Origin of the sequence: Streptococcus sp. HMSC074B11, assembly GCF_001808705.1 — a bacterium.
Classification (GTDB): Bacteria; Bacillota; Bacilli; order Lactobacillales; family Streptococcaceae; genus Streptococcus.
Genome location: NZ_KV794250.1, coordinates 1 through 56,412, shown reverse-complemented (window position 1 = coordinate 56,412; position 56,412 = coordinate 1). Strand labels below are relative to the sequence as shown.

At 37.3% G+C, this 56,412-nt stretch carries 63 protein-coding genes and 2 pseudogenes (1 of these 65 only partly in view); 45 read left to right on the top strand and 20 right to left on the bottom strand.

Translation table 11 applies throughout. From position 1 onward, the window contains the following. Nucleotides 1-468, top strand: the 3' portion of a protein-coding gene (locus tag HMPREF2619_RS02525; protein WP_083279572.1) for a DUF4230 domain-containing protein. 111 nt of this gene lie to the left of the window's left edge; only the last 468 of its 579 coding nucleotides appear in the window; its start codon lies beyond the left edge, outside the window; its stop codon occupies nt 466-468. Nucleotides 469-634: 166 nt separating this feature from the next. Further along, nucleotides 635-880 (top strand): glutamate synthase, encoded by a 246-nt coding sequence (locus tag HMPREF2619_RS02520; protein WP_070458797.1) that lies wholly within the window; start codon nt 635-637, stop codon nt 878-880. 583 nt (nt 881-1,463) lie between these two features. Here the strand turns inward: HMPREF2619_RS02520 and HMPREF2619_RS02515 are convergent. From HMPREF2619_RS02515 to adhP, 4 genes are all read right to left on the bottom strand, one after another. Next, nucleotides 1,464-2,375 (bottom strand): PTS system mannose/fructose/sorbose family transporter subunit IID, encoded by a 912-nt coding sequence (locus HMPREF2619_RS02515; protein WP_070458795.1) that lies wholly within the window; start codon nt 2,373-2,375, stop codon nt 1,464-1,466. Between the two features lie 14 nt (nt 2,376-2,389). Then, a complete protein-coding gene (locus tag HMPREF2619_RS02510) occupies nt 2,390-3,202 on the bottom strand; it encodes a PTS mannose/fructose/sorbose transporter subunit IIC (RefSeq protein ID WP_001280303.1) in 813 nt (270 codons plus the stop codon). A gap of 29 nt (nt 3,203-3,231) precedes the next feature. After that, nucleotides 3,232-4,221: a PTS sugar transporter subunit IIB gene (locus HMPREF2619_RS02505; protein ID WP_070458794.1), complete on the bottom strand. Its 990-nt coding sequence runs from the start codon at nt 4,219-4,221 to the stop codon at nt 3,232-3,234. 351 nt (nt 4,222-4,572) lie between these two features. After that, entirely contained in the window at nt 4,573-5,592 is a 1,020-nt protein-coding gene (gene adhP, locus HMPREF2619_RS02500) for an alcohol dehydrogenase AdhP (protein WP_070458793.1), read from the bottom strand. Between the two features lie 372 nt (nt 5,593-5,964). Here adhP and HMPREF2619_RS02495 point away from each other — a divergent pair, with 372 nt between their 5' ends. From HMPREF2619_RS02495 to HMPREF2619_RS02460, 8 genes are all read left to right on the top strand, one after another. After that, the gene (locus HMPREF2619_RS02495) at nt 5,965-7,254 is read left to right on the top strand and encodes a glutamate-cysteine ligase family protein (RefSeq protein ID WP_070458791.1); all 1,290 of its coding nucleotides are present in this window, start codon (nt 5,965-5,967) and stop codon (nt 7,252-7,254) included. 63 nt (nt 7,255-7,317) lie between these two features. After that, nucleotides 7,318-8,802: a threonine synthase gene (thrC, locus tag HMPREF2619_RS02490; protein ID WP_070458789.1), complete on the top strand. Its 1,485-nt coding sequence runs from the start codon at nt 7,318-7,320 to the stop codon at nt 8,800-8,802. 60 nt (nt 8,803-8,862) lie between these two features. Then, entirely contained in the window at nt 8,863-10,143 is a 1,281-nt protein-coding gene (locus tag HMPREF2619_RS02485) for an MATE family efflux transporter (protein WP_070458787.1), read from the top strand. Nucleotides 10,144-10,146: 3 nt separating this feature from the next. Beyond that, entirely contained in the window at nt 10,147-10,761 is a 615-nt protein-coding gene (locus tag HMPREF2619_RS02480) for an HAD-IA family hydrolase (RefSeq protein WP_070458785.1), read from the top strand. A gap of 176 nt (nt 10,762-10,937) precedes the next feature. Beyond that, nucleotides 10,938-12,032: a LysM peptidoglycan-binding domain-containing protein gene (locus HMPREF2619_RS02475; protein WP_070458783.1), complete on the top strand. Its 1,095-nt coding sequence runs from the start codon at nt 10,938-10,940 to the stop codon at nt 12,030-12,032. A 149-nt stretch (nt 12,033-12,181) separates the two neighbouring features. Next, nucleotides 12,182-13,045 carry a DUF2262 domain-containing protein gene (locus HMPREF2619_RS02470; protein ID WP_070458839.1) on the top strand — a complete coding sequence of 288 codons (864 nt, stop codon included), beginning with the start codon at nt 12,182-12,184 and terminating at the stop codon, nt 13,043-13,045. 158 nt (nt 13,046-13,203) lie between these two features. Then, nucleotides 13,204-13,629, top strand: a complete 426-nt coding sequence (locus HMPREF2619_RS02465; RefSeq protein ID WP_070458781.1) for a MarR family winged helix-turn-helix transcriptional regulator — start codon at nt 13,204-13,206, stop codon at nt 13,627-13,629. 10 nt (nt 13,630-13,639) lie between these two features. Then, nucleotides 13,640-14,002 (top strand): DUF1304 domain-containing protein, encoded by a 363-nt coding sequence (locus HMPREF2619_RS02460; RefSeq protein WP_070458779.1) that lies wholly within the window; start codon nt 13,640-13,642, stop codon nt 14,000-14,002. Nucleotides 14,003-14,049: 47 nt separating this feature from the next. Here HMPREF2619_RS02460 and HMPREF2619_RS02455 read toward each other — a convergent pair whose 3' ends face one another. Then, complete coding sequence (locus tag HMPREF2619_RS02455; RefSeq protein ID WP_070458777.1) at nt 14,050-14,907, bottom strand: DUF975 family protein; 858 nt, start codon at nt 14,905-14,907, stop codon at nt 14,050-14,052. A 115-nt stretch (nt 14,908-15,022) separates the two neighbouring features. On the opposite strand from HMPREF2619_RS02455, the gene tgt reads away from it, so the two are divergent. The 3 genes from tgt to HMPREF2619_RS02440 all read left to right on the top strand — a co-directional run bounded on the left by tgt (nt 15,023) and on the right by HMPREF2619_RS02440 (nt 18,710). Beyond that, a complete protein-coding gene (gene tgt / locus HMPREF2619_RS02450; protein WP_070458775.1) occupies nt 15,023-16,165 on the top strand; it encodes a tRNA guanosine(34) transglycosylase Tgt in 1,143 nt (380 codons plus the stop codon). 122 nt (nt 16,166-16,287) lie between these two features. Beyond that, nucleotides 16,288-18,105 (top strand): acyltransferase family protein, encoded by a 1,818-nt coding sequence (locus tag HMPREF2619_RS02445; protein WP_070458773.1) that lies wholly within the window; start codon nt 16,288-16,290, stop codon nt 18,103-18,105. 263 nt (nt 18,106-18,368) lie between these two features. After that, nucleotides 18,369-18,710 (top strand): metal-sulfur cluster assembly factor, encoded by a 342-nt coding sequence (locus HMPREF2619_RS02440; RefSeq protein WP_001206377.1) that lies wholly within the window; start codon nt 18,369-18,371, stop codon nt 18,708-18,710. 44 nt (nt 18,711-18,754) lie between these two features. On the opposite strand, the gene HMPREF2619_RS02435 is transcribed toward HMPREF2619_RS02440, so the two are convergent. Both HMPREF2619_RS02435 and ilvD read right to left on the bottom strand, forming a co-directional pair. Further along, the gene (locus tag HMPREF2619_RS02435) at nt 18,755-19,123 is read right to left on the bottom strand and encodes a VOC family protein (protein ID WP_049502668.1); all 369 of its coding nucleotides are present in this window, start codon (nt 19,121-19,123) and stop codon (nt 18,755-18,757) included. A 105-nt stretch (nt 19,124-19,228) separates the two neighbouring features. Continuing rightward, on the bottom strand, nt 19,229-20,932 hold the full coding sequence (gene ilvD / locus HMPREF2619_RS02430) for a dihydroxy-acid dehydratase (protein ID WP_049502667.1): 1,704 nt from the start codon (nt 20,930-20,932) through the stop codon (nt 19,229-19,231). 184 nt (nt 20,933-21,116) lie between these two features. Here ilvD and HMPREF2619_RS02420 point away from each other — a divergent pair. From HMPREF2619_RS02420 to rpmG, 4 genes and pseudogenes are all read left to right on the top strand, one after another. Further along, nucleotides 21,117-22,124, top strand: a pseudogene (locus tag HMPREF2619_RS02420) (SPFH domain-containing protein). A gap of 2 nt (nt 22,125-22,126) precedes the next feature. Then, entirely contained in the window at nt 22,127-22,327 is a 201-nt protein-coding gene (locus HMPREF2619_RS02415; RefSeq protein ID WP_000796543.1) for a type II toxin-antitoxin system antitoxin, read from the top strand. A 148-nt stretch (nt 22,328-22,475) separates the two neighbouring features. Continuing rightward, a complete protein-coding gene (gene rpmF, locus HMPREF2619_RS02410) occupies nt 22,476-22,658 on the top strand; it encodes a 50S ribosomal protein L32 (protein ID WP_000290417.1) in 183 nt (60 codons plus the stop codon). Between the two features lie 15 nt (nt 22,659-22,673). Further along, on the top strand, nt 22,674-22,823 hold the full coding sequence (rpmG, locus tag HMPREF2619_RS02405; protein ID WP_001265622.1) for a 50S ribosomal protein L33: 150 nt from the start codon (nt 22,674-22,676) through the stop codon (nt 22,821-22,823). Nucleotides 22,824-23,172: 349 nt separating this feature from the next. Here rpmG and HMPREF2619_RS11565 read toward each other — a convergent pair whose 3' ends face one another. Together HMPREF2619_RS11565 and HMPREF2619_RS02395 are read right to left on the bottom strand one after the other, a co-directional pair. After that, on the bottom strand, nt 23,173-24,081 hold the full coding sequence (locus HMPREF2619_RS11565; protein ID WP_070458768.1) for a ribonuclease D: 909 nt from the start codon (nt 24,079-24,081) through the stop codon (nt 23,173-23,175). A 174-nt stretch (nt 24,082-24,255) separates the two neighbouring features. Next, nucleotides 24,256-24,558: an ArsR/SmtB family transcription factor gene (locus HMPREF2619_RS02395; protein ID WP_006146248.1), complete on the bottom strand. Its 303-nt coding sequence runs from the start codon at nt 24,556-24,558 to the stop codon at nt 24,256-24,258. Between the two features lie 226 nt (nt 24,559-24,784). Between HMPREF2619_RS02395 and HMPREF2619_RS02390 the strand changes: the two genes are divergently transcribed. Further along, nucleotides 24,785-25,939, top strand: coding sequence for an MFS transporter (locus HMPREF2619_RS02390; RefSeq protein WP_070458766.1), 1,155 nt, complete (start codon nt 24,785-24,787; stop codon nt 25,937-25,939). Nucleotides 25,940-26,181: 242 nt separating this feature from the next. Here the strand turns inward: HMPREF2619_RS02390 and HMPREF2619_RS02385 are convergent, their stop codons facing one another. Further along, entirely contained in the window at nt 26,182-26,745 is a 564-nt protein-coding gene (locus tag HMPREF2619_RS02385) for an NAD(P)H-dependent oxidoreductase (protein WP_070458764.1), read from the bottom strand. Continuing rightward, on the bottom strand, nt 26,745-27,338 hold the full coding sequence (locus tag HMPREF2619_RS02380; protein WP_049503230.1) for a TetR/AcrR family transcriptional regulator: 594 nt from the start codon (nt 27,336-27,338) through the stop codon (nt 26,745-26,747). Before HMPREF2619_RS02380 ends, HMPREF2619_RS02385 begins: the two co-directional genes overlap by 1 nt. Before the next feature lie 243 nt (nt 27,339-27,581). Between HMPREF2619_RS02380 and HMPREF2619_RS02375 the strand changes: the two genes are divergently transcribed. Next, nucleotides 27,582-27,770, top strand: a complete 189-nt coding sequence (locus HMPREF2619_RS02375; RefSeq protein ID WP_000171299.1) for a hypothetical protein — start codon at nt 27,582-27,584, stop codon at nt 27,768-27,770. After that, nucleotides 27,763-28,374: a Fic/DOC family protein gene (locus HMPREF2619_RS02370; protein ID WP_000240414.1), complete on the top strand. Its 612-nt coding sequence runs from the start codon at nt 27,763-27,765 to the stop codon at nt 28,372-28,374. Before HMPREF2619_RS02375 ends, HMPREF2619_RS02370 begins: the two co-directional genes overlap by 8 nt. A gap of 192 nt (nt 28,375-28,566) precedes the next feature. On the opposite strand, the gene HMPREF2619_RS02365 is transcribed toward HMPREF2619_RS02370, so the two are convergent. Further along, complete coding sequence (locus HMPREF2619_RS02365) at nt 28,567-29,322, bottom strand: SDR family NAD(P)-dependent oxidoreductase (protein ID WP_070458762.1); 756 nt, start codon at nt 29,320-29,322, stop codon at nt 28,567-28,569. A gap of 283 nt (nt 29,323-29,605) precedes the next feature. On the opposite strand from HMPREF2619_RS02365, the gene HMPREF2619_RS02360 reads away from it, so the two are divergent. Both HMPREF2619_RS02360 and HMPREF2619_RS02355 read left to right on the top strand, forming a co-directional pair. Further along, entirely contained in the window at nt 29,606-29,968 is a 363-nt protein-coding gene (locus HMPREF2619_RS02360) for a MerR family transcriptional regulator (RefSeq protein WP_000332322.1), read from the top strand. Nucleotides 29,969-30,265: 297 nt separating this feature from the next. After that, nucleotides 30,266-30,628 (top strand): hypothetical protein, encoded by a 363-nt coding sequence (locus HMPREF2619_RS02355; protein WP_070458760.1) that lies wholly within the window; start codon nt 30,266-30,268, stop codon nt 30,626-30,628. Nucleotides 30,629-30,697: 69 nt separating this feature from the next. Here HMPREF2619_RS02355 and HMPREF2619_RS02350 read toward each other — a convergent pair whose 3' ends face one another. The 3 genes from HMPREF2619_RS02350 to HMPREF2619_RS02340 are packed head-to-tail and all read right to left on the bottom strand — an operon-like array spanning nt 30,698 to nt 33,089. Beyond that, nucleotides 30,698-31,426, bottom strand: a complete 729-nt coding sequence (locus HMPREF2619_RS02350; RefSeq protein ID WP_070458758.1) for an ABC transporter permease — start codon at nt 31,424-31,426, stop codon at nt 30,698-30,700. Next, on the bottom strand, nt 31,423-32,172 hold the full coding sequence (locus HMPREF2619_RS02345; protein WP_070458756.1) for an ABC transporter permease: 750 nt from the start codon (nt 32,170-32,172) through the stop codon (nt 31,423-31,425). The genes HMPREF2619_RS02350 and HMPREF2619_RS02345 overlap by 4 nt, the downstream gene beginning before the upstream one ends. A gap of 5 nt (nt 32,173-32,177) precedes the next feature. Continuing rightward, nucleotides 32,178-33,089 carry an ABC transporter ATP-binding protein gene (locus tag HMPREF2619_RS02340; protein WP_083279571.1) on the bottom strand — a complete coding sequence of 304 codons (912 nt, stop codon included), beginning with the start codon at nt 33,087-33,089 and terminating at the stop codon, nt 32,178-32,180. Between the two features lie 223 nt (nt 33,090-33,312). On the opposite strand from HMPREF2619_RS02340, the gene HMPREF2619_RS02335 reads away from it, so the two are divergent. Beyond that, nucleotides 33,313-34,011, top strand: coding sequence for a response regulator transcription factor (locus HMPREF2619_RS02335; RefSeq protein WP_006149379.1), 699 nt, complete (start codon nt 33,313-33,315; stop codon nt 34,009-34,011). 2 nt (nt 34,012-34,013) lie between these two features. Then, nucleotides 34,014-35,378, top strand: a complete 1,365-nt coding sequence (locus HMPREF2619_RS02330; RefSeq protein WP_261673711.1) for a sensor histidine kinase — start codon at nt 34,014-34,016, stop codon at nt 35,376-35,378. Between the two features lie 111 nt (nt 35,379-35,489). Here HMPREF2619_RS02330 and HMPREF2619_RS02325 read toward each other — a convergent pair whose 3' ends face one another. The 4 genes from HMPREF2619_RS02325 to HMPREF2619_RS02310 form a co-directional block, all read right to left on the bottom strand. After that, entirely contained in the window at nt 35,490-36,176 is a 687-nt protein-coding gene (locus HMPREF2619_RS02325) for a LexA family transcriptional regulator (RefSeq protein ID WP_070458752.1), read from the bottom strand. 8 nt (nt 36,177-36,184) lie between these two features. After that, entirely contained in the window at nt 36,185-37,045 is an 861-nt protein-coding gene (locus HMPREF2619_RS02320; protein ID WP_070458750.1) for an ImmA/IrrE family metallo-endopeptidase, read from the bottom strand. A 92-nt stretch (nt 37,046-37,137) separates the two neighbouring features. Beyond that, complete coding sequence (locus HMPREF2619_RS02315; RefSeq protein ID WP_070458748.1) at nt 37,138-38,403, bottom strand: hypothetical protein; 1,266 nt, start codon at nt 38,401-38,403, stop codon at nt 37,138-37,140. A gap of 130 nt (nt 38,404-38,533) precedes the next feature. Next, nucleotides 38,534-38,863: a helix-turn-helix domain-containing protein gene (locus tag HMPREF2619_RS02310; protein ID WP_070458746.1), complete on the bottom strand. Its 330-nt coding sequence runs from the start codon at nt 38,861-38,863 to the stop codon at nt 38,534-38,536. 653 nt (nt 38,864-39,516) lie between these two features. On the opposite strand from HMPREF2619_RS02310, the gene HMPREF2619_RS02305 reads away from it, so the two are divergent. From HMPREF2619_RS02305 to HMPREF2619_RS02230, 16 genes and pseudogenes are all read left to right on the top strand, one after another. Then, the gene (locus HMPREF2619_RS02305) at nt 39,517-39,699 is read left to right on the top strand and encodes a hypothetical protein (RefSeq protein WP_049488287.1); all 183 of its coding nucleotides are present in this window, start codon (nt 39,517-39,519) and stop codon (nt 39,697-39,699) included. A 34-nt stretch (nt 39,700-39,733) separates the two neighbouring features. After that, entirely contained in the window at nt 39,734-40,030 is a 297-nt protein-coding gene (locus HMPREF2619_RS02300) for a cytoplasmic protein (RefSeq protein ID WP_070458744.1), read from the top strand. 21 nt (nt 40,031-40,051) lie between these two features. After that, complete coding sequence (locus HMPREF2619_RS02295) at nt 40,052-40,513, top strand: hypothetical protein (RefSeq protein ID WP_014713934.1); 462 nt, start codon at nt 40,052-40,054, stop codon at nt 40,511-40,513. A 13-nt stretch (nt 40,514-40,526) separates the two neighbouring features. Then, nucleotides 40,527-42,215, top strand: a complete 1,689-nt coding sequence (locus HMPREF2619_RS02290; RefSeq protein WP_070458742.1) for an FtsK/SpoIIIE domain-containing protein — start codon at nt 40,527-40,529, stop codon at nt 42,213-42,215. A 206-nt stretch (nt 42,216-42,421) separates the two neighbouring features. Beyond that, nucleotides 42,422-43,654: a replication initiation factor domain-containing protein gene (locus HMPREF2619_RS02285; protein WP_070458739.1), complete on the top strand. Its 1,233-nt coding sequence runs from the start codon at nt 42,422-42,424 to the stop codon at nt 43,652-43,654. Nucleotides 43,655-43,668: 14 nt separating this feature from the next. Continuing rightward, nucleotides 43,669-43,902 carry a hypothetical protein gene (locus HMPREF2619_RS02280; protein WP_070458737.1) on the top strand — a complete coding sequence of 78 codons (234 nt, stop codon included), beginning with the start codon at nt 43,669-43,671 and terminating at the stop codon, nt 43,900-43,902. Nucleotide 43,903: 1 nt separating this feature from the next. Then, nucleotides 43,904-44,461: a conjugal transfer protein gene (locus tag HMPREF2619_RS02275; protein WP_070458735.1), complete on the top strand. Its 558-nt coding sequence runs from the start codon at nt 43,904-43,906 to the stop codon at nt 44,459-44,461. 10 nt (nt 44,462-44,471) lie between these two features. Then, nucleotides 44,472-45,467 carry a conjugal transfer protein gene (locus tag HMPREF2619_RS02270; protein WP_070458733.1) on the top strand — a complete coding sequence of 332 codons (996 nt, stop codon included), beginning with the start codon at nt 44,472-44,474 and terminating at the stop codon, nt 45,465-45,467. Between the two features lie 9 nt (nt 45,468-45,476). Next, nucleotides 45,477-45,701, top strand: coding sequence for a TcpD family membrane protein (locus HMPREF2619_RS02265; protein ID WP_001095596.1), 225 nt, complete (start codon nt 45,477-45,479; stop codon nt 45,699-45,701). A gap of 2 nt (nt 45,702-45,703) precedes the next feature. Next, nucleotides 45,704-46,113, top strand: a pseudogene (locus tag HMPREF2619_RS02260) (conjugal transfer protein). A gap of 13 nt (nt 46,114-46,126) precedes the next feature. Next, nucleotides 46,127-48,631, top strand: coding sequence for an ATP-binding protein (locus HMPREF2619_RS02255; protein ID WP_070458731.1), 2,505 nt, complete (start codon nt 46,127-46,129; stop codon nt 48,629-48,631). 11 nt (nt 48,632-48,642) lie between these two features. Beyond that, a complete protein-coding gene (locus HMPREF2619_RS02250) occupies nt 48,643-50,529 on the top strand; it encodes a phage tail family protein (RefSeq protein WP_070458728.1) in 1,887 nt (628 codons plus the stop codon). A 1-nt stretch (nt 50,530) separates the two neighbouring features. Further along, on the top strand, nt 50,531-50,755 hold the full coding sequence (locus HMPREF2619_RS02245; RefSeq protein ID WP_001092961.1) for a hypothetical protein: 225 nt from the start codon (nt 50,531-50,533) through the stop codon (nt 50,753-50,755). A 16-nt stretch (nt 50,756-50,771) separates the two neighbouring features. Then, on the top strand, nt 50,772-51,884 hold the full coding sequence (locus tag HMPREF2619_RS02240; RefSeq protein ID WP_000734464.1) for a CHAP domain-containing protein: 1,113 nt from the start codon (nt 50,772-50,774) through the stop codon (nt 51,882-51,884). Between the two features lie 13 nt (nt 51,885-51,897). Then, nucleotides 51,898-52,155, top strand: coding sequence for a MerR family transcriptional regulator (locus HMPREF2619_RS02235; RefSeq protein ID WP_000339502.1), 258 nt, complete (start codon nt 51,898-51,900; stop codon nt 52,153-52,155). A 111-nt stretch (nt 52,156-52,266) separates the two neighbouring features. After that, the gene (locus tag HMPREF2619_RS02230) at nt 52,267-53,532 is read left to right on the top strand and encodes a tyrosine-type recombinase/integrase (RefSeq protein WP_070458726.1); all 1,266 of its coding nucleotides are present in this window, start codon (nt 52,267-52,269) and stop codon (nt 53,530-53,532) included. 226 nt (nt 53,533-53,758) lie between these two features. Here the strand turns inward: HMPREF2619_RS02230 and HMPREF2619_RS11560 are convergent, their stop codons facing one another. Beyond that, nucleotides 53,759-53,887, bottom strand: coding sequence for a FanG protein (locus tag HMPREF2619_RS11560; RefSeq protein WP_075230464.1), 129 nt, complete (start codon nt 53,885-53,887; stop codon nt 53,759-53,761). A 28-nt stretch (nt 53,888-53,915) separates the two neighbouring features. Between HMPREF2619_RS11560 and HMPREF2619_RS02225 the strand changes: the two genes are divergently transcribed. From HMPREF2619_RS02225 to HMPREF2619_RS02205, 5 genes are all read left to right on the top strand, one after another. After that, the gene (locus HMPREF2619_RS02225) at nt 53,916-54,530 is read left to right on the top strand and encodes a CadD family cadmium resistance transporter (protein WP_070458725.1); all 615 of its coding nucleotides are present in this window, start codon (nt 53,916-53,918) and stop codon (nt 54,528-54,530) included. A gap of 11 nt (nt 54,531-54,541) precedes the next feature. After that, complete coding sequence (gene cadX, locus HMPREF2619_RS02220) at nt 54,542-54,880, top strand: Cd(II)/Zn(II)-sensing metalloregulatory transcriptional regulator CadX (RefSeq protein WP_000711085.1); 339 nt, start codon at nt 54,542-54,544, stop codon at nt 54,878-54,880. A 359-nt stretch (nt 54,881-55,239) separates the two neighbouring features. Beyond that, entirely contained in the window at nt 55,240-55,479 is a 240-nt protein-coding gene (locus HMPREF2619_RS02215; protein ID WP_070458724.1) for a GlsB/YeaQ/YmgE family stress response membrane protein, read from the top strand. Between the two features lie 86 nt (nt 55,480-55,565). Next, complete coding sequence (gene amaP, locus HMPREF2619_RS02210; protein WP_070458722.1) at nt 55,566-56,129, top strand: alkaline shock response membrane anchor protein AmaP; 564 nt, start codon at nt 55,566-55,568, stop codon at nt 56,127-56,129. 11 nt (nt 56,130-56,140) lie between these two features. Further along, nucleotides 56,141-56,311, top strand: coding sequence for a DUF2273 domain-containing protein (locus HMPREF2619_RS02205; RefSeq protein WP_060955197.1), 171 nt, complete (start codon nt 56,141-56,143; stop codon nt 56,309-56,311). The last annotated feature ends 101 nt before the right edge of the window (nt 56,312-56,412 follow it).

The window sequence follows — 56,412 nt, the reverse complement described above, 5'->3', positions numbered from 1 at the left end:
AGTATTGAAAAAGTGAATGAAGTTGTATTTTTGAATGCGGGAATTAATGAAATTATTACTAAAACAAATACAACTCAAGTTTTTGGGCATGATGTGCCGTTCTCTAAAAAAACAGCATTAGTAATTTTAAATTATAACGCTAAATTTGGGATTAAAAGTAGTGTAAAGGTTGAACAAATAGGTGAAAAAGAATATAAGGTTATTGTTCCAAAATTTGAAGTAATTGGTGTGGAACTTTCAAAAGATAATCCTTACAATTTGTATGATAATCATGGAGAGTTGTTAAGTGGGACTACAGAAGATGTTGATACTGGGAAATTGGTCACAAACCAACTTTCTAGTGATAAACAAGCAGAGTATTTAGATAAATTTAAGAGTGAAATTAAAGAATCTGCAATCAATTATTATAAAACAATATTTTCTTCAATGGATTCTGAAGTAAAAGTAACTATAGAATTTACAGAATAATTTTTGAAATACAAAACCCTGACCAGAGATGGTCAGGGTTTTGTGTGGTTCTATAATTTTTAGGGTTGATGGAATTTTTCCACCAACCCTATTTTAGTGTATACAAAAAGGCCAACATCCATTATATTAAAAGCGCTGAAACCTAAAACAAAAGGATGATGACCATATGAACAATATACTAGAAGCTACACTACAAATCAAAGATGTACACAATGAAGGTGTTACATTCCATTTCTTAGAGAATATTAAAGAAGTATTGCGTGATGAGAGTGGGAAAGTAACTGGTGTAAAGGTTATTACAATGGAACTTGGTGAACCTGATGAAAGTGGAAGAAGATCAACGCATGAACTGGCAGGTAGTGAACATATTATTCCATGTGACCTTGTCGTTGCAGCAATTGAACAAAAGTAGACTTTAGTGTTCTAGATGAAAGGTAAAAATTTGACTTTCGGTCAACATCAGAGTCCAATAGAAATGAACTAATAACAGGTGATGCATATTTAGGTCCTCAATCTATCGTAACCGCAATTAAAGGCGGGTGAGAAGTTGCGACAGAAGTACATGAATCGTTTAAAGAAAACACATAAATAACTTGTGGTGCCTTTCGTTTTTTTACTGGGAAAATTAAGGAACTATAGTTATAAATACTTAAAGATTTTAATATATTAACATGTATATATTTATAAGAAGATTAAATAGAAATATTTGATATTAGCAACAATATCTACATCTTATAACAATATAGGTATTAATATATTCATAAAATATTAGTAGGAGAATAGTATGAACAAGAAACTATTATCAGGCTTAGGGACTGACCCCAAAAAGTGAGAATTTAATAAAAACACCCTAGGGCTACCGTCTTCGGAATTCAACCGGAGACAGGTAGTCCAATTTTTGTTGATTAGGTTCTTCATCAACACTATTTGACAAAGAGCCAAAAGAATCAGGTGATGAACCTGATTCTTTTTTTGTTTGTACATTCTCACCGAGATTACATGATACCGAAGAAACGAGCTGCGATACCTACTGCAAAGAGAGCAAGGATGATTGTGATTGGAGATACTTTTTTCTTAAGCAACCACATGCAAAGGAAAGTAAGGAGAAGTCCCATCAATCCTGGGATCAATGAGTTCAACTGTCCTTGAAGGGTTTGTGGTTGAACGCTATCCAAGCTCAATCCGCTAAGTGCTTGGCCGAGGATTCCCTTCAATTCTCCACCTGTAACAGGACCTTCTGGGAAGACGATGTAGGCACCTTCTGACAATTGTTTACCCGGAAGGTTGATAGTGAAGTTGATTGACACCCAACGTTGTACAAGAACGGCAAGGATGAACATACCAAGGATAGAAGCTCCTTTAGTGATGTCTTTCAAGATACCACCTGACATGTCTTTAGTGATTTCAGATCCAGCCTTGTAACCAAACTCTTGTGTATACCAAAGGAAAGACATACGGATTGCATTCCATCCAAAGAAGAAGAGAAGTGGTCCGACGATATTACCAGTCGCAGCAAGTGATGCACCAAGGGCACCGAGGATAGGACGTACTGTAAACCAGAAGACTGGGTCACCGATACCAGCAAGAGGTCCCATCATACCAATCTTAACACCTTGGATAGCAGCGTCATCGATATCAGTACCGTTTGCGCGTTCTTCTTCAAGTGCAAGAGTAACCCCCATGATTGGAGCAGCTACGTATGGGTGAGTGTTGAAGAACTCAAGGTGACGTTCAAGAGCAGCAGCTTGGTCTTCTTTTTTAGTGTAAAGTTTCTTGATAGCTGGGATCAAAGAGTAAGCCCAACCCAAGTTTTGCATACGTTCGTAGTTCCAAGAACCTTGAAGGAATTGTGAACGCCACCAAACTTTTTGGCGATCTGATTTTGATAATTGAATTTTTTCAGCCATGATTGTTCCCCTTTCTAGTAGTCTTCTAGGATATCACCGATTGGATCGTTAGAAGTTGCAGCTCCTCCTCCTCCGTTTCCACCTTGTTTAGAAAGGTTGAGGTAGATGAAGGCAAGGGCAACACCGATGACACCAAGGGCAATCAAAGTCAATTGAGAGATTGCTGCAAGAGCAAAACCGATAGCGAAGAATGGCCATACTTCACGAGTAGCCATCATGTTGATAACCAAAGCGTAACCAACGGCAACGACCATAGCACCACCGACAGCCATACCACCTTTAAGCCATTCTGGCATAAGTTCCAATACGCCTTGAACGGCTTCAGTTGGCATTGCAAGCAAGAGTGCAGCTGGGATAGCAATACGTAGACCTTGAAGAGCAAGGGCAAAGTAGTGAGCGCGTTCAACAGCAGCAATGTTTCCTTCTTTAGCAGCAGCGTCAGCAGTGTGAACCAAACCAACTGAGATTGTACGAACGATCATAGTCAAGAAAAGTCCAGCTACGGCAAGAGGGATTGCAGTTGCAGTTGCGACTGCGATACCTTCAGTAGTAAAGTTACCACCTTTGATCATGATGATTGCAGCAGCAACAGAGGCAAGGGCAGCGTCAGGAGCTACGGCAGCTCCGATGTTAGCCCAACCAAGGGCGATCATTTGAAGTGATCCACCAAGCATAACCCCTGCTTCGAGGTTACCAGTTACAAGACCGATAAGGGTACATGCTACGATTGGTTGATGGAATTGGAATTGGTCGAGGATACCTTCAAGACCTGCGAAGAAGGCAACAACTACAACCAAGATAGCAGAAATGAATGAAATATCTGACATGGTTTTATTCCTTTTCTATTTAGTTTTAATTATTGAACGTTAGCTTTGCTAATCAAGTCAAACAAATCTTTTTTAGTGTCGTTTGGTACTTTACGTACATCAAATTCAACGCCAAGGTCGCGCATTTTTTCAAATGTAGCAACGTCGTCTTTGTCCATTGACAATACGTTATTGACCATTGTTTTACCAGTTGAGTGAGCCATTGAACCAACGTTAAGAGTCTTGATTGGCACACCGCCTTCGATAGCACGAAGGGCATCTTGAGGTGTTTCAAACAAGATAAGGGCGTGTGTTTCACCAAAACGAGGATCTTTTGCAACCTCAATCAATTTTTTGATTGGTACAACGTTAGCTTTTACTCCGTTAGGAGCAGCTTGTTTGATCAACTCTTTACGAAGATCGTCGTTTGCAACGTTATCTGAAGCAACGATGATACGGTTAGCTTTTGAATCTGGTGTCCAAGCAGTTGCGACTTGTCCATGAAGAAGACGTGTGTCAAGACGAGCAAGATTGATTTTCAATTTACCGTCTCCGATAACTGTTCCTTCTGGAATAGCAGCTTGGGCTACAGGAGCAGCTGCAGCAGTTGTAACTTCCTCAGCTGGGTTTAGCTCTTCTGGAAGAGCCTTGATGCCATCTTTGGCTTCTTTAATGATGTTCGCAGCGACTTTATCCACTCCAGCATTAGCATCCATAAGGCGCTCTGTGTAGGCTTGAATCAACATCGGCAAGTTAAGTCCTGTGATGATGGCAAATTTACGCTCAGGGTTTTCTCCCATTACGCGGCTAGCTTGGTTAAATGGAGAACCACTCCAAAGGTCAGCCAAGACTAGAACCTCATCTTCTGCGTCAAATGCAGCCACAGCATTGTTGAACTTGGCGTATAAATCATCTGGACCTTCGTTTGGCATAAAGGTTACAACTTGAACCTTTTCTTGTTCACCAAAGATCATAGATCCTGACTGATGAATACCCGCAGCAAATTCACCGTGGCTCGCAATAATGATTCCGATACTCATTATTGTCATTCCTCCTTATAAAATGTTTGACTTGTAGTTTAAGAAAACTTTAAGACTCCTTAAGTATAAATCGATTTCAGAAAAAAAGCAACTAATTATAATAAAGAGTGAAAAAAATCTCAAATTTTCATTTTTACAAATATTGATATATCAATTTTTTATAAAATCATCTATAAAATGGTAAAAAAATTTAATATAAAAAAGCAGAGGGACTAGGAAGTTTACGTCAGTAGTGCTCTTGGGCGTCTAAAAAATGCCCCAAGTCCAATTAGTTGTCGTGTCAAAATTTTATTACAAAAAAACGAGGTGGGATTTTCTGTCCCGACCTCGATTCTTTGCTTAATTTCTATCTTAGTGAGTAAAGTCTAGAACCATACGACCTTGGATGGTTCCAGCAGCCATTTCATCAAAGACAGCAATGGCATCTTCCACAGGGCGTTTTTGAACGACTGGAACAACAAGACCTTCAGCACCAAATTGGAAGGCTTCTTCCAAGTCTTTACGTGTTCCAACAAGGGATCCGATGACTTGAATACCGTCAAGAACTGTTTTGACGATGCTTAGATCCATCATTTCTGAAGGGAGTCCAACAGCTACTACACGACCACCTGCACGAACAGAGTCAACTGCTTGGTTGAAGGCAACTTTTGATACAGCTGTTACGACAGCTGAGTGAGCACCACCGTTTGTTTTTTCTTTGATAAGACCTGGAACGTCTTCGACTTCAAGACCGTTAATCACGATATCTGCACCAACTTCTTTAGCTAGGGCAAGTTTATCATTGTTAATATCAACTGCGATAACGTGAGCGTTGAATACTTTTTTAGCGTATTGGACAGCCAAGTTACCAAGGCCTCCAGCACCATAGAGGACAACCCATTGGCCTGGTTCAACTTTTGCTTCTTTGATAGCCTTGTATGTAGTAACACCGGCACAAGTGATAGAAGAAGCTTGGGCTGGATCGAGACCATCTGGAACCTTAACAGCATAATCTGCAGTTACGATACATTGTTCAGCCATACCGCCGTCAACTGAGTAGCCTGCATTTTTTACGGAACGGCAAAGAGTTTCTCGTCCGGTTGTACAGTATTCACACATACCACAGCCTTCAAAGAACCAAGCTACGCTGACACGGTCGCCAACTTTGAGGCTTTTTACATCAGGAGCAACTTCTTTGACGATACCGATACCTTCGTGACCGAGAACGCGTCCTGGAACTTTACCAAAGTCACCATGTGCAACGTGGAGGTCAGTGTGGCAGACACCACAGTACTCAACTTCTACAAGAGCTTCCCCAGTTTCGAGTGGACGGAGAACTTTTTCTTCAATAGCAACACCAGTGCCTTCTGGATTTACAACAACAGCTTTCATAGCTATCCTCCTTGATGATTCGTTGAGGTGCAGTGGAAAAGGGGCTTGGCTTGAGAGGTTTTCAAGTGAAGTCGAATTTGAACTGCCCTCTTATTTACTTATATGTGAAGTATATCACTATATTTACTATAGTACAATGGTTTTGAGGTAAAAAAACATGTAATCGCTTAACCGGTTGATAAGACTGTGAAAATTGAACAAGTAAGATTGATGCATTGGAGAGTAAATACCTATAAATGCTAGAAAAGTTGACTTTAGATCGCCTCTTTAAGGTTTTCAGCAAATTTTCTGAGTTCCTTCCCGAGGGGATTTTGGTATAATATAGAAAGCAATTGTTCTTTCTAGTAAGAGAATTTAGAGTGAGAGGTATCTATGTCCCCTTCTGTTCAGTTATTGAAAAACCGTTATTTAAAAAATATAAAAGAAGATCCAGATCTCTATATTGGGATTGAGTTGGAGTTTCCTATCGTTCATGTAAATGGGCAAGCGACAGATATTGAAGTCAGTAAGGACTTGATGCGCTTTTTGGTGGATGCTCTCCATCTGGAAGTTGAAAAAGAGGACCAGGATGGCAATCCAATTCAACTTGTAGAACCAAAGAGTCAGGATCGGATTCTGTTTGAGGTTTCCTACACTACCTTGGAGTTTGCCTTTGGTAGAGCCCAGAAAATCCAAGAGGTCCAAGGACGATTTCAAGCTTATATGAAGGTCATTCAGGAAAAATTAGGCGAAAAGGATCATGCTATCCAGGGCTGGGGGATTCACCCAAACTGGGATCAGAATGACAATCGACCTGTGGCTTATCCACGCTACCAGATGCTGATGGCTTACCTACATATGGGAAGTCGCCAAGAGAGAGTTAATTTGCATGACTTCCCACAATATGGAGCCTTTATCTGTGGGAGTCAAGTTCAGTTGGATGTATCGACTGCTAACTACTTACGTGTCATTAATGCTTTCACTCAGATTGAGGCAGCCAAAGCTTTCTTATTTGCCAATTCTGAGTTTTCGGGAGCAGAATGGGATACTCAGATTTCGCGAGATATCTTTTGGGAAGACTCCATGCATGGGATTTATCCAGAGAATGTCGGTGTCAATGCCAGACTCTTCAAAGATGAGGATGATTTCTTTGATTATCTAGACCGATCTGCGATTTTTACAGCAGAACGTGATGGGGAAACCTACTATTTTTCTCCAATTCGGGCTAGAGATTACTTAGATACTGATGAGATTACTGCCTATACTCTAAATGGAAAAGAAACTCTGCTTGTTCCTCAAGAGAAGGATTTCCAAACGCACCGTAGTTACCAATTCCAAGACTTAACAACTCGAGGAACGGTCGAATTTCGTAGTGTTTGTACGCAACCCCTAGACCGAACCTTTTCTTCAGCAGCCTTTCATTTAGGCTTGTTGGTGAATCTAGACAAGCTTGAAATTTACCTAGAAACAGCACCTTTCTTTGAGAGATTTGGTCGTGACTACAAATCTTTGAGACGCCAGTTTTCTAAGAAACAGCTTTCAGATGAGGAGACAGCTGGAATTGTTCAATTCTCAAAAGACTTGCTAGAGATAGCAGAGCAAGGTCTTAAGATAAGAGGTCAGCAAGAAATGACCTATTTAGAGCCTTTGAAAGAAAAAATTGACTCTATAATTTTCTTATAAAGGGAGAATTTTCTGAAAAATCATGTTATAATGGATGAGACTATAGATAAAGGATAGAGATTTATGACATTAGTTTATCAATCAACGCGTGATGCGAAAAATACAGTAACAGCCAGCCAAGCGATTTTGCAAGGTTTGGCAACAGATGGAGGCTTGTTTACTCCAGTTAGCTATCCAAAGGTTGATTTGGATTTTGAAACATTAAAGGACGCTTCTTACCAAGAAGTAGCTAAGCTTGTCTTGTCAGCTTTCTTGGATGACTTTACAACTGAAGAGTTGGACTACTGTATCACCAGCGCCTATGACAGCAAGTTTGATACGCCAGCCATTGCTCCTCTTGTGAAACTAGATGGTCAATACAACTTGGAACTTTTCCACGGTTCAACCATCGCCTTTAAGGATATGGCCTTGTCTATCTTGCCATACTTTATGACAACAGCTGCCAAGAAACATGGCCTGGAAAACAAGATTGTCATCTTGACAGCGACGTCTGGAGATACTGGTAAAGCTGCCATGGCAGGATTTGCGGATGTCCCAGGTACGGAAATCATCGTCTTTTATCCAAAAGACGGTGTCAGCAAGGTGCAAGAGTTACAAATGACCACTCAAACGGGCGAAAACACCCATGTTATCGCTATTGATGGAAACTTTGACGATGCTCAGACAAACGTGAAACATATGTTCAATGATGTGGCTCTTCGTGAGAAATTGGCAGCCAACAAGCTCCAGTTTTCATCAGCTAACTCTATGAATATTGGTCGTTTGGTCCCACAGATTGTCTACTATGTTTATGCCTACGCTCAGCTTGTTAAAACTGGCGAGATTAAGGCTGGTGACAAGGTTAACTTCACCGTACCGACAGGAAACTTTGGAAATATCTTGGCTGCCTTTTACGCCAAACAAATCGGCCTACCAGTCGGTAAGCTAATCTGTGCTTCAAATGACAACAATGTTTTGACAGACTTCTTCAAAACTCGTGTTTATGACAAGAAGCGTGAGTTTAAGGTAACTACTAGCCCATCTATGGATATCTTGGTCTCTTCAAACTTGGAGCGTCTCATTTTCCATCTTTTGGGTAATGATGCGGTTAAAACAGCTGAACTCATGAATGCTTTGAATAACCAAGGTCAGTATGAATTGACTGATTTTGATACAGCGATTCTTGACTTTTTTGCAGCAGAGTATGCTACTGAAGCGGAAACAGCCGTAGAAATCAAGCGTGTTTATGAGGCAGATGCTTATATCGAGGACCCTCATACAGCAGTTGCTTCAGCAGTTTATAAAAAATACCAAGCAGCAACAGGCGATGTGACTAAGACGGTGATTGCTTCAACAGCTAGTCCATACAAGTTCCCAGTGGTTGCAGTAGAAGCTGTAACTGGGCAATCAGGTTTGGGCGACTTTGAAGCCTTGGCTCAATTACACGAAATTTCAGGAGTAGCAGTGCCACCAGCAGTTGATGGCCTCGAAACAGCTCCAGTTCGTCACAAGACAACTGTTGCAGCAGCAGAGATGCAGGCGGCAGTAGAATCTTATCTAGGACTTTAAAACAGAGGAAGCAAACTCGGTTGGGAAACTAACTGAGTTTCTTTTCATCAGGAGGAAGGATTGTTTAAGAAATATAAAGACATTCTCAACATAGCTCTGCCAGCCATGGGTGAAAATTTCTTGCAGATGCTCATGGGAATGGTGGATAGCTATCTGGTGGCCCATCTGGGCTTAATCGCCATTTCGGGTGTGTCTGTAGCTGGTAACATTATCACCATTTATCAGGCCATTTTTATTGCCTTGGGAGCAGCAATTTCTAGTGTGATATCAAAAAGTTTGGGACAGAAAGATCAATCTAGACTAGCCTATCATGTGACAGAAGCACTTAAAATTACTCTGCTACTGAGTTTAGTTTTAGGGGCCTTATCCATCTTTGCAGGACGAGAGATGATTGCACTTTTAGGAACAGAAGCGTCTGTAGCTGAGAGTGGTGGACTATACCTAGCTTTGGTCGGTGGGACAATCGTCCTCTTGGGCTTGATGACTAGTCTAGGAGCCTTGATTCGCGCTACCCACAATCCTCGACTGCCGCTTTATGTTAGTTTTTTATCCAATGCTTTAAACATCCTTTTTTCAAGTGTCGCCATTTTTATCCTTGATATGGGGATAGCTGGTGTAGCTTGGGGGACCATTCTATCTCGTTTGGTTGGGGTTGTGATTTTGTGGTCGCAATTAAAACTTCCATATATGAGACCAAATTTTGGACTGGACAAAGACTTGCTGACTTTGGCTTTACCTGCAGCGGGAGAACGTCTCATGATGAGGGCTGGTGATGTGGTCATTATTGCCTTGGTTGTTTCTTTCGGAACTGAGGCAGTTGCAGGAAATGCAATCGGTGAAGTCTTGACTCAGTTTAACTATATGCCAGCCTTTGGTGTCGCGACAGCAACAGTCGTGCAGGTGGCTCGAGCAGTTGGAGAAGATGATTGGGCAAGGGTAGACAACTTAAGTAAGCAAACTTTTTGGCTTTCCCTCTTTCTTATGTTGCCCTTAACACTTAGTATCTATGCTCTCGGAACGCCCCTAAGTCACCTCTATACTAGTGATCCTGTGGCTATTGAAGCTAGTGTTATGGTGACGCTGTTCTCTCTACTAGGGACTCCTATGACGACGGGAACAGTCATTTATACAGCTGTCTGGCAGGGTTTGGGAAATGCACGCCTCCCCTTTTATGCGACAAGTATCGGAATGTGGTGTATCCGTATCGGAACAGGGTATCTGATGGGAATTGTTCTTGGTTGGGGCTTGCCTGGTATTTGGGCAGGAATGCTTTTGGATAATGGTTTTCGCTGGATTTTCCTACGCTATCGTTATAAGCAATATATCTCTTTGAAAGGATGACATATGAAAAAAATTGGATTTATTTGGGATTTAGATGGGACCTTGTTGGATTCTTATGAGGCTATTTTAGCAGGAATCGAAGAGACTTTTGCCCAGTTTGACATTCCTTATGATAAGGCTGAGGTTCGTGCCTTTATTCTACAAACTTCCGTTCAAGATCTGTTGGAAAAGGTGGGAGAAGAAAGAGGCTTGGATGCAGATATGCTCAATCAGGTTCGTGCTCAGAGTTTGGCTGAGAAGAATGCTCAAGTGGTTCTGATGCCAGGGGCGCGTGAAATCTTAGCTTGGGCAGACCAGCAAGGGATTGAGCAGTTTGTTTATACCCATAAAGGGGACAATGCTTTTACAATTTTGGAGAATTTGGGTTTGGCCCACTATTTCACAGAAATTTTAACCAATCAAAGTGGCTTTGCTCGGAAGCCTAGTCCAGAAGCTGCGATTTATCTTTTAGATAAGTATGGATTAAATCCTCAGCAGACTTATTATATCGGCGATTGGACTTTGGATATCGAATTTGCCCAAAATAGTGGGATTCAGAGTATTAATTTTCTTGCCTCACCTGCAACTTGTAATCAACAGATAGAGCGTTTAGAAGATATTAGTTCGTTTTCCTTCTAGAATTTTCTTCAAGAAGAATGTGTCAGCCTAATGACAAGAAACTAACAAACTATTTCAAGTAATGTGATTTGTTACAACGAATGTACAGTTCTGTTAAATAGCCCCAAAAGGGCTTTTTTTCTATTTTCTTTGTGTTATGATAGACAGGTACTACATTTGAAAAGGAGTTTGATAGTATGAAGAAAAGAATTATTTTAGCATCAACAGTAGCCTTGTCCTTTGCCCCTGTATTGGCAACTCAAGCAGAAGAACTAGTATGGACAGCGCGCAGTGTTGAGCAAATTCAAAACGATGTTACTAAGAATGAGAATAAAACAAGCTATACGATTCAGTATGGAGATACTCTAAGTACCATTGCCGAAGCTTTGGGAGTGGATGTGACCGTTCTTGCTAACTTGAACAAGATCAGCAATATTGATCTGATTTTCCCTGAGACAGTGCTTACTACAACTGTTAATGATGAGGAAGAAGTGACGGAAGTTGAAATCCAAACCCCTGACACAGTTCAGGCAGGTGAAAGCACAACTGCAAGAGCAGATTTGACAACCAACCAAGTCACTGTAGATGACCAAACTGTACAGGTTGAAGATTTAACTCAACCAGTTGAAGAAACAGAAGTTCAAGTTGAGCCAGTAGCACCACAAGTGACTGAAGAAGCAGTAGCAGAAACTACAACAGAAGCCTCAGTACCAGCAGCAGAACCAGTGACAGAAACTACGGCAGAAGTTTCAGCACCAGCAGAAGAAGCAGTAGCAGAAACACCTGTAGTGGAAGAAACCACTACAACAGAAGCTCCTGTTACAGAAACTGTAGCAGAGACTCAATCAACACCATCAACTTACCAAGCTGAAGCAAGCCAAGGTTCATCAGCGACTTATGCAGCACCAGCAGCACCTGATTATGCAAGTATTGCAGCTTCAAAGTCAGAAAATGCAGGTCTACAACCACAAACGGCTGCCTTTAAAGAAGAAATTGCTAACTTGTTTGGTATCACATCATTTAGCGGCTACCGTCCTGGAGATAGCGGAGACCACGGAAAAGGCCTTGCAATTGACTTTATGGTCCCAGTAAGCTCAGCTCTTGGAGACCAAATTGCAGATTATGCTATCCAAAATATGGCTAGCCGTGGCATTAGCTACATCATCTGGAAACAACGTTTCTACGCACCATACCCAAGTAAATATGGACCGGCTTACACTTGGAATCCAATGCCAGACCGTGGTAGTATCACAGAAAACCACTATGACCACGTTCACGTATCTATGAATTAAGAATAATAAGAAGCTATACATTTAAAAGTGTAGCTTCTTTTTGTGTAAAATAGTATTGATAAGTGAAATAAAAACTAAAACATGTTAGAATGTAAGCGAATACAAAATCGTACTAACGCTTTTAAGCATAGAGAGAAAGGATGAAAAGAATGACAAACCGATTAAAAACTCCATTTGAGAAAACAAGAGATGATTTTGAACAGGAATTTTGCGGAGAAATTGTCGAACTCTTAATTTTTACCCTCCAAAATGTAAATGGGGCTGCTTCTTTAAAAGATGGTTGTAAAATGCCGTCCGTTCATTTTAAAGCTAGTGTCAATGTTGAAACTCAGGACTTCTCTGAACTTGAAGGACGTTTGGAATGGCTCCTGACTCCGGAAGAATTTAAAGAAAAACATTGGGGCTTTAGTTTTGAACCCTACAAAATTCATCATATCAAATGCCAAAAACGCCCCTTCATGGAGCTAGAGCCATATATGTCAGAAGTAGCTAATAACTGCTACCACTTGCTGGAATACCTAGATGACCAATCCTCAGACTCTAGGTTAGAGACCTTGATTGAAACCTATCAAAAACCGGTCATCATTCAAGACGATATTGGCGAATTCACCTTAAACAGAGCCTATTCTTGGTTTGAAGGATTTATCACTTACGAGGGTGGTAAGATTCATGCTATCTTTGCTGCGAGTGCAGATGAAAGTCTCCCTCCAAGTTCTTTTGATGATCTAAAGAAATTTATGGGAACTTTCCAAGTTCAAGATACTCGGATTAAAGACTATATTGTCAAAGAACTCTGGGAAACAGCTCAAGACTGGATAGATTCAGATGAAAATGATGTGGAGTTAACAGAAGAGTATTTTACCAACTCTCTTTCCTTGAGTGAACTATCGATCAACGAAGATGGAGAATTGACCCTCTACTATGATGATCGTGAAGAAATTTTTGCAGGCCATGCCATCGAAGTTGTCATTGATAAAGAGGGAGAAATCCTTCGAGCAGATTTGGTAGGTTAGTGCTGGATTTTATCTAGAATATAGAAATAATAGCCTTTTGCGATTGAAACCAAGAGGCTATTTTTCGTGAGTAAGCAAAATAATTGCATTTTTAATCTTTCTGCAATATACTTGATAAGTCAATAGTTGATAAATCAAGTTTACGCAGGGAGGTAGAAATGAAAAAAATTAACGACTTATTGTACCAGCTCCATTTAACAGATCAGACCATCACACAACTTTTTGAGAAACAGTTGGGAATTAGTTTGACCCGCTATCAAATCCTGCAATTTTTACTTCAAAAGTCACCCTGCAACCAGATTGCCGTTCAGGAGAAGTTGCAGATTGACCAGGCAGCCCTGACCCGTCATTTTAAGATACTGGAGTCAGAGGGCTATGTCAGTCGCAAGCGTAATCCGGCCAATCAGCGAGAAGTCTTAGTTGAATTAACCCAAGAAGCCAAGAATCAACTCTTGGTTAATCCGCCTCAACGTCACCTGAAGGTGAAGGAACAGATGGAGAGCATCTTATCGACAGCCGAGCAGAAAGACCTAACAACTTTACTGACGAAACTAGTGTCAGGTTTAGAAAATATAGGATTTTAAGGAGAAAACGATGTCAATCATTACTACTATTTTGGCAACCCTTGTTGCCCTCGAACATTTTTATATCTTTTATTTGGAGAGTATGGCAACCCAATCAGATGCAACCAGCCGTGTCTTTAATATGGACAAGGAAGAGTTGACTCGACCCTCTGTCACCTCACTGTTTAAAAACCAAGGAATTTATAATGCCTTGATTGGAGTATTTCTTATTTACGGAATTTATTTCTCACATAGCTTAGAAATTGTAACAATCTTTGTGTTATTTGTCATAGGAGCAGCGACTTATGGGGCTTTAACAGCAGATAAAAAAATCATTCTAAAGCAAGGTGGACCAGCTATTCTAACCTTGCTAAGTATCCTTTTCTTAAAATAAAAACAACCAGCACTTTCCATAGAAGGTACTGGTTTTAATCATTCACATTAAACTTTTCTCCGCTTGATTTCGAGTAATCTTTGATAGAAGAAGAATTGACTACTATAGATATAAGGGAAAGAAGGGATGCTCGCAATTCCAAAGCTGATCCAGATAAGAAGATACCATGGTAGGAGTTGTAAATCAAGTACGAAGCGTTGGAACTTATAGCCTTTCATAAGGAAGCGACTGGTTTTGAGTACGCGACTTGGCTTGGCAATTCCAATTGCAAGGGTATCACAAAGGAGCAGCTCTACTTGGGAATAAGCGTAGTATTGCGGCAGATAGGCAATGGTTCCCAAAATCATCAGAAAGACGCTACCAAAGAAGTAGAGTGCAAAAGTGAGCAGAAAATGTTCGATATCTGAATTGGTGACGTCGACAGCTGGAAATTCAGGGTGAAGTTCTACAAATTTACGAGCCATGGCACTGCTGTAAAAGAGCAAGTAAACTCCAAAAAGATTAGGGATGCTCCACAAAAAGAGATAGAAACGCTTGAGCAAGAGAGTCAGAAAGGTCTGGGTGAAGAAGCGATTGTCAAGTAAGGACAGACTATCTTTAAAAGAAAGCTCTATCTCGGAAATTCTGTAAAGATTAATGGTTGTAAAAAGAGCACCAGCTAGGATAATAGAACTTGTGAATCCAACTGCTAGAGGAAAGAGTGAGGACTGGATCAAGCTCATCAAAAAAGTAAAGAAGGATTGCTCAAGAATTCCCTCATCAAGTAGGGATAATGGACTTATAAAGCTGGATAGAATCAAGAAAATGCTTGGTAATAAAAAGACAAGCAATAAACGTGGATGTTCAGCTTGAAACTGTTTAGCTTGTTGACGAACTTCTTTTAAATCAATTTTTTGGTATTTCATTCTTTCATTATACCATAGTTAGTGACAGTTCCTGTTTTTTTTGATAGAATCATACAGTATGCCCTTGGGCACAAAGTAAGAACTGGGACTGTCTTTCCCAGCTTCGGAGGTAAAAATGTCAAATTCACCAATCAAATATCGTTTGATTAAAAAAGAAAAACACACGGGAGCTCGTCTGGGTGAGATTATCACGCCACACGGAACCTTCCCAACTCCTATGTTTATGCCAGTTGGGACTCAAGCAACGGTCAAAACCCAATCACCAGAAGAGTTGAAAGAGATGGGTTCAGGGATTATCCTATCTAATACTTATCACTTGTGGCTGCGTCCTGGAGATGAGTTGATTGCTCGAGCAGGTGGGCTTCATAAGTTCATGAACTGGGACCAACCTATCTTGACGGATAGTGGCGGTTTCCAAGTATACTCTCTAGCGGATAGTCGTAACATCACAGAAGAAGGGGTAACGTTCAAGAACCACCTCAATGGTTCTAAAATGTTTCTATCACCTGAAAAAGCCATCTCTATCCAAAACAATCTAGGGTCAGACATTATGATGTCCTTTGACGAATGTCCTCAATTTTATCAGCCTTATGATTATGTGAAGAAGTCAATCGAACGTACCAGCCGTTGGGCTGAGCGTGGATTAAAAGCTCATCGTCGTCCACATGACCAAGGTTTGTTTGGGATTGTACAAGGTGCAGGATTTGAAGATCTTCGTCGTCAGTCAGCTCATGACCTTGTCAGCATGGACTTCCCGGGATACTCTATCGGAGGGTTGGCAGTAGGTGAAACTCATGAAGAGATGAACGCAGTTTTGGACTTCACCACTCAACTCCTTCCTGAAAACAAACCTCGCTACTTGATGGGAGTGGGAGCGCCAGATAGCTTGATTGATGGGGTTATTCGTGGGGTCGATATGTTTGACTGTGTCTTGCCGACCCGTATCGCTCGTAACGGAACTTGTATGACAAGTCAAGGACGTTTGGTTGTAAAAAATGCCCAGTTTGCAGAGGACTTTACACCTCTTGATCCTGAGTGCGATTGCTACACATGTAAGAACTATACCCGTGCCTACCTTCGTCACCTGCTTAAGGCCGATGAAACCTTTGGTATCCGCTTGACAAGTTACCATAACCTTTACTTCTTGCTCAACCTTATGAAGCAGGTTCGTCAAGCGATTATGGATGATAATCTCTTGGAATTCCGTGAGCATTTTGTTGAAAAATATGGCTATAACAAGTCAGGGCGCAATTTCTAAGTAAAGCTCAAATCCTAAGTTTTCTCTTAGGATTTTTCTGCTTTTTTTGATAAAATAAAGGTAATATGGAATGAACATTAGATGGTTTTTTTACTACTCTAATGAACGGAGAATAAACTCGTATGCGTATTAAATGGTTTTCCTTGATTAGGATTACAGGCTTACTCTTGGTGCTTTTGTACCATTTCTTTCAGACGATTTTTCCTGGAGGATTCTTCGGGGTTGACGTCTTTTTCACCTTCTCAGGTTTCCTAATTACATCACTCCTGTTAGAAGAATTTGGACAAAAAGGGAAAATCGATATCTTAGGATTTTTTAGGAGACGCTTCTATCGGATTTTTCCCCCAGTCGTCTTGATGATCCTGGTCGTTATGCCTTTTACTTTCTTGGTTCGACAGGATTATGTGGCAGGAATCGGTGGTCAGATTGCTGGTGTCCTTGGTTTTATGACTAACTTCTATGAAATGCTGACAGGAGGAAGTTATGAATCTCAATTTATCCCTCACCTCTTTGTTCACAACTGGAGTTTAGCGGTTGAAGTTCATTACTATATCTTGTGGGGCTTGGCAGTTTGGCTTATGTCTAAGCAAGCCAAAACAGGTGGGCAACTACGGGGAATGGTTTTTCTACTATCTTCAGCTACCTTCGTCGTTAGCTTTCTTTCAATGTTTATTGGTAGCTTTATCGTTAGCTCATACTCAACGCTTTACTTTTCAAGTTTGACTCATGTTTATCCATTCTTTTTAGGAAGTGTGCTTGCGACCTTGATAGGAGTTCGTCATACGACACCTCTTCTCAAACGTTTGAATCAAACCCTAGACTTGAAACAGACCTTGCTAGTATTTGGGGCTGGTCTCGGAGTTTTACTCTTATTGACCTTCTTTGTGAAATTCAATTATCTCTTTGCCTACTTGCTTGGTTTCTTGTTGGCAAGTTTAGCTGCCCTTCTGATGATCGTTGCAGCACGAGTTTTACATGAGAAAACTCCGACGATTGAAGAACCAAAGGTAATTAGCTTCTTAGCTGATACGAGCTATGCCGTTTATCTTTTCCACTGGCCGTTTTATATCATTTTCTCTCAGTTGATGAGCAATCTACCGGCAGTGATTCTCACCACTATCTTTTCTTATCTCTTTGCAAGCCTTTCTTTCTATGTGATTGAACCTTTCATTGCCGGGAAGAACACTAGTTTATTGCAAAAGGTAAAAGAAATTCCGCATATTCAACCAATCTTTGCGGGTAGCGTCGGTTTTCTTAGCTTGCTGACACTGATTGTGATGCTCATAGCTCCCCAAGTCGGTGCTTTTGAAACGGATTTGATGGTAAATGGCCTCAATCAAGCTCAAACCAATATTACCCGTACAAAAACCATGGCGGATCAAGCAGAAGCCAGTCGCTACAATATTGCTGAAGGTGTATCCATTATCGGAGATTCTGTAACCTTGCGCGCAACACCTGGACTTAAAGAGGTTCTACCAGACGCTCAGACAGATGGTCAAGTAAGCAGAAATACTAAGCAAGCCAATGCTATTATGCTCAACCACAGTCAGAATAAAGTCCTCCCTAAAATAGTTGTTATTGCTACTGGAGTGAATAACCCTGAGGATTATAAGGCTGATATCGATTCTTTGATAACAAATCTACCTAAGGGACATCAGCTTGTACTTGTGACACCTTATGAGGGTGATACAACTCAAGCAACTCAGCCTTATGTAGAACAGTATGCTAGCTATGTGCGTGAAGTAGCTCAAAAGTATCCTTACATTGAGGTTGCAGACTGGAATCAAGTGTCTAAAGATCATCCAGACATCTGGAAAGGAACGGACCAAGTTCACTTTGGAAGTGATAATACCAAATTAGAAGAGGGTGCTAAGCTCTACGCAGAAACGATAGCATCAGCTATCAAGGCCTTGGCAGATAAGCCTGTGAAGTCAAAATAATATCTAAAAAGTAGAGATGACCGTTCTCTACTTTTTCTTTTTAGAAAGTACTTCTTAGAAAATAATTCATTCTCTAAGCTTCTCTCTCTAACCTATGGCAATATCGTCTTACTCTAGGTTATTAGATCTTTGGGTAGTTTGGCTCAACTATGGCAATCTCTAGGCTTTCGTTTTTATGTCGGATCACGTCTTGATTGGGAAAAACTTGCCAAATTGTCAGAATTATGAGAAAATAGGTGCAGTCAGAAAATGGAGGGAATGCAATGAGAGAAGACATCAAGATTAATGACCGTGCTTTAGCATTAGGAAATCAAATCATTGACAAGCTAGAAAAAGTTTACGATACAGATGTGGAATTAGATGTCTATAATCTTGGCTTGATTTACGAGATTCATTTGGACGAGGCTGGTCTTTGTACAATTGTCATGACCTTCACCGATACAGCCTGTGACTGTGCAGAAAGTTTACCTATTGAAATTGTGGCAGGTCTGAAACAGATTGAAGGAATTGAGGATGTTAGGGTTAAAGTTACCTGGTCACCTGCCTGGAAGATTACACGCATCAGTCGCTATGGACGTATAGCACTTGGACTACCACCGCGCTAATAACAAAAAGGCTCTCTGCTAATAAACAGAGAGCCTTTTTGTTATTAGATTCCTCTAACTGCAAAATAGTGTCCGCTTGAATTTGCAAAGTTAAAGTTAGGGAAAGGTTGAGTATTGATCGAACTAGTGGTATCAGTCACTGCAGCTAGGCGTTTATGAAGACCGTGAAGATCTGCTGACTCAAAGAGTAGGCTGGGTTTCATATCAACTACCTCCGGTGATACTTGACGAATAAAATCCTTAGCATAGATAGTGAAAGTCAGCGTACTGTCAGCGTGAGGTTTCATCTCAAAAGTTTCAAATTCCATTATTTCTGGTTGATTAAAAACTTCAAATCCAATGGCAGACCAAAAGTCTCTCTCCACTGCTACATCATCTACGTAGAGCATAATTCCTGTATTTTGTGAAAACATTGTTTCTCCTTTGTAATCATAGTTAGAGCAAAGATTTTATAACATTCTATGAGAAAATACAAATAACTAGAAAAAGCAGTCATTTAGCGACTGCTTATTTTCTAGTTATTTTTTACCAGATTGTTCCATATTCCAGAAATCTGTAACGGCACCGCGTGATGCAGAAGATACGGTATGGGCATACTTACCAAGGACACCACGGCTATAGAGTGGTGGCAAGGTTGTTTCTGCCTTGCGTTTTTCAAGTTCTTCTTCCGATACGGCCATGGAAATTTCTTTGGTATCTTGGTCAACCGTAACGATATCACCTGTACGAAGGTAAGCAATCGGTCCACCATCCTGAGCTTCAGGGGCGATATGTCCGACAACCAGACCATAAGTACCACCAGAGAAGCGTCCATCTGTCAAGAGGGCAACCTTGTCTCCTTGGCCTTTACCAACGATCATTGAAGAAAGTGAGAGCATCTCAGGCATACCAGGACCACCCTTAGGTCCAACGAAACGAACAACGACAACATCGCCATCAACGATTTCATCTGACAAGACAGCTTGGATAGCATCTTCTTCAGAGTCAAAGACCTTGGCTGGACCAACGTGACGACGAACCTTAACACCTGACACCTTGGCAACTGCACCGTCAGGAGCAAGATTACCGTTCAAGATGATAAGCGGACCATCTGCACGTTTTGGATTTTCAAGTGGCATGATAACTTTTTGACCTGGTGTGAGGTCTGCAAAGTCAGCCAAGTTTTCAGCAACAGTCTTACCAGTACATGTGATACGGTCTCCGTGAAGGAAGCCATTTGCCAGCAAATACTTCATAACCGCAGGCACACCACCAACTTCGTAAAGGTCTTGGAAGACATACTGACCAGAAGGTTTCAAATCGGCCAAGTGAGGCACACGTTCTTGGATGGTATTAAAGTCCTCAAGTGACAAGTCAACATTAGCTGCGTGGGCAATAGCAAGCAAGTGAAGAGTGGCATTTGTAGAACCACCTAGAGCCATAGTCACAGTAATGGCATCTTCAAAGGCTTCACGAGTCAAGATATCTGATGGTTTGAGACCGAGCTCCAGCATCTTAACAACAGCACGTCCTGCTGCTTCGATGTCTTCTTTCTTGTCAGCTGATTCAGCTGGGTGAGATGAAGAACCTGGCAAACTCATACCGAGAACTTCGATAGCTGTCGCCATGGTATTAGCAGTATACATACCACCACAACCACCAGGGCCAGGGCAGGCATTACATTCCAGACGTTTCACATCCTCAGCTGTCATATCACCGTGGTTCCACTTACCGATTCCTTCAAATACAGAAACCAAGTCGATGTCTTTGCCATCCAGTTTTCCAGGGGCGATAGTACCACCGTAAGCGAAAATAGCTGGGATATCCATATTGGCAATAGCAATCATAGAACCAGGCATGTTCTTGTCACAGCCACCGATAGCCACAAAGGCATCCACGTTGTGACCACCCATAGCAGCTTCGATAGAATCCGCAATGATATCACGTGACGTTAGAGAGAAGCGCATACCAGGCGTTCCCATGGCAATCCCGTCTGCTACCGTAATGGTTCCAAATTGAACCGGCCAAGCACCAGCAGATTTGACACCTTCTTTTGCAAGCTTACCGAAGTCATGCAAGTGGATATTACATGGTGTATTTTCTGCCCAAGTCGAAATGACTCCCACAATTGGTGTTTCAAAGTCCTTATCTGTCATACCAGTCGCACGAAGCATGGCACGGTTTGGTGATTTAACCATGCTGTCATAAATGCTACTGCGGTGACGTTTATCTAATTCTGTCATTAAGTTCCCTCCCATTTCAGTTTTTACCATTATAGCATATTTTAAAAACAATGAACAGAAGAAAATTCTTGAATTTTCAGACAATTCAAACCATTGAAATCTTCTTAAAAAAGATTGCATATTTTTGTTGACATTTAAAATTAAAGTGATATCATTTAGATATCAAATATGGGAGGTCATTCTGATGACTGAAAAACTAATCAATTCAAAACCAAATGGTGTAGTAGCATTGATACTTATCGAGTTGGCACTCGTACTTGGTGTCTTTATATTTATCATGGGTGCTGGTTCAGAAAACATTTTTGGAATTATTATCGGACTTTTATTAATCTTAATTTCAGTTCTAGCTCATGCTGGTTTAAAAGTTGTCAAACCTCAGGAAGCTCTGGTTTTGACCCTCTTTGGTAATTATACAGGTACCATCAAAGAACCTGGTTTTTACTTTGTCAATCCCTTCAGTATAGCGGTCAATCCTGCAATCCACACTCGACTCTGACAAAGTGGCGATGTTAGCACAAAATCTCCTTTTTCAGGGATGAAATCATCAAATGGCAATGATGTTAGCCTTGAAATTGGCAAGAAACAGATTTCTCTCAAAGTTATGACTTTGAGTAATTCTCGTCAAAAGATTAACGATTGTTTAGGTAACCCTGTTGAAATCGGAATCGCGGTAACTTGGAGAGTTGTCGATACAGCCAAAGCAGTCTTCAACGTAGATAACTATAAAGAATATCTTTCATTGCAGTGTGATAGCGCCCTCCGTAATATTGTCCGCATCTATCCTTACGATGTATCTCCTAATGTGGATACTACAGGTGATGGGCAAGCCGATGAAGGAAGCCTCCGTGGTTCTAGTGAGATTGTAGCTAAACGTATTCGTGAGGAAATTCAAAGTCGTGTAGAGGACGCTGGTTTGGAAATCCTTGAAGCACGTATTACATACCTAGCTTATGCACCAGAAATTGCTGCCGTCATGCTTCAACGTCAACAAGCATCTGCTATTATCGATGCACGTAAGATGATTGTAGACGGCGCTGTAGGAATGGTTGAAATGGCACTGGAACGTCTCAATGAAGGAGAGTTGGTTGAACTAGATGAAGAGCGTAAAGCAGCGATGGTTTCCAATCTCCTAGTCGTTCTCTGTGGCAATCATGATGCACAACCAATTGTCAATGCAGGAAGCCTTTATTAGAAATGGCAGAAGCTAAAAAAAAGCAAATCCCCCTTCGACTCTCGAATAAGTTATATGCTGCACTCGCATCATGGGCAGAAGATGACTTCCGATCAGTTAACGGGCAAATTGAATATCTTCTCACCGAATGCGTCAAACAACGGAAAAAAGACGGAAAATACGTCTCAGAAACCATTGATGAACCATTCGAGATTGATATTTAGTCTATTTTCCTATCCATAAGATTGGATAGGAAAATTTTTTTATCTTTTTTTGTCAAGTAACTTTACTTTACAAAAAAGTTTTGATATACTATTAAAGTTGATGAAAATCAAACCTAACTGAATTTATATCTTAAAAGGAGAAATCAAAATGGCAGTACCTGCACGTCGCACTTCAAAAGCGAAGAAAAACAAACGTCGTACACACTACAAAGTAACAGCTCCATCTGTAAACTTTGACGAAACTACTGGAGATTACTCACGTTCTCACCGTGTATCACTTAAAGGATACTACAAAGGACGTAAGATCGCTAAAGCTGCATCAGCTGAATAATAGAAGGGAGATACCATGCGCGTAAATATTACACTTGAACACAAAGAATCTGGTGAACGCTTGTACCTTACTTCTAAAAACAAACGTAACACTCCAGACCGTCTTCAATTGAAGAAATACTCACCAAAACTTCGCAAACACGTTGTGTTTACAGAGGTGAAATAGGGATTCACTACACGTCAATAGATGTGAGGAACCTTGATTTTAAGCGATTCTTGAAATTCTAAATTTCACTACATTGCAATATAAATCAACCGAATCACTACCTTTTTCACTACCTTTTTTGAAATAAGAATAATGATTCGGATATGTAAAAGAAGAGGAGCTTTATTGTGAAGCTCCTCTTTTTTATTTGTTCTTTTACTTACAAATCGTAAGACCTGGTTTGACAAGGCTTTATTTTAAGCAATTTTAAAACAGCTTTACATCAAATTCTAGCAGACTTGTACTGCTTTTTTTATTTCAAAAAATTTGTATAAGTTTTATTGAATTAGGGAAATTTCAAGTAAACAACTTAGCTGTTATTACCCTCGAATAGAGTTCCCCACTTAGTGATTGATAATGGGAGTATGGGTTTATTTTTCTTGTAAAAATCTAATAGGTCATCATTAGTTATTCGAACCACATTGCCAATCTGATTTAGATTGATTATTTTAGGTGCATACAGATATACTATATACCCATCCTCAACATATCTATTGAATTCTAAAGCATCCAATTCCTTAGCTTTTTTCCCCTTTACTTGAAGCACCGCTTTTCTAAGATTACAAACATCCCTAGAAATCATTTCACACTCGATCTTAATTGTAGTGGATTTATTTGCTATTGAATTAGACAGAACATAATAGTTCTCTTTTATTTGTAAATAAGATATTACAAGTTCCTCTAAGTCAAAATCTGGTAGATTATCCAAAAGATTACCCTCTTGTTGAATAACCTTATAATATTTACTGCTTGATAATTGATTAAAAATCGTTTTCGAATACTCAATTATTATTCCATCACGAATTTTTTCAACAGTACCACCCCGAGGTCTATTGAAAGACGATTTAATTTGGCCAGGTACTTGCATTCCAAAATTATAAGCTTCGACTGGTAAGACTGCTCCAATATCCAACCGTTTATCACATACTACTTCAACAGGCGATATAACTCTACAAATCCAGTAATTACCATCCAGATCTCGTGTCCAGAATAAGTCGTCTACTTTAGCATCCCTAAAAACGTTAATTGCTGGATTAGCTCTTCCAGATATCTCTTTAACCCTGTAATAATACTCTTGAAAGCTCTCGCGATAGAGATCTTCACTTTGACTACTCCAACCAATAGCAACATACTGTTTTTTTCTATTTAAACAGAAATCTACCAATCCCTGCCTGAAATCAGTCCCAGTCTTCAAATGTAATCTTGCTACATAATCCATGAATTTTGCCTCACCTAAGGATATAATGTTTATTTTTTTAATTTCCTAAATTATCAAACACCATACCAAGTTTTTCTGAGTTACATGACATGAAAAATCTAACTTAATTTGACAATTTAGGTATACCTCCCCGTTAACACAAAAAAACTACTGGTCTAGTTGAAATGCATTTGCTTATTTGTCTAAAGAATTAAGAAAGCCAGGTAAGAAAGTATCAAATGTCTCATGATTTAACTTTACAAATTTATTCTGACCTACTTTTCTTGTTGTAGTAAGACCAGCTTCTCGCAAAGTTTTAAAATGATACGAAGCAGCTGATTTACTAATAATGAGCAAATCGCCAATTTCTCCACAACTTAGTTCAGTATTCGCTCTGTACAGTAATCTAATAATTTTTAGACGAACATTATCTGCTAATGCTTTAAAAATTTTAACTCTTAAATCATCTTCGCTAAGGTTATATTGTTTCATAGTCATAAAGTAATTTTACTATTGAAATAAACACTTGTCAATTTTTTGTACGGCCGTCGTTGACTTTTCTGCATTATAGTGATAATATAAAATTTAATAGTTCAATAATTGTTTAACTATTAAATTTAAAAAGGAGGTGTTTTATGAAACAGAACTGGATAGCCATTATTACGTAAAGTATATATTTATAACTTATAACAAAAATATTCTTAGAAAGTGATGTTAATATACAATGAAAAAATACTCTCTTTTGTTCTTCTTAACAATGTTCATTATAGGAACTGATACATTTTTAATTTCTCCACTGCTTCCAACTTTAGCAAACCTATATAATATAAATTCTTCAGTTTCTGGTTGGATGGTCAGCGCATATGCAATAGGTTATGCTGTATTTGCCCTTATATCAGGCCCAATTTCAGATGGTCGTGATAGAAAAAAAGTAATGACTTATGGGCTGATTGCTTTTACCATTTCAACTTTTCTATGTGGTTTTGCAACAAGTTTTCCTTTAATGCTCCTTTTTCGCTTATTTGCAGGTATCAGTGCTTCATTTGTAACTCCACAAGTTTGGGCTTCAATTCCTATTGTTGTTGATAAAAAGTATATTGTGCAGGTTATGGGATATGCGACCGCTGGTTTATCCGTTTCTCAAATGGCTGGGGTACCTATTGGTGGCTATCTGGCAAACTTTTCTTGGCAAACTCCCTTTTATACGATTGCGTTTGCTTCCTTAATACTTCTCATTTTAATCCATATTTTTCTACCAAAACTTGAAATTGGAAAAGCAAATAGAATTTCTTTTACAGAGGCTTATAAAAATGTCCTAACTAATAAAAAATCAGTTAGTTATCTAATTGCTTATTTTGTTTTTCAAACAGGTTCTTTTACAGCCATTACCTTTATATCTACATGGTTTACCAATGACTTTAATATGAGTTTAACTAACATTAGTACTGCAATTATAGCTATTGGTGCGGGTAACTTATTGGGGTCTTTATTTGGAAGTCAATTGGTTAAAAGATTTGGTTTACAAAGAACTTTTAAAACTGAATTACTTACATTAATTATCCTCTATCTTATTCTACCTTTTGCTAATAATTTTTGGGTAGCCGAAATTTTATTAACAATTATCTATATAAATAATGGATTTATTTTTCCTTTGTTTATGACGACTTTGCAAGGTACTGTTGAAAATGCACGAAGTACGATTTCTTCATTATCAAATGCAGTAATGTATTTAGGTGAAACAATTGCAGGTATAGTGGGAGGAGTTCTCTTTGTGAAATTTACAGGATTCTCAGGAATTTCTGTTTTCGCAGCTATTATGATTACCTTATCATGGTTATTGTATGCACAAGCAGGGGCGTTTAAGAAAGATAAATCTTAATCTCAATATTTTAATTCTAAAAACAATATAAAATAAAGAGGCTGGGACAAAAGTCCGATCTCAAATATAAAAAGCGAACAAAACTAGTTTTCTGGTAATCAGAATTCTGCTTTGTTCGCTTTTCGCATTTAATTATAGATTTGAAGGGCTTAGTAATTAAGATTTTTAAAAATTGAAATCTTTTTGTCCCAGCCTCTTTACCCATCTTCTGTATGCTCTATCATGACTTGTAACGCACGTTTTTAAATCCTTTTGGTTATCTGTGCGATTTTTTCGAGTTCTTCTTTCCGTTGACGATCACTCATATACTCCACTCGTGTAACTTGTGTCATTTTAACCGGTTTAATACCACAGGGTTTCAAGATTTGAGATTTTAGAACCTTTGCGTAGTCTTGAGAAAAAGGAAGAAAAATTTTTGGCGTATTATGCGTCGTAATGATCCACGCTTTTCCATCTAGTTGCCCCACCGGACCTCGAGGTCCATTCTGATAAGCAAAACCTGCAACAAAAACACGATCAATAAAACCTTTTAAAATAGCTGGCATTCCACTCCACCAAGTAGGGAAAATAAAAATCAACTGATCCGCCCAACTCAATAAATCTCTATACGGTTTCATGTCTTCATTATGCTGTAAATCTCTCCTTTTATGCCTTTCATCAAAACGTAAAACCGGATCAAAGTTTTCTTTATATAAGTCTACTATTTTAACCTCATGCTCTGGTGCTAAATGCTTTTGCACAGTTTGAAGGATTGATGCATTATAACTTGTTTCATTCGGATGTGAATAGATTATTAAAACATTCATCAGCTATCTCCTTTTATATAAATATCAAGCATCGTTCTGACGGTCTTTTGAACATCATTTTCTTTAAAGCTTTCTCCAACAGGACTCCTTACCAATAGAGCCAAACCAGCAATAAAACTCCAAAAATGGATCAAAATTTCTGCGTCACCACTAGAAAGATTTTCCTCATCTTTAAGTCTTAACGCTACCGACTTAAAATGTTCAAATCCTGGTAAAGAGGAGTTGACTGAAATAGTTTCCTGGGATAACTCCATATAGTTATATGGAAATTTGATAAATAATGCTTCAAATAGATAGGTTTCCTCTTGGGCAAACCTTACAAAGTTACAGCCCATCAGAGTTAGTTGAGTTCTTGCATCTATGGAAGTATCAATTCCAAGTATCATATTTTTCAAAAAGAACATTGATAAGTGTTCCATAACAACTTGAATATATCTATCTTTACTTCCAAAATGCTTATAGGGAGCTCCATGAGTCACCCCACATTTTTGAGCTATTGTACGCATAGACATCCGGTCAATCCCGTTAGTTCTGATTTCTTCAATGCCGACCGAAATTAACTTTTCTTTCAGTTCTTCCGTATTCCGTTTCATTTGACCACCTTTCCTTATCGAAGTATACGTTGTCTACTTTTTATAAAGTATACACCGTCTACTTATATTTGTCAAATAAAAAAATACTCAAAACTTTCCTTAGGAGTGTTTCTAAGATGACCTTATCTTCAATCCAAAAGGCTGAGACAAATCGTCTCAGCCTTTAATAACAGTCTCTATCCTTTAGGTGAAAATACCGATTTTATGGTATAATAAGGGTAACTCTATACAAGGAGGTGTGCCATGACTCTTGATGTAAATAAAGAAGAATTAACAATTTTAGGAATTCCCTTTGATAACTTTTCAGATTTTGATACTGTCTGGTATGCTATTGGGTCATCAATGATTGAAAATTATGAACCTACTGTTCAAGATGTGATTGATTTAAAAACTTATGTTATCAACAAACGAAAGGAATTGAATATTGGTTAAAAATCAATACGAAGGCTATGAGTACATTGACCCCAATCACCAATATACCTATCCAAATTCTACAGTCTTAATCAACAAACAAAATATTACAAATATTGAAGAAGCCTATCGGAATGAGCATTTATTCGTTACTAAAAGGCTTGCAGACTTGCGCTTGAAAACCATTGAAGTATATTCCATTAGTGATATTTTAGCCATTCATAAATATTTATTTCAAGATGTCTATGCTTGGGCGGGGCAATTTCGCAAGGTGAATATCTCAAAAAATGGGAATCCTTTTATGTCAATACAATCTTTCAGTACTGCCCAAGTATATATAAACCGCCTTATTCATACCTATTATCAAACTGCTAATTCAAAAGATGGGATTATTAAACAATTAGCAAAAATTCTTGATAATCTTAATTATTTCCATCCCTTCCGAGAAGGTAATGGACGAACTCAACGAGAAGTTATTCGTTCCTTAGCACTGTCAAAAGGATATTCTGCACAAATACGTGTGGAGCAAGATGACGAGGTTTACAATCTTTATATGGACGGAACAGTCTATGGAGATTTAAGAAAGTTAGAAGAACTACTTGGTAAAATACTGGAAAAATTGTAAATTAGTCTACAAAAATACTTCTATATTTTTAAATATCCTAAATATCACAGAAAATTATAACTTACCAAGGTTTAAATCATAATAGATAGACAAAAAGCTTCTGAAATCTAACATTTCAGAAGCTTTTTTCTTGTCATAAAATGGCTACAACTATTATTATTCAATACATATTATATCTATTTATTAAAATAATTAATAATTAAGTAGTGGTCCGCTAAGATGAAATTCAAAATTTGTAACATCAACTAAACCAACAACTTTGTCACTTTGATATAATTCCATCAAAAATTGTGCCATCTCTTCACTTGTGTGATATTTAGCAAAATGCTCATCATAATCATATTCTTTAGAATCTGTAGCAACTTGACCGAATTCCGTTTTTGTGGCAGCTGGAGCTAAAACCTTAGCTTTTAATTGATGTTGATTTGCCTCTAGTTCCAATGCCAAGCCTTCTGTAAAAGCACTGACATAAAATTTACTTGCACAGTATGTAACTGCATTTGGAACCATCATGTATCCGCCTCTAGATGATAAGTTAATCAATTGAGCGCCTTTACAATCTTTATAATCTCTCACATATAGAGTTGATAGAATTGTTAAAGCTTCAATGTTTAGATGGATTAATGTTATTATCTTTTCTAAATCTTGAGATTCAACCTTATCATAATTTCCAAAACCAGCATTATTTATTAGCGTAGTAATGTGATATTTTTTCAAGCTTTCATAAAGAGCAAAAACATTACTGGACTTCGATAAATCAACAACTTTAATAACAACATCTAAATCCGGATAATGGTTCAAAATATCTTGCTTCAATTTTTCTAGTCGTTCTTGACGCCGAGCAATTAAAATAAGATTCGTTCCTAATTTTGCAAATTGTCTTGCTGTCTCCGCTCCTATACCAGCACTGGCTCCAGTAATACAAGTATAATTCTTCGTTTGTTCCATACTATTTTCTCCTTTACAGATTGCTATTTGCATTTTTTATAAGAGTCGCTGCTCCCATCAAGGTTCTTGACAGCCTTATCACTAAGCCCCTTTGGAGCTCTCTATTCCTTCAAACCAATTTTTCGTCTATATGGTATTACCTCCTCTCCTAGCTTTATATCAAATTCCTTTGATACTATGTATTTTACATAGTAAAGCGCACTTTATGTCAAGAGAAAACTGAAAATTTTTTAATTTTTTAAAAATTATGCTAAAATAATAAAAAATAAAGGGGGGAAATATTATGGCTTACTATTCTATTGGAGAATTTGCTAAAAAAACTGGACTTCCTATTCCCACACTTCGATACTATGAGCAAGAAAAATTGATTTACTCACACAGAGAAGAAAATAATCGTAGATACTATGATGACTCTGATATAGCGTGGGCTCAATTCATTATTAGATTAAAAAAGACGGGAATGTCTATTAAAAATATGCAAGAATACGCTGACCTAAGATATAAAGGAGACTCCACAATTCCTCAACGACTTAGACTACTATTTTTTCAACTTGATGAACTTCATAAGCAACAAACTGAAATTAACCAACATATTGATTTTCTTGAAAAGAAAATTAAAACTTATTTAGGTATTAATCCTAATTAGCACCATTATTATTTTCTTTATCTAAAAAAGGGATTGACAATTGAACTCTTTTTATATTACTTGTTAAATGGTTGTAATTGGGATTTTCTTAAGTTGAACTTGTAAAATAGAAGTGTATACATTTTTAATCTATAGTCGTAGAGATTTAGTAAAACTATAGCCAAATATAGATCTTTTTCTATAATTTACTAATGTCTGTTATAATGGACATTATTTGAAATTTCCATTATAACAGACATTAATACAGTTTTGTAATATTATTTTGGTATAGTAATATTATAAAAGGAGGCGAGAAACATGAGAAAAATTGTTAGCATATTATTGTTGTCATTATCAATAATTACGTTAATTGCTTGCTCAAAAAACAACTACCAATCTTTAGATGGTGAGTATTATTGGATCTCAAGTGAAAGAAACGAGTTGGCGTTTACTATTAAAGGAGAAAATGCTTCCATTGAGCATGGAGAAGCCGACAGCTTTACCATTAACAAACAAAAGAATACGATCGAATTAACTGGACAAAATATTACGAGTCGATCAGAAGATTATTCATTTAAAGATGGGGTCTTTTCTGTTGATATTAGCGGAGTTAAGCACGACTACTATCTTAAAGGTAGCGAAGCATATAAAAACGCTCTAAAACAATATGGATATAAATAACATTATTCACACCTATTTTCCTGAATAGGTGTTTTTTTCAAATAAAAAAGACTCCGAAGAGTCTTCGCATTACTTATGCAATTCTTTATTACTCAATGTATGAAAAATCCCCCACAGAAGAATATTTACAATGATAAACAGCAATATTTCCACTAAATTAAAGTCTATCAAATTCCGTGACCGCATTGCCACCATAGCTTGGGAGTAGGGATAAATTAAAGATAATTTATCTGATACAAAAATCATCATAAATCCTACGAAAGTACCAATAGCACCAATTCCCACAGATTTACTGAAAACACGAGTTTTAGCTGTCACAAAAAACTGCACTTCCATCATACTAATTGTTCCAAAAATCCCCAATAAATCCCACTTGAGGTAGGTGAACAAATTAGAAATTTCTAAATGAATTAGGTGAGCACTGACATAAAAAATACCAAACAAGAGCAACTGTAAAACAGCAATAAACAAGATAATTACTATTTCTTTTGCCAACAATAATTTCCCAAGACTGACATTATTAGCTCTGAGAAATTCAATATTTTTCCTATCAAACTCTTTTCCTAACATCATGGCTACATAAATGCTGACCAAAATCGGAAAGAAAAGCTGGCTATAATAGAAGGTCAATTGTCCCCATAAAACAGGCACTTTTTCACTTTCTGCAACCATAGAATAAGCTGCACCTAAGTAAATCCCAAGACCAATCAGGCTACAAAAAGCTAAGAAGAAAATACCAATCATCAACATGGAAAATTTTTTGGTTTTCCGCCATTCTACTGATAGATAAGACATCATAGCTTGCCTCCTTTCTTTTCAACTAGATAGAGAGATAAGAAGAGATAGATTAGGGCTATTGGCAAATATGTAAAGAGTTTAAATCCTAGGTTTGTCACCAAAACATAACTCACTTTACTGGCGACTTGCTGGTAATCCACTAGAGACAGATATCCTATACCACCAAAAGGGAAAATCAGCTGTAGAAAAGCTGGTGCATGACCAAATCCAACTCCAAGAAATCCTCCGAAAATCCCTAATGCCAGTATCAATGCCTGCTTTTTCAGTAAAAACTGCAAAATCAAAAACAGACAGGTTAAGACAAAAGATGCTAGCAAGAAAATGACGATTTGCCAGAGGATTAGGCTAACAGGCATTTCTAGACCAGATAAGATTGCAATCAACTGGACCACTACTCCCTCCAAAAAAGCGAGAAAGGTCAAAACGAACATAGTCAGGCCAAGCTTACTCAGAAAGATATGCCGTACATTTTCACCATTTGCCAAAAGCAGTTTGAAAGTGTTGCCCTCCTTCTCGTTCTTGACAATCCGGGATACAAAGAGAGCGATCACGATAGGGAGAATCAAGCCATTTACTTCTTTTATCATATAGAAAATTAGGTTAATCTGGTGCATGTCTGGATTACTTAGGTAACGTGTAGCGGCTGCAATTGCCCAAGCAAATCCGACTCCCATAACTAGTATGATAATGAAGAAGGATTTGGTTCGTTTTGCCTTGAGCAATTCAATAGACAAATTATTCAACATAAGACTCACTCCTTGGTTAAGTTGAGGAAGATAGATTCCAAGGTTTCTTGTTCTTGCTTCACTTCATAAATTGGAACTTTCTCGACTATTAAATCTCGTAACAAACTAGAAATCTGCTGGTCGGCAAGGTTAGTCAGCTTGAGTTTATCCTCTTGTATTTCTAACATCTTGCACGGATAACCAAATAACACTTGGCTAATGGCTTCACGTCGACCTCTAAAATCCCCACGCACTTCCAGCCATTTATTGGACTGAATTTTACGAATTTCTCCCTCGTAAACGAGTTGACCATGATTGATAATCCCTACACGGTCAGCGATATGCTCTACTTCAGAAAGGATATGGGTAGAGATGAAGACAGTAATGCCCTGTTCTTTTGCCAACTTGATAATCAGTTCCCGAATTTCATGAATCCCTGCTGGGTCTAGCCCGTTGGTTGGCTCATCCAGTATCAACAAACGCGGTTTCTTGACTAAGGCAAAGGCTAAAGCCAAACGCTGTTTCATACCCAGAGAATAATCTTTAACCAATTTTTTCTTGTTTTTAGGTTGATCTAACCCAACAATTTTCAAGGTTTCCTGAATATTTTTCTTATCAAAGCCAAGGATTTTTTGGAAAACCAAGAGATTTTCATAGCCTGTCAAATTAGGATAATAAGACGGTTCTTCAATCATAGAGCCAATCTGATTAAGATACTGCTTGTCCGTACCTATGGATTGACCAAACACTTCAATCTCCCCAGCTGTACGAGAAATCAAAGACAAAATCATCTTCATGGTGGTTGTTTTCCCAGCTCCATTTGGACCTAGAAAACCATAAATCTCACCTTGTTGAACTGATAAGGAACTAAGGTTAACTACCTGAGTGTCCTTAAATCTCTTTTGTAAGTTTTTTATCTGTAAAACATTACTAATCATTATGAACTTCCTCCTCAACGAGATTCATTTGTTGTTTAGCCATTTGGAAATACCTCACTGATTAAAATTTATTTGAGAAGTATCTCTATCTAGGTTATGTCTTTATTATAGACATGCTAGATTAATTTTAAACTAAGCTAACCTTAATTTTACATTAAGATTAAAGTATTTTTCTTTTTTTCACTCTTTTAAATGGTATAATTTAAATAAGCGAGGTAAGATTATGAGTTTCGAACAACAACTCCTGAATAAGCACATCCTTATCATTGATGACGACAAAATTTTAAACTCTTCCATAAGAGATATTCTCACTGCCTACGGATTTTCCAATCTAACATCAGCCTATGATATAGAATCTAGTTTGGACATGATTGAAATAGAGCAGTTCGACCTTTTCCTTTTGGACATTATGCTACCCGATGGGGATGGCTACACATTAGCAAAACATATCCGAAAAAAAGGCGATACTCCTATCCTCTTTCTGACTGCCAAAAATAATCCTGAAGATGAGATAGCTGGTTTCAATGCTGGTGGTGATGATTATATCATGAAACCCTTCATTCCAAAAAATCTTATCTATCGTATTATGGCTCTGCTCCGTAGAAGTTATAAATCAGAACAGGAAACAATACAGATTGGACAGACTTTGGTGAGTTTTCGGAATGCAACAGTACAAAAAAATGGAGCAGAAATTTCTATTACGCCAATTGAAATTCAGATTTTGAAAAAACTTTACGATAATAAAAATTACATCGTTTCAACCGAATCTCTCTGTGATACGATTTGGGGAGTGGATAGCTTTGGTTATGAAAACTCTTTGACTGTACATATTCGGAAAATTCGAGAAAAAATAGAAGAAAATCCTTCAAAACCTCAATATTTAAAGACAGCTAAAGGGCTAGGATATAAATTGTTATCATGATTATGAATCAAACCAAAATTTTAAGGTATTCACTAAAGAAATTTATCTTTTCTTCCATCATTATCTTTATTACCAATATTATTCTAATTGCCAGTTTTGTTTTCTACATTAGTAAAAAGCAAACTGCTACTGAGACTGTGAAAATAATTTCTGAACACATTACCATCACAAATAATAACGTCCACATACCTGAAAATGATATTTCTAGTCTAAAAGAACAAAAGTTATGGCTCATGGTATTGGATAAGCAGACTGGAAAACAAGTGTTCGAACAGTATAAACCTACAGAAGTTCCTTCGCAATTTGACTACGGGGACATTTTACAGTTTTCTCGCTATTATCTTTCAGATTATCCTGTTTTTAGTCAGATAAAAGGTGGATACATCATTGTTGTTGGTTTTCCAAAAGATAAAATTGCTCGTTATAGTTTTAATTACTTAGATATAGATAGTCTCCGCCTGTTTCCACTAATAGCATTTGGAGTATTGCTTTTCAACTGCCTTTATTTCGCTTTTCTTTACTACTATGGCGTGACGCATATCAATCGTAAAATTGTGCCTCTTGTAACTGCTATTCAGAATCTCCCAGATGGTTTGAAAAATCCAATAAATTCTATATCAGAACTAGAATATCTTACAACTGCAATTAATCAAACCGATACTCTACTCAAAGAGAATGAAGTCTTTAAAGAGCAATGGATTTCAGGTATTGCACACGATATCAAAACACCTCTTTCTGTCATCATTTCTAACGCGTCCTTGTTAAATGATTCTGAACTAGATACACAGTTTAAAAAACATATTCGTCCAATATTGACGGAATCCTATTACATCCAAAATGTTTTAAATGACTTAAATATAGTAGCTCGCCTTTCATCCGGTCATCTTCAATTAAATCAGACTGAAACAAAAATTATCCCCTTCTTCAAAGACATTCTCATCCATATTTTAAATCAAGAAATCTGGAATGAATTTGAATTTGAATTTGATTACGATTATTCACTTGTTAATCAATCTATCATGATTGAGCAGTTTTTAATCACAAGAGTTATCCATAATATCATCTACAACTCTGTTTTACATAACGAAAAGGGTTGCACAATAAGAATCCACTTATACAAAAAAGATACAAATGTAATTGTCGAAATCAAAGATAATGGACAGGGAGCTTCACCAGAAAAAATTGCTGAACTTAATGAATTATCTTTTAAAAATATTGATATTTCTAAAATTAGAACGACTGGAATCGGGCTAAAAATTTCAAAACAAATTGTTGATTTGCATCAGGGCTCTATTTCGTTTGCTAGTGTCCAAAATGAATTCTTTGAAAGTATCATTTCACTTCCAATTTTCAACATTACCAATTAGCCAAAAAATGGAGAAGAACCATTAGAGTTTTCTCCATTTTATTCATCTTATCTTCCACTTATACCCTGTCTAGAAAAAATAATACACTATTATTATTTTACATTAACAATATCACTGTTCAACAGGTAAGAAATTCCCTACAATAATCCCTACAATTCTAGGATCTTCATCATACGAAAGAAAAATATCTCGATATTTTGGATTGATAGAAACTAACCGTAAACCCTGTTCTTCCTGGTAAACTCTTTTAATGTATGTCTGATTATTACAGACTACTGCATATACTGCACCATCATAATCAAACCCTGTTTCACGGATGAGAGCCACAGAACCATTTTGATATTTGGGTTCCATTGAGTCACCAGAAATCCATGAGGCGAAATCGTGGGCTAGTTCTTCATCAAAATAGACAGTATCATAGTTTTGATCGTTATACACCGATGAACCGATACCAGCAGACATTTGTTCGTAAACATGGTATTCGTATAGTTTTTCTGACATTGAAACAATGTTCTTACATTTTTCTTTTTGAACTAGGCCTCTGACATAACTAAGTGCATTATTCTTACCTTCATCCGATAAAGTATTATATAGTCGGACGATTTCGACCTCTGTAAAATAACCTTTTGGAACATTTAGAATCTGCTCCAAAAGCTTTATTTTTTCTCTAGATGGTTGTTTTATTCCGCGTTCCCATGCAGAATAGGCTTGGTAGGTAATACCCAATTGATCTGCAATATCTTTTTGAGTCATTTTTAGCTCTTTTCTGCGAGCCTTTAGTTTTTCTGGTTGGTACATCGTTTCCCTCACATTAATAGTAATTTCAATTCAGCTTTTTGTTTTGCCTCTTTGTCCGTTAGCTTATTTTTATCCCAAACATAAGCTATAGATTTTCCTTTGTCATAAATGAGCCATACTCTTAAATTATTACAGTAAGTCTTTATTGTTTTCCAATTCTCTTGATCTAGAAGTTCTGGATATTCTTGACTAGTCACGAAGCCTTTTTTGATTACTGATTGCTCAATCTTATTGATTAGAGAAGTCTGATAGTTGTTGAATTCCTTTATAATCTGATCTTTGACACCGTGAAACAAAAGGAGTAGTGTGGCATTTTGTCCATCAATATAAGCATCGATAGCCTGCTTAATGGTACTTTCTTTTCCAGGATAATATTCTCTAAGAAGATCTAAAAGGCGATAAAACAATGCCTGTTTTGAAACATCCAGACTATTTTGAATCTTTTGAAAGGTGTCGCAACTATAATAAATCTTTGACAACAAAACAATGTCAGGCATTAATACTACAGCAGAGAAAATATTCGCTTCTCGCTCTAGTAGGTTCTCCTGATTATCAATAGATTCTGCAAAATAATTACCTTCATGCTCTAGTATAAAATGTCCTAGCTCGTGACACAGAGTGAAATTTTGCTTCACAATGGGATTATCCTTTTCATAAGAAAAACTAATACCTAATTCATCAATAACAGTTAATCCTTCAATCTTGTGATTTGAGAAGTGGTGACTAATTACTTGAATTTGATATTTTTGAATACAATATTGAAAGAAGTAGTTGAAATTATAATTTAGTAATGAAATACCATGATCCTTCATGTATTGGTATAACACATGTTTTGTAGACTTACTTATTCTTGTATACAATTCATCCAAAGAATGGTACCTCCTTTAAGTATAAATTACAAAACTAAACCAATTTGGTTGACTTTAGTATATAAAAAAAGTGGACGAATGTCCACTTTTATCTAATTTATAAATACTAGCTTGTTATAAATTATAGATTTATAATCATAAACTTTGTAATCTATAGATGTATCAATATCAATATAATCAAATACTGTCATCAAAATTCTTAATAGAGCTTTGTAATTAGTGCACCTTTCCTCTTCATCTAATTCAAAACGTCCATAATGCAGTGTTTCTATTGCTAAGGTTAAAAATGATCCTATGTTAAGTACATTTGATTTAAATAATGCTTGCCAGTCTTTTTTACGGTAAGAGATACTTTTAAGTTGTTTAAATAAATAGTCATCACTTTTTTTTATTTCTTTACTTACTTTCATTAAATCAACACTATCTTTAAGGTCTTTTAAAATTAAACTTATTGAATCATACACACTTGCGCTAGTGAAATGAGACAAATTAAATTCATTAACAATCTCAAGAAATACCGATTTGAAAAATTCTTCTAGAGTTTTTGATGCCAAAGTTTCAGAAATAGAATTATTATAATTAAAGACTAGTTTTTCTCTGATCCCAACAGTATCGTAAAATAAGATTTGATCTAAACTTCTATCAGAATATTCAATATCATCATTATATACTCCCCAAACATTATCAACTATTTCTTGGTTATATGGCTTCCTACCAAACATTGGAATGTGAGCTTCACCACCATTCTTGAGATATTTGTAAATTTTAACTCCATTATTTAAATATCCAAATAGAATAGTTTCACCAATCTGTGTTTTTGCAGTAATATAAAACGATTCAACACTTTTTCTAGCAATTGTTTCACCTGATTTTACAGCTTGTTTATAAATACAATGTAAAGTGTTTGAGGACGAATAGTATTTAACTTGCTCCAAATATAAATTTTCATTTCTCATGAATACTTTAATATATTCATGACTATCGTTTTTATCTTTTTCAATAATAAAAGTAGGTCGAAAATAATCTCTTTTAGCTTCTAACTCTTTCTCCTTTAGTTCATTTGCCTTTTTTTGTTCTTCTTGTCTTTTTAGTTCTTCTTCATTTCTATCATCATCATATTTTTCCTGTTGTTTTATAAATGAATAAACGGTAAAAGTGATAGATAATGCTGTACCATAAAAGGTTATGTATGTCTTAATTGTTGAAAAAAGAGATTTCATCAACTCTAAAAAATCCAAATTAATAGAATTAATTCCTTTATTCAACAAAAAAGAACATACTTCAATAATAATTGGAAATAAAAATATGAACAACACAAAAATATTTGTACGCTTATTTATTTTATCACCATAATCCATCGAGTGAGCACTAACCTTTCCAAATTTGAAAATATCTATAATTTTAATAATATTGTACTAACCATTTGTTTTATTGATTATATATTTTATAAAATTCTTTATCAAATCAACCAATAATACTGATATTTAGTTAATTTTCTTTTCTAAACGCCTTCTTTCGTTTTTCCATAAACTCTATCAATTCTTTTTTAAAGATTTCTTTTTCTTCATCAGTTAGTCCTTTTGAGTTCATACGGAAAAGAAGTTCCACATTATCTAATTCTACATCATTCCCTGCAAGGTAGTCCATCGTAACACCAAAGAAATTCGCAAATTTCTCTAAAGTTTTAGACGATGGTTTTCTTTTTCCACTTTCCCATTGCTGATAATTAGGTTGTTTGATCCCAAATTTTTCCGCAATTTCCTTTTGTGTTAATCCTTTTTTTAATCGGAGTTCTTTTAATCGTTCTGGAAATCCCATTGCTAATTCCTCAATAAATTTAAAAATATTTTTAATAATCTCTTGACAATATACTCAGATGAGTATATAATATAAATATATTCGAGAGAGTATATTTCTTTTGAAAATAATAACCTTATTTTAGAAGGTTTTGATCATTGACAACTAAATAAAAAGTGCGTCTGACAACCAGAGGACTGACTATCAAACTACACATTAAGATTGGTACTTTTATTGTAATTGTTTTGATAAGAAAAGTCAAGTCCGTTTTATGGTTGAAGTGAAGATATAAAACATTTATTTGTGGGCTTCCACGCATTTCGGACTTTCGCACTTTTCCGAATAGTAAAGTGAACTGGCTTCGCCAAAGGGCGTAAGAGAATCCCTTGGGTATGATCATGACTACCTAAAGAGATTGGCTGGGAAAGCGATGGTAATTGACGCAAAGCACCTTGCTAAACGTTGCCACCGTGGAAAGAGGGATCTTTCCAACCAAATAACTTTTCTTTACTGCTGTCTATCATTATTGATAGACCTACTCTCAAGCTACTAAGTTCTTTCCTTTTTTCACTTAGTAGCTTTTTTACTTATTACAATAAAGGAGAAAAATATGACAAACTTTTTTCGCACTACAATGTAAACGACTCTACGATAACTATGAATTTACCTATGGTATGTTTAGCGAATCTGATAAACTACAGGCTAAACTCTATGCTCAAGCTCAAATTGATTTAGACCATCTCGCAGATGCTGCTCGTAGAAATGGCTATGCTCATGGGGATATTCAATTCTATAGTCGTATGTTTAAACGCAAACTTTTTACACACTATTACTCAAGAGTGAAGCAACTAGCTTAACTCTTTTTATTTTACACTCAGAAAGGAAAATCTTATGATCTCAGATACACTTAAAATGAAACCAGAATTTATTGGCCCTGCTTACTACGAACGTTTGGGAAATGCTCCTAAATTTATTTTTGGAAAAGAAGGCAAATACCAACGTCACATTCTAAATAGCGCAGAACACGGTGCCTTTCATGTCATCACACCAGCTTCTACAACGGTCTTCCCAGAAGATGCTCTGGTAGAAACAGTCAACCCAATCTTCTTCCCAGACACTGCTCTAAATGGCAATACTGTTGCACCTTATCTCAATGTCTTTGCGGAAAAATTGGTAATCAAAAAATAAGAAATAAAAGGAGAAAATCACATGGCTAAAATTGGATTAAACTACGGAGAAAAACTACAAATTGCTGACAAGACTTATCGTGTTATTACAGATGGGCTAGATGTCCCAGCTGTCCTTGGAAAACTGACTTTCCGAGGCATTGAAGGTCCTGATATTATCTTTGAAGTGGATCGTTCACAACGAAATCCTGATGGATCATTTGTACAAGTCAATACAGGTGAGATTCGTGGAATTGTTGTAGGGATTCATTCTTCTGTCCAGCACGAAACCCTCTTTTTCACCATCGCAGATATGTCAGAGTCTGAAATTGAGGACTTGGGAATTAAATACCGAGAAGAGGTTGAATTGGAAGATATTGTTATCACCCATACCCATGTCAATCGTAATGATATCTATAAGCTCTTTGCTTCTAAAATCAAGAAAAAAACTGGAGGCGCACCGACTAAAGAAAACAAACCAGTAGAAAATAAGAAAGAAAACTAGGAGGTGATGCAGAATGAAACTCTTTACCTATCGAGGAAAAAGAGTTCGCGTTTTTCATCGTAAACTAAAGGGAATCACATGGTTTATCTGGTGGTTTCCTTTTTTGTTGGTTATTAGTTACTACAGCTACTTACATTTAGAAGAATTAAAAGTTCATCCCTTACCTCAAGGTTATTTTCTAGGAGCTGGATTTCTTTTTTCTTTGCTTCTCTCTTGGTTTATTAATCGAGTTTGCTACAGAAAGTTGCTCTTTTTTCAAAAGCTCAATAGCCTTCGAATTCTTTCACGCTTTTTGCTAGAGAATAACTTGTATCTTGTGAAGAAGGTTAGGCGAGACAAAGGGATAGTTGAGAAAATCACTCTTCCCAAGGTCTACCTTAAACAAAGTCATTACGAGATTCAAGTCAGTTTTATATTAGAAGGAAACAAGTTTCAAGATCGATTTTTAAATCTTGGCTCTACTCTTGAAGTCATGTTCAATGGGGACTTTCGTGATAAGAGTTTTGATAATTGTTTTGTTAAATACAAAATTGCTATCAATCGGATTGATAGTCGTATTTCAATTGATCAAGTTGAAGTGAAAGGTTCAAAAATCCGACTTATGAAAGATGTTTACTGGGATTATGTGAAAGATTCCCACTTACTAGTTGGTGGAGGTACTGGTGGAGGAAAAACCGTTACTCTCATGTCCATTATCTATGCCCTATTAAAAGTTGGCTATATAGATATTTGTGATCCTAAAAACTCAGACTTAGCTTCTTTAAAGAAACTTCCAGTCTTTCACGGTCGAGTGTATTCTAGTAAAGAAGATATCATTAATTGCTTTAGAGAGAATGTCGAGTTTATGAAGAAGCGCTACGAGGTCTTAACGTCTTTTCCAGACTATAGACCAGGTACTTATTACACCCATTACAATCTAAAACCTAAGTTTATTCTAGTTGATGAATGGGCTGCTCTCATGGCCAAGATTGACCGTGACTATAGCCAACAGTCGGAGCTCATGGAATATCTGACTCAAATCGTTCTAGAGGGTCGTCAAGCTGGAGTATATGTGATCTTTGCCATGCAACGACCTGATGGAGAATATATCAAGACTGCTCTTCGGGACAACTTTATGATGCGTCTTTCAGTCGGTCATTTAGAATCAACAGGATATGACATGATGTTTGGAGATGCCAATAAAACCAAAGAATTTAAAAAGCTAGACGAGATTAACGGGGTGAAAGTGGTCGGTCGTGGTTATATTGCTTCAAGTGGGAATCTAGCTGGCGAGTTTTATTCACCTTATATTCCACTTGATCAGGGATTTTCATTCTATGATGAATACGCTAAAATTCCCATTATGGAATTTGAAGGAGAAGAGTTCTCAGTATTTGAAGAATACAAACCACCAGTTGAAACAATTGATCCTATAGAGGAAAAGGAGGTTGTAGAAAACGAACCAAACAAGCGACCACTAAAGGAATTTGCGGATGAGTATGATCTAAAAATGCAAACTCTTCGAAAAATCATCCCTTATATGGAAGAGTACGGAATTTCATTTGAACGCACTGACTCCGCTATTCTCATTGAACCTTTCCAAGAAAAGTTACTTCTTGAAACCATCACTCGATTTGAGAAAGATGGACGGAAGTCTTATCCAAAAGCTATTGAAGCGATTGTCCGTCATCATGGGCTAGGACAAGGGCAAGGGCAAGCCTGACCGCAGGTCAGGCGAAGACCGAAGCCCGCCGTTCCTGGCTCATGATGACAACGAACCCCCGTTTTCTAATAGGGGGGTTACATTTGGCAAATACGCCAAGTCCACCCCTCCTCATTCCTTATGGGAGTTGGGTTTTCAATTTTTATGAAGTGTGTCACTTTCGTCAAAAAAGTGTGTCACTTTGTTAGAAAGAGGTGTTGCGATGAATGGATAAAATTAGTCCTTTTCAGATTAAGAATTTCAGAAAACAAACAGGACTTAGTCAAAAAGCATTTGCACAAGCTGTTGATCTTCCGACTAGAACCTACCGTTCTTATGAAACAGGCGAAAGAGGACTGACAATTGATAAGTTCAGAGAACTTAAAGAAAAACTTGGTTACTATCAAGATTGCGATAAAAACAGTCTTCGAGCTCAGATCGACTATCTACGTTTATCCTTTCCTAGATTAAAGGATCTAGATGCGTTCTGTGAAAAATTTCTTCACTGTCACCTAAGTGAATTTACAGACCAAGAAACTCGTCTCATGAATTATACTCACTTATGGCAACGAGGTAATATCTGGATTTTTGATTTCTTTGATAAGTGTGTGACCAATGATTACCAAACTTGTCTTCAACTATCTGGTCAAGGATGCCGTGAGTTGGAATTACTTCTAGAAGACAAGGGAATCACTTGGCAGATCTTTCTTCAAAACATTCTTTATTCCTATGAAGATGTTCGGGTGAAGCGTTTAGATATTGCTCTAGATGAACTCTATAAGGGTTATGGTCACGAGGACGAACAAATTCAAATTTCCAAACTGATTGATAAACTCTATTCCAAAGAGATTGTCCTAGACACGATCAAGAAATGGAATATCACAGGTGGTGGATCTTTCACAGATAATGAAGACATGGAAGCGAATCACGGCTTATCCATTTACTTTGGAAGTCGTCAAAGTCAACTCTACTTCAACTTTTATGAAAAGCGCTATGAAATAGCTAGAATGGAAAACATCTCCTTGGACGAATCCTTGGAGATTTTTGGTATCTGGAATCGCTATGAATTGCGGTTCTCAGATCAGAAAGCTCAAGGTGTCGTGGAGGAATATATCAACGGTGTAGATCTAGGAGAAATCGCAAGAGGTATCATCAATAAAGAAATCCAAGTCTATGATGGCCTCACTCGATTTGGAGCCTATAAACCTGATGAAAAATGGCAACGTCTCTTTGGAGGAGTCGAACCCTTGAAACTCTCAACCAACCCACAGCCTTACAGTATTGAGCGAACGATTCGCTGGCTGACCTATCAAGTTGCTAACTCCCTCGCACTAGTTACTGAAGCAGATAAAATCTTGCAAACAGAATATATGAAGATGATTCAGAACAGCGGAGAGATCACTGATCGAGGAAAAGCCATGTTAAGACTTCTCAAAACCAACAAACACTATGAACACTAGAAAGGAAAAGCAATATGGAATACAAAGTTCAAATCAATTCACTAGATAACTTTAGAGCCTGGTCTGGTGGACTAACGACCTTAAATACCGTCCGTGAACGTGGTGGAGTAGATACTCTAACCGTCATCTGTGAAGATATCTTCTCTGGTGATACACCAACTGAAGTACAAATCAATGATTGGCTTTGGTTTGATTCAGATTTTATCTACCAAGCTCTAGGATACGATGATCTACTTGAGGTTTCTTGAGATGATGAAGAAAATCTATCAAGCAGACTTTTTACTTCTTCCAGAACATGAATTTTGGTATATGTATATCATTTTAAGAAAAGGTAACGACTTCTACTATGAGTGCGCTGGCAGGTGTACAGAAGACCTTCCAGATAGTAGAGGATTTTATACCTATGAACATGCCTGTTTCACGCTAGATGGTCAAGTATTGAGCGTAAATAAAAAAATGCGACCGTCACTCATTACTTATACCCAAAAGACCATTAAAGACAATCAAGAAAAATTTAGAAAGGAAATTGAAATGGCTACTAAAACTATTTTTGAAAAGAAAGTCTCTCAAGTTACGAATGAACTGGGAGAATTACTGAAAAAGAAAGATCATAGAGAGGCTTGGACCAAGGCTGGAGAATTAAATAGTCTCCTAAAAAAAGAAGAAGCCAAAGACCTAAAACCTCAATTGATCGAACAACTCCAAACTGAGCTACGAGGCTACTATTACATTAACGGCGAGATCGAAAAAGCCAATAAGCGCCTTTATGCAAAAGGATCAAAGCTCATTGAGCTTGCTGGTCTCTAAAGGAGGATCTATGGATAAAGCTAAACGCTACTTGCTTCAAGCAAAAGAATATCTCTCACACTTTAAAAAGGTGGAGAAAAAAGGAGGCCCACCAAAGCTAAAAGTCACCAATAAAAAGACCGTCAATATCGCCGTCATAGGAGGAATTTCTTTCCTCCTTTTTGTTGGTTTCTTGGGATCTATCCGTGCTATCACACTCTCAAATAAGGTAGGAACATTGCAAGCTCAAGTAGAGGCCACTCAAAAGCAACAGACAAAGCCTATGGAGTCGAGTAGAAAATATGACTATAAACTCCAGTATTACTTGAATGATTACGTATATGCTTATTTCACACTTCCTAATGAAGGTGAAAAACAAAAATCTCAAGTGGACTACTTAAATAAATTTTACAACTTCATCCCTGATGTAAAATCTCAAGGGCAAGTTCGAAATCCTAGCACACTTCTCTATTCTCAGTTAGTGACTGTAGAAGGGAAAGTTGCGATCTATAAGGTTAAATACAAGGAAAGCATCCATCGGGATAACAACACAGAAGAAAAAGAAATCGTGACAGGTTTTAATATTCCTTTTGATGAAAAAGATGGGAAATATTACGTTTCTGGCCTTCCTTGGTTTTCTGCCATTGAATCCTCACAAGCTGGACACTTTAGCGAAGATGATAAGCTCCAACTCACTGCCAATGATCATTTTTCAGACAGTGAGCGAAAGAAAGTAGACAAATTCCTCAAGGTCTTCTTTACCAACTACACCACAAGCCAAGATAATCTTAATCTGATTGCTAAGGATGTGGATATCATCGCAAATAGCACTTTCAAAACGATCGACTACACTTATCTCAAACAGGACGGTGATGATTTAATCGCTTATGTCCAAGCCACCTTTGAAGTTGGAGGTACCACTCACTCGGAAAACTTCACCTTTACTCTATCAGAAAAAGAAAAGACCTACTATGTCTCAAAACTAGAACACACCATTCCACTGAATTATGCAAATGATAAAGAATAGGAGAACTCTATGAATACAAACAATCTACGAACCTTCCTTCAGGGTGATGGAATTTGGATCCTAACAGCTATTGCCGTGCTCTTGGCAATCAAGGCTTGGCGGAACAGTTCTTGGCTTCAACTCTTCTCTGTCGTTGGTTTCTATGCCGTTATTGTTTCAATTGCGAAAGGACAAGATATCCTAAAAGCAGTCGGCTGGTTCCTACGACTCTTCGGTATTGAATCAGGACTTTAAGTATGAATGAAGAAAGACTTTATGATTACAGTAAGGGCCTAAATGCTCCTTATTGGATCCAAGAAATCAAGACAAAAAAGGGCACTCGACTATGGTACTTTGCGACACCTATGCAGTTGTCCTTTTTCATTGTCTTTATCATCGTCTTTGTGGCCATGTTACTCTTTGGAGGATTTATCTTTGTGCCACTCGCAAAAATCACTCACTCAATTTCTCTCTTGCTCTATTGGTATCTCCCTTACAAATTGGCCAAGTTCTATACTGAATACGAGCCTCACGGTAAAAAGATGCACGTCTTTATCGGAGATTACCTGATTTACTTCTGGGATTTTAAGCTAAACAAAAAGCTATCTACCACGAAGATCGAATAGAGCCTGTAGAAGAAATTGTCTTTGAAAAAACAAATCTATAGAAAAGGAGGACCTATGAGTATTACTTTAACTTATCCTATTAGGGAAACACATGAAAATCTAGCTCTCAAAAAAGATCAAACAGTCATTGCGTATTACCGTATTCCAAATACTCCCATCACCATTACGGATGATGAAAAAAAGGGCAAACATAAAATCACTGTTGCTCAAATGATGAAGAAGCTCCAGAAAAACAAGTTCTTTGAAATATCTCTGATCCCTAAAGACTATCTCTTAGAAGAGAAAATGCGGGACTTTTCAGATGCTCTAGCAGATGACAGTCGTGAACTAGGAGAAGAACTGCTTCTCTACACAGTGGATCGCCTAACAGATGAAATGGAAATTCCTTATCAGTTTGATTGGGTCGTCGGAGTAACCTTACGCAAACAAAATCATGGAGCTACAGTAAAAGACTTGGCCTATGAGAGCTTTAATGAGTTCACTGAAAAGATCGCAAAGGGTCTTGGCTATGAATATGAATTAAGTCCTACTTGGTATGAAGACTATAAAAGTGATGAATTCACTATTTTTCAAGCTTTCTCCGTCCTTCGGGCAAAACGGTTATCCAATGAAGAACTCTTTTATTACCAGCGGATGCAGTACCTTCGCTATATCCCTCACTACAAGAAGGAGGTACTGGCCAATCGTGCTCAATTCAATATCACTGATACCTTGATCAAAGTCTTAAAAGGTGGCTTCCTCAAGCTAGAAAGCCCTTATGGATCCTCTTTTGTGACGATTCTTCCTGTAGGTAAATTTCCTGTTCAATTCAACGGTTTTCATCTTGGCGAATTTATCCAACGTTTGAACTTTCCCGTAGAGCTACGAATCAAGGCAGAATTTATTGATACTGGTAAAATCAAGGGGCGAATGGGACGCTCGAATACACGTTACAGAAACATCATGGAAGAGGCAGAAAATACTGATACTGTCCAACAAGACGAGATCATCATGGGCTCTATCTCCCTAAAGGACTTAATGAAGAAAGTCGGAAATAAGGAAGATATCATCGAATATGGAGCCTATCTGATTGTCTCTGCTTCTAGTGTGAACCAACTCCGTCAAAGACGGCAAGTGGTTTTGAACTACTTTGATGATATGGGCGTTGAAATCAGTGAGGCCTCTCAAGACGGACCTTATCTCTTTCAAGCCCTGCTCTATGGAGAAAACCTCCAAAAGAAAACTCGCACCTGGACACATATGGTCACAGCTCGTGGATTTTCAGAGCTCATGCCCTTCACCAATACCTCTTCTGGAAACCGTATCGGTTGGTATATCGGCCGAGTAGATAACTGGACAGGGCGTTGGGACAATATTGCAAAAGCCATTGATTCCTCAAAGAATATTGTACTCTACAATGCGACAGTGGGAAATAAGGAAGATATCGCTGGAAAGATTACCAAGAACCCGCATATCATCATTACGGGTGCAACAGGACAAGGAAAATCCTTTCTCGCCCAGATCATCTTTTTAAGTGTGGCTTTACAAAATGTTAAAACCCTTTATATCGACCCTAAACGTGAACTTAGAAATCACTACCAAGAAGTGATTAACTCGCCTGAATTCGCACGTCTCTATCCTGAACGCAAGAAACAGATTGAGAACTTTAACTTTGTGACACTGGATAGCTCACTACCATCAAACCATGGAGTTTTAGATCCTATTGTCGTTCTAGATAAAGAACAAGCTGTAGAGGTCGCAAAAAACATGCTTGAGTTTCTACTACAAGCTGTAGATGATGTCACGATGGATCAAAAAACAGCTATCACAGAAGCTATTAATGCGATTGTGGAGAAACGAGTCGCTGGTGAGAAGGTCGGATTTAAACACGTCCTAAAAGTTCTGAGAGACTCCTCTTCCTCTGAAATTGCTTCGGTTGGTCGATATCTAACTTCAATCGTCACAAATTCTATCTTGGAACTAGCCTTCTCAGATGGAACTACTCAAGGGCTTAACTACGAGTCACGAGTGACTATTCTAGAGGTCAATAACCTCAAGCTACCAAAGGATGATTCCACAAAAATTTCAGATCATGAACGCAACTCTATCGCTCTCATGTTTGCGCTTGGTGCCTTCTGTACCCACTTTGGAGAACGAAATGAAAATGAAGATACCATTGAGTTCTTTGATGAAGCATGGATTCTTATGAAATCCGCAGAAGGAAAAGCCGTTATCAAAAATATGCGTCGGATTGGACGCTCCAAAAATAATACCTTGGCACTGATCACTCAGTCCGTACATGATGCAGAAAATGACGATGATACAACTGGATTCGGGACCATCTTTGCTTTCTATGAAAAGTCTGAACGAGAAGATATCCTAAAACACGTCAATCTAGAAGTCACTGAAAGTAATCTCGAATGGATTGACAATATGATCTCTGGCCAATGCCTGTACTATGACGTCTATGGCAATCTCAATATGATATCCGTACACAACATCTTTGAAGATATTGATATGCTTCTAAAACCAATGAAAGCTACGGTATCATCAAGCCTTGAAAATAAATACGCTAGTTAGGAGGTGAATCCATGCAAGAAGCTTTTGACAAACTAAGAGGAGTTGATATCTTCTCTCTCAAATCCTATATGGAGCCTACTGGGTTCGCTTCCTTTAATGGGGCTTGGGTTCTGATTAATGAGCTTTTCGTCAACTTCTTCTTTTTCATTCTAAACGCAGTGGTCGGCTTCTTTTCTTTGCTGATTCGAATTCTTGAAAAGATTGATCTCTACTCCAACTACAAGAACTATGTATTTAATGGAGCGATGAATATCTGGAAAGGATTCATTGGTTCAAGCTCTGGTGGGGTCGCAAAACAATCACTCGTTTCAATGTTGCTTCTGATTCTAGCTTTCTATCTCTTTTACCAGTTTTTCTTTTCGAAAGGAGCTTTTTCAAGAACTCTCCTTCATGTCTTTCTGGTACTCATCCTTGGCTTTGGTTATTTTGGAACAATCGCTGGAACATCAGGTGGTCTGTATCTACTAGATACCATTAACCATGTCTCTCAAGATGTTACTAAAAACATCACGAATATCAAGGTGGAGTATGGCAATAATAAGTCCATTAAAATTGGCGATTCCATGGCAGATAGCTATATTGCAGAAACCTCTTATAAAGCTTATGTCTTTGTCAATACAGGTCAAGAAAATGGGAAATATAAGAATAGTCAAGATGGAAAACAAGAGACTTTTGACGATAGTAAGGTATTAGGAACAGGCGATAAGAATGGAAACTTTAAAGCAGTTAAATCGAAAGATCGCAATAAATATCTGGATGAACTAGGAAATGGAGCCAATGATGATGGTGAAAAGAACCGTTGGGTTTCAGCTATGCCTGACTTCATCTTTACCCGTATGTTTTATGTCATCTTCAAAATCTGTGAAGCCTTTGTATTAGCGATACCGGTTATTTTGATTCAGATGTTAAACGTCATCGCTCAAACTCTTGTCTTGATGATGATTCTGCTCTTTCCAATTGTGCTATTAATGTCTTTTGTGCCAAGAATGCAGGATCTGATTTTTGGAGTCTTGAAAGTCATGTTTGGTGGGTTACTTTTCCCAGCTATCACAAGTCTATTAACTCTATTAGTTTTCTATATTGAGAAAATGATCGAAAACATTATCATTACAGGCTTTGATGGCATTCTTAAAACACTCCCATCCTTGATTATCTTTGGCCTTGTTTTTAAACTACTCATTTCAGTCGTCTCAAAGGGACTCGTATATTTCTTTCTATGGAAATACAAAGCTGAACTGATCCAATTCATTCTTGGATCCAAAGCTCGAATGGTTGCGAATGATATTGGAAACAAAGTTGAAAAAGGGGTCACAAAGACCAGAGAGGTAGCTTCACAAGTACCATCGATAAGTCTTTCATCTGCTCAACATCTTGGGAATTTTGCCTTAGCAGGTGCTGGTTTCGGAGCCGGAATGGTGATGAATGCCAAAAGTCACTTCCAAAATGTCGGATCTTTCTTTACCAATAAGGGATCAGAGCACCAACCTGATGAGGTGCTCCCAGCAGAAACACTTGAGACTCCGATAAGTCCAGATGCTCCAGAACCAAGCATTCCGAAAACAAAGCAAACGCTAGAAGGGATTAAACCAGTTGAAGAAAAAATACCACCAACTCCTTCAATGGAATCTGCAATCACAGTAGAGCCAACACCAAGTTCAAACGAGGAATTTCAAACTCTTAAAGAAGAGTGGATTTCTCCATTTAAACAGCTCCGCATTAATAGTATTGAGCACAAATTAGAGGAATATAAAGATCCTCAAGCCATGTACAAAGCCCAAGGATCCAATGCCTTCACTCGTGCTTATAGGAAAACCATGACACGAGATGATAAATTGAGAACCAATATTGAACGAAGAGACCGATTAACAGAACGCTTAAGACAACTTAGAGGAGAATGATATGAATACCAAGATACGCTCAAGAACTGCTTTTCCAAGAGTTCTTGAAGAAACTCTTTATCAAGCCTACCAAGAAGGAAAACGCTCAGTCGATTTCCTTCTTTTGTTTCCAGTATCAGAACAAGAAAGAGACAAAATCATCTTACAGGCTAAGTCCTATTCAGTCGTTTTAGATGCAAAATGGCGTTTTGGGACTGTTCTGTTCACTGCTTATATAAGACATTAACTAGAAAGGAGATTCGATGAAAAAACTAAAATGGTTTCTATTAGCCGGTCTCATTCCTCTCTTTCTACCGGTCCTCATCATCATTATCCTTATGGGGGCTGTCGGAGGTGGTGGAACGAATGGCTCACCTCAATCCCAAAATGGAGTGACTTATGCGGATCACTGGTCAGATGGAGATCCCTATACTCACAACCTACTGGTTCATCGCTTCGGTATTACAGCAGAGCAATTAGACGGCTTTTTAGATACGTTAGGAATCTCCTATGATAAGAACCGAATTAATGGAAAAAAGCTCCTCGAATGGGAAGCTAAATCTAATCTTGATGTCCGTGGAATCGTTGCGATCGCACTGAATGAAAGTTCCCTTGGAACTGCTGGGGTAGCCACTAATCCTGGAGCCAATATGTTTGGTTTTGGGGCTTATGATTCCAATCCAGAATATGCCAATAACTTTAATGACGAGGTTGCGGTTGTCGGACTAACCCAACAAACCATCATTGGAAATAAAAACCAAACCTTCAAAATTCAAGATGACAAGGCTAAAAAGTTTGCGAATGGTACTCTAAATCCTTCTACCGATGGTGGTGTTTATTTCACAGATACTACAGGATCGGGAAAAAGACGTGCAGAAACCATGCAAAAACTGGATGCCTTCATTGATGAACATGGAGGAACTCCAAAAGCTCCTGAACAAACTACAGGAAAAACTAGAGATGGTGGAGGAGTAACTTCAAACGATATCCCTGTTGGCTACAGTCTAACAACAGCTATTGACACTACTGGCTATATCACAAGCACTTATCCATGGGGACAATGTACCTGGTATGTCTTCAACCGTGGAAAACAAGTCGGAGTCAACTTTGATCCATTTATGGGAAATGGTGGACAATGGATGAATAAACCAGGCTTTACAACAACCCACACACCAACAGAGCACTCTGCTCTATCATTTAGCCCTGGACAAGCTGGAGCTGATCCAATATACGGACACATTTCATTTGTGGAACAGGTCAAATCAGATGGTTCAATTCTCGTCTCAGAGTGTAATGTAAAAGGGTTAGGAATAATTAGTTACCGCACATTTGATGCAGAAACTGCCAAACAATTTACCTATGTTATTGGACATTAGAAAGGATAATTATATGGATGCACTACAACAAGTAAAACTAGATAAAATTGAAAATCTTCTTCAAGTATTGGTGAACCTTCTTGACAAAAAAAGCAACTCCAATCACTTGGAAATTATAACTCAAAAAGAAGTTCTAAAAGAATTGAATATATCACCTAACACGCTGAAGAGTTGGGAAAGAAAAGGACTAGCTCGTCTGGAACCACCTATTGAAGGAACGAGAACAGTCTACTATAAACGGCAAGACATCATTAAATTTCTATCAACTTAATAGTAAAGCAGGAATGCAACAAACAACTCAGGAATATGCTAAAATAAAATCATCTTAAAAGAAGGTGAGGGTCTTATTTTAGTCTTTTAAATATCCGAATTAAGAGGCAATATGAATAAAGAAACCATTCAACACAACAATAAAAAAGTTATAAAAACTACCAAGCAGAACGGTGAAATAAGCTATTCAATCAAAGGTGTTTATATCGGAACAGATATTAAGACTGGTAAGCGAATTACAAGAACAATCACTGCTAAAACATTAAAAGCTTTAGATAGAAAAATTGTTGAATCCAAAATTCAATTTGAAAAATCTGGGTCAACTATTAAAGAAACTATCCAAATTGGTAATTTTGAAAGTTTAGCTGAATTTTGGTTTAGCCATTTTAAAACTTGGGTATCTTCGCAAAACACAATAAACCGTGTTCGAGGGTACTTAGATACTTACATCATTCCACAATTTGGCAATTATAAACCTGAGCAGATCGAAGCATCAGATATTCAATTATGGCTAAATCGATTAGTAAAAAAAGCCAAACAAGCAATTGAATCTGGAAAAAAACGTGCCCCGAAAGGCAGTGCAAAAGATTTTGGTGCAATGGCACATAAAATGAGTGATATTTTTGATTTTGGAATAACAAATTGCGGTTTGAAAACCAATCCTGCAAAGACAATCAAGATACCACCAAAACCCAAAGCCATTAAAGAACGTATCATGGTCCTTCATGATGAGGATTTAAAACTTTGGCTAGCTTACCTTGACACACTACCAAACACGAGAGCAAATCGGCGGTTTAAAATCATTTGTAATACATTACTGGCTTCAGCACTACGAATCAATGAACTATTAGCTTTAGAAATTACTGATCTTGATTTTGAAACTAATGAAATCATTATCAATAAAACTTTAATGTGGAAAAGTGCTAATAAAAAATTGAACCAAAAAGGAGGGATTATTTGTAAGAATTCTCCTAAAACTGATGCCGGTAATCGTAGAGTTGCTGTTCCGATATCAACTTTAGAAGGACTAAGGGAATTTCATCAAGAAATGAATCTCTATTTTAAAGAACATCATTTACCAAGATCCAAATTGATATTTCCTACGATTTATGGAAATTATATGTGTGATAGAAATGAGCGTGCAACTCTAAAAAAACGACTTATCGAATTGGGACTACCAAATTATGGGTTTCACCTATTCCGACATACACATGCCTCTATGATGCTCAATGCCGGAACTAACTGGAAAGAGCTACAACATAGGATGGGACATAAGTCTATTACCACAACTATGGATACATATGCTGAACTAGCACCAAAGAAAAAATTCGAAGCAGTTGATATTTTTCTGGATAAATTACAAGAACTCACAGATTAATACAATCACTACCTTTATCACTACCTTTTTTCTTCAAAAACCTATACTCCTTGATATGACAAGGGGTACAGGCCGATTATTTAACCCTTACAGAAGTGAAGTAAGCATTCAATACGAATCAATACATAAGAAAAACGCTGATTTCAAGCGTTTTTTCTTTTTTCAATTTCAATACATTTCACTATATTTCAGTCCAATCTCTACCTTTTTTAGATAAATATATCATTTAGATATTGAAATTAAGCCCTGCTATCATTTCGATGGCGGGGCTTTTTAATGTTTGGTACACTACCTTCTTATCTATATTTTGATGGAGCTGAAGTTGACATCTACAAAGTTTAATGTTAAAATACATTCAAAAATATATTTGAATGAGGTGTTTTATGATTCAAAATGTTGTTACTTCAATAATCCTGTATTCTGGGACAGCCGTAGACTTACTTATTATCCTAATGTTATTTTTTGCCAAAAGAAAAAGCAGAAAAGACATCATTAACATCTATTTAGGACAATTTCTAGGCTCTGTTAGTCTAATATTGCTAAGTTTACTTTTTGCATTTGTCTTAAATTATATTCCTAGTAAAGAGATTTTAGGTTTGCTCGGTTTGATTCCAATTTTCCTAGGACTCAAAGTTTTGCTTTTAGGAGATTCTGATGGAGAAGCTATTGCAAAAGATGGTTTGCGCAAAGATGATAAAAACCTGATTTTTCTAGTCGCTATGATTACTTTTGCAAGTTGTGGTGCTGACAATATTGGTGTTTTTGTCCCATATTTTATTACCTTAAATTTAACGAATTTGATAGTGGCTTTACTTACTTTTCTAGTCATGATTTATCTCTTGGTTTTTTCTGCCCAAAAATTGGCACAAGTCCCTTCTGTTGGAGAAACTTTGGAAAAATATAGCAGATGGTTTATTGCCGTTGTTTATTTAGGATTGGGGATGTATATCCTGATTGAAAACAACAGCTTTGACATGCTAAGGACTGTGTTCGGCTAGGAGAAAAAATTATGAAAAAAGATAGTATCTGCCAAGTGAATATTATAAATCAACAAAATGTTACAACCGCAACGAACTACCTTGAAAAGGAAAAAGTCCAAAAATCACTTCGTATTTTATCAAAGTTTACCGATAATAAACAGATAAATATCATCTTTTATCTCCTTGCTGTTGAAGAACTCTGTGTCTGTGATATAGCCTGTTTACTAAATCTCAGTATGGCATCTGCCTCCCACCATCTTCGTAAACTAGCCAATCAAAACATCTTGGATACTAGAAGAGAGGGGAAAATTATATATTATTTTATAAAAGATGAGGAAATCAGAGATTTTTTTAATCAACTAGGATAACAACTATTTTTACTACTCTACCATTCACTCTACCTTTTATTATGTAGCATTCTAAAAACATTGATGTACCAACGTTTCTAACAGCTGAAATAGAAATTATTTAATCTTTTTATAGAAGTGAAGTAAGCATTCAATACGAATCAATACATAAGAAAAACGCTGATTTCAAGCGTTTTTTCTTTTTCCCAATTTCAATAAAAATTAACTAAATAATTACATTTTTCGTGTAGTTTTTTAAAATCAAACATAAATTTTATTAAAGCATATATTCGTGAGCATATATTTTGCATACGCTTTCGCATTATGATATACTATATTTAACCCAAATATATTGGGGTTGTGAAAGGAGGGTGCATATTATGTTGTGGTCCATTATTGTAGGAGGTTTTATCGGCCTCGCTGCAGGAGCAATCACTAAAAAAGGTGGCTCAATGGGAATTATTGCAAATATTTTTGCCGGTTTAATTGGGTCATCCGTCGGTCAATCGCTTTTTGGGACATGGGGACCTTCTCTAGCGGGAATGTCAATTATTCCATCGATTGCTGGTGCGGTGATTGTTGTCGCTGTAGTATCATTCTTTTTGGGTAAAAAAGGTTAACTTTTTACTCAATCATAAACTATAGATTTAAATTTAGTATTGACGGGTAAACCTATAGTTTAGTGCTTTAATTGAAAGGATTTTATATGTCAAAATCAAAGAAAATATTATTGTTTATTTTCTGTATTTTAATCTTGACAATTTTCCTTCCTATTTTGATAGATTACCACCAGGTTAGTGATTTAGGGATTCAATTGACTAGCTGGCGACAGACATCATTTGAATATTATCTCGCTAGATATGTTTTTTGGGGGCTTCTAGGCCTGTCTATCTTAGTTTTATTATGGATGTTAGTAATCCTGTTTTATCCTAGACAATATCTGGAAATAAAACTTGGAACTAAAGACGATAAATTAAAACTAAAAAATTCAGCTATCGAAGGCTTTGTTCGATGTTTATTGGATGAACACAAGATGGTCAAAAATCCCAAAATTCAGGTACATACTCGGAAAAAGAAATGTTTCGTTTCTGTAGAAGGTACAGCTGTTCTTTCAGATAACATTGCTAACAAATTTGAAGTAGTTCAAAACGAAATCACTAAAGGATTGAAAGAATTCTTTGGTATTGATCGAGAGGTTAAACTGGAAGTTTTAGTGAAAGAATATAACCCTCAAAAAGCAGCTAAGAAAATTGTTAGTCGTGTAAAGTAAGGAAGTAAAAAATGGAATGGTTTAAAAAATATCAATACCCAATTCTATGTGGTGTAGTAGGTATTATTCTAGCTTGCTTCATCCTATCCTTTGGTTTCTTTAAAACGATGTTTGTTTTAATTTGTGGAGCTTTAGGAATTTGGTTGGGATACTATGTACAGAAGAATTATTTAAATAAATAAAGGAGTTTCATATGTCAAACGTAGAAAAAAATGCAACTGAAAAACAAGATGTTGTTTCTAAAGATGTTCGAGGAGAATTAACTTACGAAGATAAAGTTATT

Bases quoted from the DNA above. Each gene is read 5' to 3' on its own strand.
- rpmG (WP_001265622.1), top strand. From the start codon at position 22,674: ATGCGCGTAAATATTACACTTGAACACAAAGAATCTGGTGAACGCTTG.
- HMPREF2619_RS02440 (WP_001206377.1), top strand. From the start codon at position 18,369: ATGAGAGAAGACATCAAGATTAATGACCGTGCTTTAGCATTAGGAAAT.
- HMPREF2619_RS02215 (WP_070458724.1), top strand. From the start codon at position 55,240: ATGTTGTGGTCCATTATTGTAGGAGGTTTTATCGGCCTCGCTGCAGGA.
- HMPREF2619_RS02355 (WP_070458760.1), top strand. From the start codon at position 30,266: ATGAGAAAAATTGTTAGCATATTATTGTTGTCATTATCAATAATTACG.
- HMPREF2619_RS02245 (WP_001092961.1), top strand. From the start codon at position 50,531: ATGAATACCAAGATACGCTCAAGAACTGCTTTTCCAAGAGTTCTTGAA.
- HMPREF2619_RS02340 (WP_083279571.1), bottom strand. From the start codon at position 33,089: ATGATTAGTAATGTTTTACAGATAAAAAACTTACAAAAGAGATTTAAG.
- HMPREF2619_RS02480 (WP_070458785.1), top strand. From the start codon at position 10,147: ATGAAAAAAATTGGATTTATTTGGGATTTAGATGGGACCTTGTTGGAT.
- adhP (WP_070458793.1), bottom strand. From the start codon at position 5,592: ATGAAAGCTGTTGTTGTAAATCCAGAAGGCACTGGTGTTGCTATTGAA.
- HMPREF2619_RS02445 (WP_070458773.1), top strand. From the start codon at position 16,288: ATGCGTATTAAATGGTTTTCCTTGATTAGGATTACAGGCTTACTCTTG.
- HMPREF2619_RS02470 (WP_070458839.1), top strand. From the start codon at position 12,182: ATGACAAACCGATTAAAAACTCCATTTGAGAAAACAAGAGATGATTTT.
- HMPREF2619_RS02465 (WP_070458781.1), top strand. From the start codon at position 13,204: ATGAAAAAAATTAACGACTTATTGTACCAGCTCCATTTAACAGATCAG.
- HMPREF2619_RS02310 (WP_070458746.1), bottom strand. From the start codon at position 38,863: ATGGGATTTCCAGAACGATTAAAAGAACTCCGATTAAAAAAAGGATTA.
- HMPREF2619_RS02375 (WP_000171299.1), top strand. From the start codon at position 27,582: ATGACTCTTGATGTAAATAAAGAAGAATTAACAATTTTAGGAATTCCC.
- HMPREF2619_RS02505 (WP_070458794.1), bottom strand. From the start codon at position 4,221: ATGAGTATCGGAATCATTATTGCGAGCCACGGTGAATTTGCTGCGGGT.
- HMPREF2619_RS02330 (WP_261673711.1), top strand. From the start codon at position 34,014: ATGAATCAAACCAAAATTTTAAGGTATTCACTAAAGAAATTTATCTTT.
- amaP (WP_070458722.1), top strand. From the start codon at position 55,566: ATGTCAAAATCAAAGAAAATATTATTGTTTATTTTCTGTATTTTAATC.
- thrC (WP_070458789.1), top strand. From the start codon at position 7,318: ATGACATTAGTTTATCAATCAACGCGTGATGCGAAAAATACAGTAACA.
- HMPREF2619_RS02435 (WP_049502668.1), bottom strand. From the start codon at position 19,123: ATGTTTTCACAAAATACAGGAATTATGCTCTACGTAGATGATGTAGCA.
- HMPREF2619_RS02270 (WP_070458733.1), top strand. From the start codon at position 44,472: ATGGATAAAGCTAAACGCTACTTGCTTCAAGCAAAAGAATATCTCTCA.
- HMPREF2619_RS02385 (WP_070458764.1), bottom strand. From the start codon at position 26,745: ATGAATGTTTTAATAATCTATTCACATCCGAATGAAACAAGTTATAAT.
- HMPREF2619_RS02285 (WP_070458739.1), top strand. From the start codon at position 42,422: ATGGATAAAATTAGTCCTTTTCAGATTAAGAATTTCAGAAAACAAACA.
- HMPREF2619_RS02495 (WP_070458791.1), top strand. From the start codon at position 5,965: ATGTCCCCTTCTGTTCAGTTATTGAAAAACCGTTATTTAAAAAATATA.
- HMPREF2619_RS02360 (WP_000332322.1), top strand. From the start codon at position 29,606: ATGGCTTACTATTCTATTGGAGAATTTGCTAAAAAAACTGGACTTCCT.
- HMPREF2619_RS02230 (WP_070458726.1), top strand. From the start codon at position 52,267: ATGAATAAAGAAACCATTCAACACAACAATAAAAAAGTTATAAAAACT.
- HMPREF2619_RS02520 (WP_070458797.1), top strand. From the start codon at position 635: ATGAACAATATACTAGAAGCTACACTACAAATCAAAGATGTACACAAT.
- HMPREF2619_RS02255 (WP_070458731.1), top strand. From the start codon at position 46,127: ATGAGTATTACTTTAACTTATCCTATTAGGGAAACACATGAAAATCTA.
- HMPREF2619_RS02455 (WP_070458777.1), bottom strand. From the start codon at position 14,907: ATGAAATACCAAAAAATTGATTTAAAAGAAGTTCGTCAACAAGCTAAA.
- tgt (WP_070458775.1), top strand. From the start codon at position 15,023: ATGTCAAATTCACCAATCAAATATCGTTTGATTAAAAAAGAAAAACAC.
- HMPREF2619_RS02225 (WP_070458725.1), top strand. From the start codon at position 53,916: ATGATTCAAAATGTTGTTACTTCAATAATCCTGTATTCTGGGACAGCC.
- HMPREF2619_RS02515 (WP_070458795.1), bottom strand. From the start codon at position 2,375: ATGGCTGAAAAAATTCAATTATCAAAATCAGATCGCCAAAAAGTTTGG.
- cadX (WP_000711085.1), top strand. From the start codon at position 54,542: ATGAAAAAAGATAGTATCTGCCAAGTGAATATTATAAATCAACAAAAT.
- HMPREF2619_RS02460 (WP_070458779.1), top strand. From the start codon at position 13,640: ATGTCAATCATTACTACTATTTTGGCAACCCTTGTTGCCCTCGAACAT.
- HMPREF2619_RS02510 (WP_001280303.1), bottom strand. From the start codon at position 3,202: ATGTCAGATATTTCATTCATTTCTGCTATCTTGGTTGTAGTTGTTGCC.
- HMPREF2619_RS02265 (WP_001095596.1), top strand. From the start codon at position 45,477: ATGAATACAAACAATCTACGAACCTTCCTTCAGGGTGATGGAATTTGG.
- HMPREF2619_RS02315 (WP_070458748.1), bottom strand. From the start codon at position 38,403: ATGGATTATGGTGATAAAATAAATAAGCGTACAAATATTTTTGTGTTG.
- HMPREF2619_RS02250 (WP_070458728.1), top strand. From the start codon at position 48,643: ATGCAAGAAGCTTTTGACAAACTAAGAGGAGTTGATATCTTCTCTCTC.
- HMPREF2619_RS02280 (WP_070458737.1), top strand. From the start codon at position 43,669: ATGGAATACAAAGTTCAAATCAATTCACTAGATAACTTTAGAGCCTGG.
- HMPREF2619_RS02395 (WP_006146248.1), bottom strand. From the start codon at position 24,558: ATGACTATGAAACAATATAACCTTAGCGAAGATGATTTAAGAGTTAAA.
- HMPREF2619_RS02300 (WP_070458744.1), top strand. From the start codon at position 39,734: ATGATCTCAGATACACTTAAAATGAAACCAGAATTTATTGGCCCTGCT.
- HMPREF2619_RS02290 (WP_070458742.1), top strand. From the start codon at position 40,527: ATGAAACTCTTTACCTATCGAGGAAAAAGAGTTCGCGTTTTTCATCGT.
- HMPREF2619_RS02275 (WP_070458735.1), top strand. From the start codon at position 43,904: ATGATGAAGAAAATCTATCAAGCAGACTTTTTACTTCTTCCAGAACAT.
- HMPREF2619_RS02415 (WP_000796543.1), top strand. From the start codon at position 22,127: ATGGCAGAAGCTAAAAAAAAGCAAATCCCCCTTCGACTCTCGAATAAG.
- HMPREF2619_RS02365 (WP_070458762.1), bottom strand. From the start codon at position 29,322: ATGGAACAAACGAAGAATTATACTTGTATTACTGGAGCCAGTGCTGGT.
- ilvD (WP_049502667.1), bottom strand. From the start codon at position 20,932: ATGACAGAATTAGATAAACGTCACCGCAGTAGCATTTATGACAGCATG.
- HMPREF2619_RS02305 (WP_049488287.1), top strand. From the start codon at position 39,517: ATGTTTAGCGAATCTGATAAACTACAGGCTAAACTCTATGCTCAAGCT.
- HMPREF2619_RS11560 (WP_075230464.1), bottom strand. From the start codon at position 53,887: ATGTATTTTAACATTAAACTTTGTAGATGTCAACTTCAGCTCCATCAA.
- HMPREF2619_RS02345 (WP_070458756.1), bottom strand. From the start codon at position 32,172: ATGTTGAATAATTTGTCTATTGAATTGCTCAAGGCAAAACGAACCAAA.
- HMPREF2619_RS02350 (WP_070458758.1), bottom strand. From the start codon at position 31,426: ATGATGTCTTATCTATCAGTAGAATGGCGGAAAACCAAAAAATTTTCC.
- rpmF (WP_000290417.1), top strand. From the start codon at position 22,476: ATGGCAGTACCTGCACGTCGCACTTCAAAAGCGAAGAAAAACAAACGT.
- HMPREF2619_RS02475 (WP_070458783.1), top strand. From the start codon at position 10,938: ATGAAGAAAAGAATTATTTTAGCATCAACAGTAGCCTTGTCCTTTGCC.
- HMPREF2619_RS02390 (WP_070458766.1), top strand. From the start codon at position 24,785: ATGAAAAAATACTCTCTTTTGTTCTTCTTAACAATGTTCATTATAGGA.
- HMPREF2619_RS02240 (WP_000734464.1), top strand. From the start codon at position 50,772: ATGAAAAAACTAAAATGGTTTCTATTAGCCGGTCTCATTCCTCTCTTT.
- HMPREF2619_RS02335 (WP_006149379.1), top strand. From the start codon at position 33,313: ATGAGTTTCGAACAACAACTCCTGAATAAGCACATCCTTATCATTGAT.
- HMPREF2619_RS02235 (WP_000339502.1), top strand. From the start codon at position 51,898: ATGGATGCACTACAACAAGTAAAACTAGATAAAATTGAAAATCTTCTT.
- HMPREF2619_RS02380 (WP_049503230.1), bottom strand. From the start codon at position 27,338: ATGAAACGGAATACGGAAGAACTGAAAGAAAAGTTAATTTCGGTCGGC.
- HMPREF2619_RS02205 (WP_060955197.1), top strand. From the start codon at position 56,141: ATGGAATGGTTTAAAAAATATCAATACCCAATTCTATGTGGTGTAGTA.
- HMPREF2619_RS02295 (WP_014713934.1), top strand. From the start codon at position 40,052: ATGGCTAAAATTGGATTAAACTACGGAGAAAAACTACAAATTGCTGAC.
- HMPREF2619_RS11565 (WP_070458768.1), bottom strand. From the start codon at position 24,081: ATGGATTATGTAGCAAGATTACATTTGAAGACTGGGACTGATTTCAGG.
- HMPREF2619_RS02325 (WP_070458752.1), bottom strand. From the start codon at position 36,176: ATGTACCAACCAGAAAAACTAAAGGCTCGCAGAAAAGAGCTAAAAATG.